The sequence below is a fragment of the Bradyrhizobium sp. USDA3010 genome (assembly GCF_056429065.1).
Genome location: NZ_JBWJZD010000007.1, coordinates 113,974 through 171,173, shown reverse-complemented (window position 1 = coordinate 171,173; position 57,200 = coordinate 113,974). Strand labels below are relative to the sequence as shown.

The window sequence follows — 57,200 nt, the reverse complement described above, 5'->3', positions numbered from 1 at the left end:
AGATCGCGCCTGGCGGAAAGCTGCGGGTTGGCATGATTGCCATTACGGTGCTCGGAGGCGTGGCTGAACCCGTCGCGAGGTTCGTCGGACAGAAGCTGGGGGCGGCTGTTGAACCGGTGATGTATCCGAACCCGGAAGCTTATCTGCAAAGTTTCGGCAAGGGTGAATGGGACATCGCCATCGGGCCGCGCGTCCTTGCCCCGGCTGACAAGGCGGATTCAACGGCGAACCTTTGGGCCATAAGTCTCGTCTACGTTGCCGCGCCGGGAATGGAATTTCCCGACATCGCCTCCGTGGACAAGGCAGGTGTGAAGATTGGCACCATCCTCGGTGCTCCCTCCGACCGTGTGCTGACGCGGGAGATCAAGGCCGCCGAGATCGTCCGCATCCCTTTGAGTCCGACCATTGCGGCCGACGTAGCCGACCTCCTGCGCTCCGGCAAAGCGAACGTCTTTGGCGCGGACTCCGGCGTCGGGTATCCTGCCGCCGAGGCGCTGACCGGTGCCAAGGTCGTGCCGGGCGCCTTTGGGACCGTTCTCGTGGCGGCTGCGCTGCCGAAAGGCCGCTCTCCCGCTGCGCAGGCTCTGCTCGCGACACTCGTCGACGAAGCAAAACAGACCGGCGTAGTGCAGAAAGCCATCGACGCGAAGAACCTCAAGGGCGTGAACGTCGTCACAAAATAGCAGGACACGAACGAAGGCCCGGTCGAGGCCGCCCGGTCACCAAGTCGCAGGTTGTGAAGGTAGTCTGCGTCGGCGCAAGTTCAACCGTTTTGGAGGTTTCCGTGCGAATGAATGCATTCTGCAAACTACTTGGTGCAGCGTCAGCGTGTCTGTTCGTCTCGTCAGCCGCCTTGGCCGAGGAACAAGAATTCGCTGGCAATTACCAACTAATCAGCGCCACGCGAAAAATTGTCGATACCGGACAGATCGAAGACACCTTTGGAAAGAAGCCAAAGGGGTTGGCCATGTATGGGAAGGATGGTCATTTCGTCATTCTTATCACCTATGACGGCCGGCCCAAGCCTGAATCGATTGATAAGATGACTGATCAGCAACGCGCCGATCTTCATCGAATGATGACGGCTTACGGCGGTACTTACACCTACGACGGTAGCAAGGTTGTGCACCATCTCGATCTCTCGTGGAACGAGGTTTGGGCCGGTACGACGAACATCCGAGACGTGCAACGCGATGGAGATCGGATTATCTACGTCGCCCGCCCGGCACCCTTTGCAAGCGACGGCAAGATGAGCGTGGTGACTTTGGTTTGGGAAAAAATGAAATAGCCGCACCGAGTGTTTGAATAGCCAAGCCAATTGCTGCGATGCATGAGTCTGCGTCTGGCCCTTTTCGGAAATGCCGCGCTGGCTATTGAAAGTCCAGTGTCGAGGGTGAAGCGGACGTCACGATTCGCGCGTTCCGACTTCCGCGTTTGACCCGGAACGGACATTCCAGCCGCTCAATTCCTGCGCTAATCTCAGCCCACCGAGTACCAAAAGGGCAGAGCATTGGAGGGAAACTTCTTATGTCCACGTTAAAATGCCTTGTTGCCATCGTTGGGTGGCTTATTGCGGCGTATCCGAGCTTTGCCGATGACCGTGAGAAGGTGATCGGCATCTGGAAACTGGTTTCTCAAGAAATTGAGATTCAAGCCACCGGGCAGAAAGAACCCGTCTTCGGACGCTCCCCTACGGGATACGCAATTTTCACGGCTGAGGGCCGTGTAATGTTTGTGCTGACTGGAGAGGGGCGCAGGCCACCACAAACGGTCGAAGATCGCGCCGATCTGCTCAACAGCATGGCCGCCTACACCGGCATGTACCGTCTCGAGGGGGACAAATGGATTACGAAGGTCGATGTTGCTTGGAACCCTGAATGGGTGGGCACCGAGCAAACACGCTTCTTCAAATTAGACGGGGATCGCCTTCAAGTCACTTCGACGTGGCGAATAATGCCAAACTGGGCAGATAAGGGGATGCAGAGGAGCCTCCTTGTATTCGAAAAAACGAAATAGAAGTTTGAACAACCTACCTTCGCGAGCCGGGCGGCGACTATGAGCGCATGCGCCGCGCGTGCATTTCCCCGAACGCCTTCCGTTACGTCGCATAAGTCTCTTGTTGGCCCATCGCGTCAGTTGGCGCAATGCAGCGACATGTCCGGAGTTGAGGGTAGACCAGAAATAGCTGGCCGACTGCAAAGACGACGCGACTGACCCATCGCGTCATCTGCAGCTGCCGACGGCGCACAGTGATATCGCTGCCGCCGAACGGCGGATACACCATAGCGTCCTGTAACCGTAGCGCGCGAACCCGCCATCTGAAGCGGATTTAACCGATGACCCTCTTCATCCGCGCTTCGACAGCATCTCTTGGAGCATTGCCTCGACCGAGTACGGCGAAATCCCAAGTTCGACAAAGCCGGGCATCTCCGGCGATGACACGGTGTCGATCTGCATGAGCTCCACCTGATTGCGCGTGAGAAGTGGCTCCGGGAGCATTTCGGACGCCCATGCCAGCACGTGCCAAACGGCGAACGGGATGGGGACCAGGATGGGCGCGAGGCCAGCCTGGCGCGCGACGATTCCGACCAATTCCTCGTAAGAGTGGACGCGAGGGCCGCCGCACTCGAAGATCGTCGGTCGCGTCTCGGCTCGCTGGATGATCCGAACGGTCGCTTCCGCCACATCTTCCACATAGGCAGGCTGCAGACTCATCAAGCCGCGGCCGAACATCGGGTAGATTGGGAGCCGGCGGAGAAGCTTGAGGATGGTCGTGACGAACGCATCGTCCGGTCCGAACATGACGGCCGGTCGGATGATATGTGCGTCGGCGAAGGCAGCCCCGACCACCAATTCGCCTTCGCCACGCGCTCGGATGTACCGCGATCGAGACGCGGCATCGGCGCCGATGCCTGAAATGTGAACGAGCCTTCTGACCCCGGTCCGGCGCGCTTGGGCTGCTACCCGTTCGGCGGCTTCGACATGAACGGAATGAAACGTCTCCCGACCGTGCTCGACGTAAAGGCTGACCGCGTTTACGGCGGCGTAAGCGCCGGCAAGTGCATCCGCGACAGACCGTGCGTCGTGAATATCGGCCTGGACCAATTGAAGTTGCGGATCATGAGGGCCAGACTGACTGCGCCCGCGATCTGGATGCCTTGACGCGATCCGGACGGGAAACTCGCGATCGCGCAGATGCTGAACGATGCGGCGGCCGAGAAAACCGGTTCCGCCGAATACGGTGACGGTGCGACCGTTCGTTGCCATCCTTTGATCTTTGCTCGAGAGACCGCGCCATAGCCCGAGCCGAAGCCGACGTCAGGGCGATGGCCGTCTGTCGGAACAATACCCTCTCGCAGCGACTATTGGAATGCAGGCTGCTTCGATCCGCTATTGGACGGAAGCCGGAAGCAAAGGTCGAGCGAAACTGAGTTCGTGGCCGTCGGGATCAACCAGGTGGAAGAAGCGCTCACCCCATTCGGCATCGCGGGGTACCGTCGCCGGCTTGTAACCTGCCGCGAGCGCGCGTTCGTAAAGCGCGTCAACATCGGTGACGTAGAAGATGACCCGACCCCACCAGGACCAGCGTCGTTCGGCAGGTTGGTCGATGAGGTTGAGGTAGCTCGTACCTGCTCGGAAGCTAGTGAACGACGACCATTCGCCGCCATGCAGTACCTCAAACCCCAGCGCACGGTAGAATTGGACAGCCCGTGGCATTTCATGCGTGCCGAGTGTGACCGCGCTGACTCCCTCGATCATGGCCAAACTCCCCTGTTCGATTTCGCTGCGCCTTTTGTTGCCGCGGCAGCGGGATTAACCTCCACCTCATGTGTGACGAACGGCGAGCAAGTCAACGCCGAGAGGCCCTTTCCATGCGTCGCCGCCTCACGGCGAACGGTAGACGTCCCAAACAGTTCGAACCGAACATGGAGAGGCTCTAAACTTTAGCCAGTCGATCCGAACAGCACACGCGAAAAGGAGCAGAGCATGAGGGGCGATAAAAATGTTATCGAATACCTGAACAAAGCGCTTCGCCACGAGCTCACCGCGGTGAACCAATACTGGCTGCACTACCGCCTGCTCGACAATTGGGGCTACAAGGTGCTGGCCAAGATGTGGCGCAAGGAATCGATTGAAGAGATGCAACATGCAGACAAGCTCATCGAACGCATTATCTTCCTCGATGGATCTCCCAATATGCAGACGCTGGAATCCCTTCATATCGGGAAGACCGTGAAGGCCGTGCTCGATAGCGACTTGCAAGCCGAATTGTCGGCGCGCTCCCTCTACGCTGAAGCCGCGACCCATTGCCATCAGGTCGAAGACTACGTGGCACGGGATCTGTTTGAGCAACTCATGCACGATGAGGAAGAGCATATCGATTTTTTGGAAACCCAGATCGAACTCGTCGCGAGGATCGGTCTTGAGCTATATGCCCAGCGTCATATCGGAGAGCTCGACAAGGACTAAAGTGCCAACAACTGCTCATCCAATTCCGAATTGTGAGTACATGGCCTAGCTAATCGGTCAGCGGCCACCATCGAGGCAAAGCAACGGGCAAAAGAATGCTGCCAAGCGGTGTTCGCCTAGAGGCGATTCCGTTTTTTCTGGATCCGGCACGCCTCACGCTCGATGCTGGCCGCCACCAGCGGCGCCTGGTCGGCGGTGACGGGCGGGGAAAACACGAAACCTTGCACCAGGTCGCAATCGAGGCCGCCGAGCACATCCACTTCGGCCGGCAATTCGGCTCCCTCCGCCACGACAGTCATGCCCAGGCCGTGCGACAGGGCGATGATGCCGCCGAGCAGCTTGCGCTTCTCCGGCGCGGTGGAAATGCCGTCCACGAAGGCGCGATCCACCTTCAGCCAGTGGAACGGCAGGCGCGTCAGATAACCGAGCGAGGAATAGCCCGAGCCGAAATCGTCCAGCGCCAGCCGGACGCCGAGACCGGAGAGCGCCGTCAGCGTGCGGCTGATCCGCTGCTCGGTATGATCCACGAACAGGCTTTCGGTCAGCTCCAGGCAGAGCAGCTTCGCCGGAAAGCCGGTCTCCGCCAGCACCGCCGCGACGGCCGCATCGAAATCCACGTTCCAGATCTGCGCCGGCGAGACGTTGACCGAGACGGAGCGCGGCGGCAACCCGGCATCGAGCCAGGCGCGGCCCTGCCGGCAGGCCTCGCGCAGCACCCAAAGGCCGAGATCGACGATGAGCCCGGAGCTTTCGGCGATCGGGATGAACTCCGCCGGCGAGATTGGTCCGCGCTCGGGATGGGTCCAGCGCAGCAGCGCCTCGAAGCTGGTGACGCGGCCGGTCCTCAGGTCCACCTGCGGCTGGTAACGCGCCTGAAGGGTGCCGGCCTCAACCGCGTGGCGCAGATGCCGGCCGAGATCGAGCCTTTGATCGACTGCCTGGGCATAGACCGGCTCGAACAGTTGCGCCCGGCCACGCCCGGCCTCCTTGGCCATATAGAGCGCCAGGTCCGCATTGCGCACGGCGGTCTCCGCCGTCGCCCCATGCTCCGGCAGGCGGGCGATGCCGATGGTGGCGCCGACGAAGGCCTCGCCCTCGGCGAGATCGACCGGGACGGACAGCTTGCCGATGAGCCGATCGGCAAGCCCGGTCAGCGCGGCGTCGGACATGCCGCGTCCCTCCGCCAGCACGGCGAATTCGTCGCCGCCGAGCCGGGCGATGAAGGCGCGCGGCCCCAGCTCCTGCCGCAGTGCCGCCGCCACCTGGATCAGCAATTTGTCGCCGGCGGCATGGCCGAGGGAATCATTGACCTCCTTGAAGCGATCGAGATCGATGAGCAGCAGCGCGGCGCGTCGGTCTTGCCGGGTGCAGCCCTCGATCAGGGTAGCGAGCTGGCGCGTGAACAGCGCGCGATTGGCGAGCCCGGTCAAAGGGTCGGTATAGGCGAGCTGCTCGAGTTGTCGCTCAGCCTCCTTGCGCTCGGTGACGTCCTGCACCGTGCCAATGATGCCGATGACCTTGTCGTGGGCGACCTCCGCCTTGCAGATGACAGCCAGATCGCGGGCCGTGCCGTCCGCGTGCAGGATGCGCAGGTCGGTGGCCTCGGTCCTTCGGGTGCGGACGACCCTCCTCTGCAGGTCCTTGAAGCGGTCGGCGTCGCCGTCCAGGAAATAGGGTCTCATGCTCTCATCGGTCGGCTCGAACGTGTCGGGGCCGAAGCCGAGAAGCTGGTAGAGCTCGGGCGCCCAGGTCGTACGGCCGGTGTCCAGACGGTAGCTCCAGGTGCCGATCTTGCCGAGCCGTTGGGCTTCCTCCAGCGCCCGCGTGCGCTGGTCGAGCAAGGCCTTGGCCGCCCTGAGCTGGGTGATGTCGCTGGACGTGCCGCGATAGCCGAGAAAGCTGCCATCATCGGCGTAGATGGGCTTGCCGCTGGTGCAGATACTGACGCGCGACCCGTCCTGGCCGATCAGCGTATAGGTGAAGTCGCGAAAAGGGCGATGGGCCTCCATGTCGGCCCGGTGCCGCGCCATGGCCTCCCCGTCCTCGGGCGCATAGGCCAGTTCCCAGCGCGCCTTGCCGCCGGACGCCACGGTCTGGAAGGCCGCATTGCCGGCCAGCGATTTGGGATAGGGCAGCAGCCGGTGGGCAGCGTCGGTCTCCCAGCACCAGTCCGAAGCGGTAGAGACAAAATCGGCCAGCCGTTGCTCGCTCTCCGTCAGGCGCCGCAGCGCGGAGGTCTCCTCGGTGACGTCGCGGACAATGCCTGACACGCGCCGGACCTGACCGCGCGCGTCGAATTCCGGCTCGCCATGCACCACACAGTCGAGCAGGCTGCCGTCGGAACTGCGGAGCCGCGTCCGCACCGCATAGGGCCGCCCCTCCGCCCAACAAGCTGCGTAATGCGCCTCCAGAACCTTCCGGCTTTCAGGCAGATAGCGCGCGCGCACCGTGGCGATGGGGATGTAGCCGTCGACCGTCTCGAATTCGTAGAAGGCAGCAAGCTCGGGCGATATCCAGAGATCGGTCGCGGCGGCGCTCTCCGACTCCCAGTAGCCCATGCGGGCCAATCTGATGGCGCACCGCAGCGATCGCTCCTCATGCCAGCGGCGGCCCGCTTCCCGGGTCGGGGCCTGCCCTTGCGACAATTTGCGAGCGGCCATCGGTCCCCAACTACAAGGCGAGCGTACGCAACCAATACGCTAGCATGGAGCGCCACAACCTTGGAGCGACGGCGGCGACAAACCGGGGTTGTTCCGCATCTTTGGTGTAGTTTCGGTGAATTCTGCAACCGGCAGCAAGTGTCCGGACGCGACTTGATCTGAACCGTTCTTCGCCACGCTCAAACACTGGTTGGTTAAAGCCGCGCAGCGAGCCATCGCGGCAGCCTGCGATGCGACCGCTTCGATCACGCGAAGCCGTCGCACCACGCTTCTGTTCAGCGGATCCGCACCAGCTCCATATCGAGATCGCCGGCGACGGCGGGCTCGATCTGGCAGCGCGAGATTCCGATATCGCGCAGCGTCCGGTCATCGAGCTGGCGCAGCGTCTTGATCGCCTCCCGGCGCACCCAATAGGTCGCGAGTGCATCGCCCCACACTCGGAGCAATCGGAGCAATCCGCCCATCATGCTGGACCGCACGGGCGATGCCGCAGCTGAGTCTATCGTCGTCATTGTCATCTCCTTCGAGGCCCAAACGACAAAGCTATGCCGTTGACGCAAATGCCGTTTCGACACCTGCGCCGTCCTAACCTCGGATCGCTTGCGCGCTCCTCGGTGCAATCATGGGCTTGTTCGCTCTTAAATGATCCGGTACATTGCTCGGAGCAAGTAAAACATTGCTCTCGGTGCAATAATGTCGAGGTTCGAATATCTGAAGCTGGCGGATGCGGTTGCCGCCGAGATCGCCAGCGGCGCGCTGAAGGCGGGCGACCGCCTGCCGCCGCAACGCCATTTCGCCTATGACCGCAACATCGCGGTCTCGACTGCGAGCCGGGTCTACACCGAGCTGTTGCGGCGCGGGCTGGTGGTCGGTGAAGTCGGCCGCGGCACCTTCGTGTCCGGCGAGGCGCGACGCGGCATCGCCGCTCCGACCGAGCCGCGCGGCGCGCGCATCGATCTCGAATTCAACTATCCGCTGCTGCCGCATCAGGCGACGATGATCGCCAAGAGCCTCGAAGGGCTGGAGCGGCCCGAGGTGCTCGAGGGCGCGCTGCGGCCGGCGACCAGTTTCGGCACGCGGGCAGCGCGCACGATCTCCGCGGAATTCCTGGCGCGCAAGAGCTGGGCGCCGAATCCCGACCAGATCGTGTTCACCGCCAATGGCCGGCAATGCATCGCCTCCGCGCTCGCCGCCGTCGTACCGCCCGGCGGACGCTGCGGCGTCGAGGCGCTGACCTATCCGTTCGTGAAGGGCATTGCCGCACGGCTCGGCATCGCGCTGGTGCCGCTTGCGATGGACGAGCATGGCGTGCGCCCGGACGCAGTGCAGAAGGCGCACCGCGAAGCGCATCTGTCCGCGCTCTACATCCAGCCCACGATCCAGAACCCGCTCAGCATCACGATGCCGGCCGAGCGCCGCGCCGAGCTGCTGCGCGTGGTGGAGAAGCTCGGCCTCGTCGTCATCGAGGATGGCGTCTACGGATTCCTCGACGACGAGGTGCCGCTGGCCGCGCTCGCGCCGGACAGCTGCATCGTGCTCGACAGCCTGTCGAAGAAGGTCGCGCCCGGCCTCGCGCTCGGCTTCATCGTCCCGCCGCCGCGGCTGCGCGAAAGCATCATGGCCGCGGTGCGCTCGGGCGGCTGGACCGCCTCGGGCTACGCCTTCGCCGCCGGACAGCGGCTGATGGCCGACGGCACCGCCGCCGAACTGTCACGGCTGAAGCGGATCGACGCCGGCCGCCGCCAGCAGATCGCGGCCAAGCATCTGACCGATTTCGAGATCCAGACCAACCCGAAATCCTATCATCTGTGGCTGACCTTGCCGCCGCACTGGCGCTCGCAGACCCTGGTCGCGGCCGCGGCGCGACGCGACATCGCGCTGACGCCGTCGACCACCTTCGCCGCCACGCCCGGACACGCGCCCAATGCCGTGCGGCTCGCGCTCGCCGCGCCGCCGATGGAGCAACTCGACCTCGGCCTGCGGACATTGGCGGGAATGCTGAGCGCGACCGAGGAGGATTTTGATTCGACGGAATGACATCGCACGCTCACTCCGAAGCGGTGCAGCGGCCCAGAATCGAATACAGGCGGCACTCGCGATCGCTGCACTCGCAGCGGCCTATTCTCGTTGATCCGAGCGCCAGAGCATCAAAAGCCACAGGCCGCATACGTCTTTCTCACGAGACGAAAATGCGCGCCTTCGGCTACGAAATCCACGTCCAGGCACTGGTTGCCTCTGCGATATTCCCCGATCACGCCGCACTGCAGATATTCGAGGTTGATCCGCCAGCGTTTCTCTTGCGGTGAGTAGGTCGCAAAGTCGTGCTGCGCGACCGGCGTTCCCTTGCAAATTCCGGCAACATATTGCCGCACGTCGGGCGGCAGATTGTCGACGTGATTGTGATCAAGCGGATCATGCTTGTTGCCGACGCTGCCCTTGGAAAGAGCCGGGGAGATGCTCAAGAGCGCAAGGCATAGAGCCAGAAGGGGGGTCCGGACTGTCATCTGACACTCCAGCTTGAAGCAAATCGGTTGCCGAGTTTACAGCGTGTTGCTTACAGCCCGCTTACAGTCCGGTCGCGAGAGCGGCCGCCTCACCGATTGCGAACCGGCTTCGGCAACAGCCCATCAGGCAATTGATCGAAGCGGTAGCGCCGCGGGCGGTTGCGGGTGACGAAACCGCCGACCTGCCAGGTGAACAGCGCGGCAAAGCCGACCAGGAACAGCGCGCCCATCCAGTTCGCAGCCAGCAGCGCCATCACCAGCAATCCGGTCATTGCCACCGCAAGGCACGCCAGCAGCGCCAGCGCCGCGGTATATGTCTTCGGCCCGAGGCCTCCGACCAGCCTGGCCGTGCTGGCCGCCGCCTGCATCCGGCGATGCAGCTCGACGATGAAGTCGCGGTAGAGATGGCCTTGCGGCGCGACCAGCGTCGCGGTCTGCCAGGTGGTCGACAGGATCGCGATCCGCCCGCCTTTGGCATTGTCGATGTCGGCGCGAAACCGCTGCTGCTGCATCGAGACCGGGCGGTAGGACAGTTTGACGGCGGAGATGTCCTTGTAATCCCACACGCCCGACCTGCCGGCGATCCGCCACGACAACCCGTCGTCGGTCAGCTCGAACTGGTGCGCCGAGCCGATCAATGAGGCCTTGTAGGCATAGCGCACTGCTGTGCCCTCGTCTGCCTCCGGCCGGTCCTGCAACGTTGTTGGCAATCCGCCGTTCCACCCGTTCAGACACATCCGCGCGCTTGCATAGGATGTCACGCCTATCCTACAAGCGAGCCATGCCCGAGACGACCTATTTTCCGCGTTACCTCATTCTCGGCGGCGCGATGATATCCGGCGTGCTGCTGGCGCTTGCCGTGCACATGCTCGGCGCGCGGTACGGGCTCGATCTCGGCGGCCTGTGGCGCTCCGATACCCACGAGTTCATGCCGGCGGGTGCGGCGATCGCCTGGTGGCTGATCGCGAGCGTCGGATTTTCGGGCGGCTACTTCACCGCCAATCTGATGCACAGCGCGGTGGCCGGCCAGATCCCGCAGCGGATGCGGCAGTTCCTGATCGTCGTCGGCGTGCTGATGCTGGCCGGCGCCGGCCAGGCCGCGGCGGCGCCAAGCACGGTCTCGACCATTTCCGCCGTGCTCGCCGGTCTCGCCGCGCTGTGCCTCGGCGCCGTGATGGCGTTTTGCGGCGCCTATTTTGCCCAGCGCAAGAGCTAGGCCGTGAACCCATAAAACTCCCAGCTGGCTGGCTTGCCAGAGTCAGCTATTCCCCGATAGCGACTAAATTCCACAGTGCAGCGAAATGTCGCGAAGGGCCACACCGCACCACAAGCCGACATCAGCGTATTCTCCGATTTCGGACTGAACTGACAATTTCCTTCGCCGCGACCTGAAGCTCGCCGAGATGCCGGGCCGCAAAGGCCTCGATGGAAAAGGCGGTCTTTAGCCAGAGCATGTTGATCGCGCCGAGGACCCGTTGCCCATCGCGCAGGGGAACCGCGATCGAGAACAGACCATCCGCATGCAGGGGACCACCATAGTAACCTCCGGTATGCGTGGGGTCGCGGGTGCCATAGCCGCGCGCGCGAACCTCGGCGAGGATGCTGCTCAAGCGCGCCGGCTCTCGCGCCAACCGATCCTCAGGCTTGCTGGAACTGCGCAACAGATCGACAATGCGCTGTCGCTCCTTGACGGGACAATACGCGAGATAGGCGCGGCCGACTGCCGAATGCAGCCAGTTAACCGGCAACCCGATGCGCTCCTGCTGCAACAAGATCGGGCTTCGCGCCCGCGTTGTCTCCCGAATTTCCATGTGGTCACCCGCCGGCACCATCAGGTCGGAGGGCCAGGAAACCCGCTCGCACAGTCGCTCCAGGATCGGAGCCGCGGCTTCCGCGATGCGGTCGCGATGTTCTCGACGCGAAGGCGCATGCGAAAGCGTCGCGCCGATGCGATAGCGGCCGTCGGCAAGCCGTCGCGTGACCAAGCCGGACCGGGCCAGCGTGTGGAGGATACGGAGCAGGCTCGGCTTGGAGATGTTGGTGAAGACATGCAGTTCGTGCAGCGACGAGTCGGGCTGCATTTGCAGGGCCTGCAAAACGAGAAGGCCTCGCTCCAGGCTCTTGATGACTTTCGGACCCGCCATTGCCTGCTCGCCTCGTTCCACATTGTGGAATGTAGTGTTCCACAATGCGGAATGCAGGTCGATTCTTCTGGCGAAACGCCACCGTCACGTTCAAAGGTAGGGTGCCTGCAGGTTGCGACTTGGAATCGAGATTTTCATCGTTGATGGAGACTTCCATGAGATCCCACCTGTTTCACCGCACGACCTCATTGTCCCTCGCGACGCTGGCCCTGCTCACCTCGAGCCTCCAAGCATCCGCGCAGACATCCTTTCCGACCGGCACGGTACGCTTCGTGGCGCCGTTTTCGGCCAGCACGCCGCCCGACATCATCAGCCGCATCGTATCGAAGGAATTGACGGAATCGGAAGGCTGGCGGGTGATTGTCGAGAACCGGCCGGGCGGTGTCACCACCATCGCGGCGACCGACGTCCTCACCCAGCCGGCGGACGGCAACAACCTCTATGCGATGTCGGTGCCGTCGGCTGCGGCGCCGTCGCTGGTGCCGAACATCTCGTTCGATCTCGGCCGGGATTTCGACCCGGTCATCAAGGCGACGGTTTCCTACAACGTTCTGGTGGTGAATCCGTCGGTGCCAGCGAAGACAGTGGCGGAGTTGGTGACGCTGCTGAAAAGCCAGCCCGACAAGCTGACGTTCTCTTCGGGCGGGTTCGGCACGCCCGCGCATCTGATCGGCGAGCAATTCAAGCTGCAGACAGGCACGCGCGCCCAGCACGTTCCCTACGCGCAATTCCCGCAGGCGATCGGCGACCTGCTCAACGGCACCAACGCCTTCATGTTCATCACCATGTTGCCGGTGGTTGATCTGATCAAGACCGGAAAGCTGCGGGCGCTCGCGGTTACCGGTCCGAAGCGTGTGCCGATCCTGCCTGATGTGCCGACTATTGTCGAAGCCGGCTACCCTTCGCTGGTCGTCGAGGACTGGACCGGCTTCGCCGTCAGGCATGGCACTCCGAAGGAAACAGTTGCGCGGCTCAATGCTGCGATCAACAAGGCGCTGCAGAAACCCTCGGTGCGCGAGGCGCTGGCAAAGATCGGTGCTGAGCCGGCAGGCGGCACGCCTGAGCAATTCGGCCGGCTGGTTGGCGATCAGGTCGCGCACTGGCACGATGTCGTAGCCGGAATGAAGGTCCAGCAATAGTGCCATCGGTTTTTCGCGTGACGCTGCTCGGGACGGGGACGCCGATCCCCCGCCCCGATCGCTTTGGGCCGAGCACGCTAATCGAGGCGGGCGAGCATACGATCCTGATCGATGCCGGCCGCGGCGCCGCTATGCGCTTGTTTCAGCTCGGCGTTCCCATCGGTCGAGTCGATGCGCTGCTGCTCACGCATTTTCATTCCGATCACACGGTCGGCATTCCTGACCTCTGGCTGACGGGCTGGCTGAGCTCATATTTCGGCAACCGCCAGCGCCCATTCAACGTGATCGGCCCGGTTGGCACAGCCAAGCTGATGCACCACCTCGAAGCGGCCTACGCCCACGACATCGAGATCCGCGTCGAGGATGAGAAGCTGGCACGCGAGCATGTCGCGATCACGGTGAACGAGTTTGCGGAGGATGGCGTCGTCTATCAGACCGGCGATCTGCGCGTCATAGCCTTCGCGGTCGATCATGGCGACGCCATCAAGCCGGCATATGGCTATCGTATCGAATATCGCGGCCGCATGGCCGTCATCTCCGGCGATACTCGCTACAACGCAAACGTGCTCCGCAACGGCGAGGGCGCTGACTTGCTGGTACATGAGGTCGCAATGGCGCCGCCGAGGCTTCTGGGTCAAGCCGACATCCAGCGCATCGTCAATCATCATACCTCGCCACAGGAAGCCGGACGCGTGTTCGCGAAGACGCGGCCTAAACTCGCCGTGTTCACGCATCTGGTCATGCTCGCCAGTGACTCCGTGACGGCACCGAGCGTTGACGATCTGATCGCGGCGACCCGCGAGACTTATGCCGGACCGCTTGTTGTCGGCGAAGACCTGATGAGCTTCGAGATCGGCGAGACCGTTACGGTCAGAAATCCACCGCACTGGCGAGGGGGCAGATCACCCCGCCAAGGCGACCACCCGCCAATCATGCTCCAAGGTGGGACAGGTTAGAAACGCGATGCTTATAGGTCCCTGTTATGGACCTATAAGAACGGGCGCATTCGTAGGGAATGGTAACCGCACGGCAGCAAGGTTCCACCCATGGTGAAGAAGCCTTGAATGTGCGGCCGAAATCGCGCTGAGGGCCGCTATTTAAGTGACCTGCTCACGCAGGCGCCGGTCCAATGTCGCCGCTCGCTGGTTCTCACCGCTGCGTCTGTGATGATGCGCCGATCCAGATCAGCGCGGCGGCCACCAGCAACACGCCGGCAGAGATCACAAGCGCCGCATGCAGGCCGGCAATGAAGGCCGCGGACCGGCTGACCAGCGAGCCGAACAGCGCCACACCGAGCACGCTGCCGGTCTGCCGGGTCGCATTCAGCACCCCGGCCGCGATCCCGGCATGCTGCGGCTCGGCACTGCCGAGCAGCGCCGATGTCAGCGGCGGCACCAGCAGGCCGAGGCCGCCGCTGATTGCCAGCAGTTGCAGGCAGATCGCGAGATAGCCGGTACCGGCACCGATGAACAGCATCGCCAGGCATCCGGCGGCCGAGATCGCGGCGCCGAGCGCGATCGTCCGCGGCGCGCCGATCCGCTCCGCGACATGCGGCGCGATCAAATTGGCGGGCAGCACGGCGCCGAGCATCGGCACGAACGCGAGGCCGGTGGCGAACGCCGACAGCCTGTTGACTTGCTGGAAGTAGAGGCTGAACACGAAGATCAGCCCGTAGAACGCAACGTTCACCAGCAGGCCGACCAGCGAGGTCAGGGCAAACATCCTGTTGCTGAACAGCGAGAGCGGCAGCATCGGCTGCGCCGTGCGCGCCTCATGCCAGACGAACAGCACGGAGAAGACGGCCCCAAGAGCGAAGCCTGCGACGACGAACGGGCTATCCCAGCCGAGCGCGCCGCCCTCGATGAGCGCGCCGGCCAGCGTGCCGAGCGCGGCGATCGCGGCAATTTGTCCCGGCAGATCGAGCCGGTGCTGGTGATGGCGCTTGGTTTCGCCGGCAAAGCGCCAGGCGAGCCACAGCCCGGCCAGGCCGATCGGCAGATTGACCAGGAAGATCGCGCGCCAGCCGACCAGCGTGATCAGCCCGCCGCCGACGAGCGGGCCGGCGGTCAGCGCAAGGCTCGCGCCTGCGGCCCAGACGCCGACCGCCCGTCCGCGCGCCTTTTCGTCCGCATAGGCGTGGCGGAGCAGCGCGAGCGAGTTCGGCACCAGGATGGCCGCGGCCAGCCCCTGCACGCAGCGCGCGGCGATCAGCGTCACGGCGTCAGGCGCGACGGCACACCCAACCGACGCCGCGGTGAAGATGGCAAAGCCGGCCATGAAGACGCGCTTGGCGCCGATCCGGTCGCCGAGCGCGCCGGCGGTCAGGATGAAGGCGGCAAACGCGATGGTGTAGGCGCTGACCACCCATTGCAACTCGGCAACGCCGCCGCCGAGCGAGCCGCCGATGGCGTTGAGCGCCGTGTTGACGATGGTGACGTCCAGCTGCACGACGCCGTAACCAAGACTCATCGCGGCGAGCGTCAACGTCGCCGCAAGCCCGGTCGACTGCTGGTACGACCCCGCGCGCCGGTCCGGCACGCGAGGGAGGTTCGGGGATGTCTGTTGCATGGTCTTGACCTCGCTCTGGGCAACCAATGCGACAGATAGGTCTTCGTTTCTCAATGATACTTCGCCACGGATCGAAGTGTGGCATCGTCGTGCCGGCCGGGGCCGCGTGGCCGCGGCGATGTTGCGCGGCGTTTTGCCTCAATAGACCTACGGACCGCCCCCCGGGCGCCTCATTCCGGCCCGAACGGCGGTCCACAGCCGGATCACGCAGATGCGCACATCGACTTCACGCTTTGGTAAACGCCGCAGCCGGCCCGGACCTCCCCCACGCTGATGCATATCGTCCATTCGCTCCGCCCCGACGGCCCCGCAGTGGCGCTGCGACGACGGCAAAATCGGCAAAAATCCCGACGAAATCGCCAGGAACGGCTGAAGGACGGCGGAACATGCAGTGGCCCCGTCGCGGACGACGACATGGCTGCGACTCACATTCCGCAGAGCGAGAACATATGTAGCCAGTATGACAACAATGCTGGACGGGAGCCGAAGGTTGGCTTGTCAAGGGCTGCACAACGCATCGGTTTTGCCTTATGGGTCATCGCGTACGGTGCGTTTGCCCGTCACCCGTCGCCGTCCGTGACCGGGTCCCACTGAAATTGTCCCTGCCGGGAGGATGAATGCTTCGGCTGCTGACCACGCTTGGGCGTGGCTTCAAGGAAAAGATCGGCTGGAAACGGCTCGGGATCGCTGCGAGCGTGCTCATCATCGTGTTCGCGGTCACGACGCTTGTCCACACCCTGAAGGGCGTCGATACCGGCATCATCCTCACCGCGCTGACCGACATCGCGCCGCACCGGATCGCGCTCGCGGCGCTCTGCGTGGTCGGGGCGTTCTGCACGCTGACCTTCTATGACTTCTTCGCGCTGCGCACGATCGGCAAGACCCACGTCCCCTACCGCATCGCAGCGTTGTCGAGCTTCACCAGCTACACGATCGGCCACAATATCGGCGCCACGGTCTTTACCGGCGGCGCGATCCGCTTCCGGATCTATTCCGATTACGGCCTCTCCGCGATCGACGTCGCCAAGATCTGCTTTCTGTCGGGCCTGACCTTCTGGCTCGGCAATCTGTTCGTGCTCGGCTTCGGCATGGCCTGGCACCCCGCGGCGGCATCGGCGATGGACCTGCTGCCGCCGGCGATGAACCGGCTGATCGCGCTCGGCTGCCTTGCCGGCATCGGCGCTTATTTCGTCTGGCTCCTGACCGGCGAGAAGCGCCGCGAGCTCGGCCAGAACGGCTGGAAGGTGGTGCTGCCCTCGGCCAAGCTGACGCTGCTGCAGATCGTCATCGGCGTGGTCGATCTCGGCTTCTGCGCGCTTGCGATGTATCTCCTGATGCCGACCGAGCCGCATATCGACTTCGTCTCGCTGGCGGTGGTGTTCATCCTGGCGACGCTGCTCGGCTTTGCGAGCCACGCCCCCGGCTCGATCGGCGTGTTCGACGCTGCGATGCTGGTGGCGCTGCCGGAGTTCAGCAAGGAGCAATTGCTGGCGACGCTGGTCGTGTTCCGTATCCTCTATTTCCTGATCCCGTTCGGGATTTCGATCTCGATCATGGGCATGCGCGAGCTGTGGCTCAACGTGGTGCGGCCCTGGCAGGAACGAAAAAGACTCAGCCAAGCCTGCACGGCTTCGGCGACCGTGCGGCAACCGATCGAAAGCCGGCAGCAGCAGATCAGGCGGCTGAGGCGGTAACAGCGAACGTTATCGGCCTCAAGGTCCCTGCTTTCAGTTCCGGTTTCGATCCGGGATTTCGGTCTCTGCCGCCGCTTCTCTTATTTTCGCCGTACCACTCGCGTCAAACCGCGCCATGATTGGCTTTCTGGTTCGATTTTCGTTTCGTGTCACGGTCTGCAGCGTGCTGCTCGGCAGCGCGCTCGCGGCGGTATTGGCTTCAGCCGCCGACGCGCAGGATACCCAGCTCTCGATCTCCTGGGAGGTCCGCAACCGCTTCCGGCTGTTCCGAGAAGAACGCGACTTCCGCCTGCATGTCGAAAGCGGGCTCGGCCGCAGCGTGCTGGCCTCGGAACAGGCGCTGGAACTGCAAAGCGACGGCCGCGGCTGGGCGCGCAACACGGTCAACCGGCTCTGCATCGACCTGCAGGGCCGCGTCAGCGAGCCCTGCACCCGCGACAACGTCAAGGAAAGCTATCTGACGCCGATCGATCACCCGATCGTGGTGCGGCTCACGGGTCCGGTTCCGGTCGGCGCGACCTGCGCCTGGTCGTTCGACGATGGCGACGGGCCGCAATCCTCGACATTCGATTGCGCCGAGCCGGTCAATCTGCGCGTCCGCTACGGCCGCACCACGGTCGCGACCGTCGATGTCGCCAGCGGCTCGGATGCCAACCAGCGCGTGACGACCCAGATCGCGGTGCGCGATCTGCTGATCGCCGGCCTCGGCGACAGCATCGCATCCGGCGAGGGCAATCCCGATCGCGCGATCGCCCTCTCCGACGAAGGCTTCTGCTTCCGCTCCTATCTCGGCGGGGCGCAATACTACCGGCCGAGCCGCGCCGGCTTCAAGGGCGGCCGCGCCTGCGAAGCGCCCGACACCCTGACCAACTGGCAGCGCCAGAGCGCGCTGTGGCTCAACTCGGCCTGTCACCGTTCGCTGTACAGCTACCAGACCCGCACCGCGCTGGCGCTTGCCGTGCAATATCCGCACATCGCGGTGACCTATCTGCCGCTGGCCTGCACCGGCGCCACCATCGCCGACGGCCTGCTCGGCTCGCAGCAGGCGCGGGAGTGTCTGCCGACGAAAACCGCCAACACCTGCTCGGGCACCGTCAACGGCCAGATCGCGGAGCTGCGCACGGCGCTCGCAGCCGCCAAGCGCCGGCAGCCGGACCGCACGCTCGATCTCGTGCTGCTGTCGGTCGGCGCCAACGACATCTACTTCTCCGGCCTCGTCGCCAACGTGATCGTCGACACGCCGACCGAACGCGCGCTGTTCAGCCAGGGCGGCTCGATGGCCAGCGTCGACGATGCCCGCTCGGCATTGGCGCGCGACCTGCCGGCCGATTTCGCCAAGCTGCGCGATGCGCTGAAGCCGTTGGTCGGCGGCGACCTCTCGCACGTGGTCTACACGGCCTACGCCAATCCGGCGCTGGCCAATGGCGGCGCGCCCTGCCCAGGCGGCCGCGCCGGCTTCGAGATCCATCCCTCGTTCAACGCCGATCCGAAGCGGCTCGCGGCGGTCTCGGGGTTCGTGCAGAACGAGTTCCTGCCGCAGCTCAAGGCGATCACACAGTGCCAGTCCGGCATCATCTGCCGCAATCCGCAGGCCGACCGCATGACCTTCGTCGATGCGCATCAGGATGCGTTCGCAAGCCACGGCTTCTGCGCACGCACGTCGACCGATCCGGAGTTCGACCGCGACTGCTTCGCCGCCAACGGCGACAGCTTCGTCTCCGATATCGTCGCCGCGGCCAACCAGCCGCTCAAATGCGGCCGCAGCGCCGGCGAATACCGCGCCTATCTGCCGCGGGCGCGCTGGATCCGCGACGCCAATGACAGCTATTTCGCGGCGATGACCTACCCGCAGGGCCTGCCGTCCTCGATGCAGCCAACCGACATCCACGATGCGACATGGGGCATCCTGTCGGCAGTGTATGGCGGCGCGGTGCATCCGAGCGCCGAAGGGCATGCGGCGATGGCCGATGCCGCGGCGCCGGCAGCCGCCACCGTGCTCCAATTGAACACCACGGTGCCTGAGGTGATCTCCGAGCCGGTCGCGCCATTGCAGACCGCACCGGTGCAACGCTGAACGCTACACGCTCGCGACGCCGCACAGGTGCGCCGCGAGCAAACGTAATCCCAATCGGAGCGTGAGAGCCCTAGTGCCGCTTCGTCGCGGGCAGAGGCGCCGCCGGCGGCGGCGGCTTCACCGCAGCGGCTTGCGCCGGCAGATATTTGGCGACGATAGCGGGATCGAGCTGGGCCATCGCACTGTCCGGCAAGCGCGTCCAGACCTCATCCTTGCCGAACAGCGAGATGCCGAGATAGCCGCGCATGGTCAGCTTCTGTCCGTCGGCGCTCAGCGTCATCTTGGCCTTGTAGATCTTGCCGTCGCGCGGATCGAGCACGTTGCCGTTCTCGTACTTCAGGCCATCGCGCTTCATATCGCGGATGAACGACAGACCAAGCCACGGCGCATTCTTGCGATCATCGGTGCATTTCGAGCAGACCGGATTCGGCGGATCATCGGGATCGGAGAACATCTTGGCGATCACGCCTTCGAAGATGCCGTTATGATCGATCACCAGGAACCAGCCTTCCGGCTTGCCGTCCTCGATCTTCTGCCAGAGTCCGGCCGCCGATAGCTCGGCCGCGGAAGCTGCAAGCGGAGCAGCTAGCGCAAAGGCCGTAGCGATCGCCAGGATCAGCCGAAGTCTGGATAGCGTGTTCCGCATCATCATCACCTGATCAATCGACAAACTCGATTACGAGCAGACTACGGCCATTTCGCGGAGGGTTCCAGTACCCGCGCCGCACGGACAATGGCCCATGCCCCTGGCATTGGTCGCTGCTGAAGTGGGATCAGTTCACCCCAAGCTTCTTCTGCAAACTTGATGACGAGGTTGTGTACTGGAACACCAGCCGCTTGTCGGGATACACGTAGCGGTGCGCCTTCTGCGCCATCAACGCGCCCTCGTGGAAGCCGGAGAGAATGAGCTTCAGCTTGCCCGGATAGGTGTTGATGTCGCCGATCGCGAAGATGCCTGAAACGTTGGTCTCGAACGCTGCGGTGTCGACCGGCACCAGGTTGTTCTCCAGCGCCACGCCCCAGTTCGCGACCGGACCGAGCTTCATGGTGAGCCCGAAGAACGGCAGCATCGTATCGCAGGCGATCGTCGACATCGCATTGTCGTTGCCCTTCAGCGCGGCGCCCGAGAGTTGACCGTTGGCGCCCTCGAGCCCGGTGACCTGGCCGATCTTCAGATCCATCTTGCCGTCGGCAACCAGCGAGCGCATCTGCTCGACGCTGTGCGGCGCTGCGCGGAAATCGTCGCGCCGGTGCAGCAGCGTGATGCGCTTGGCGATCGGATGCAGATTGAGCGTCCAGTCGAGCGCGGAGTCGCCGCCGCCGACGATCAGGATGTTCTTGTCGCGGAACTGCTCCATCTTGCGCACGGCATAGAACACCGACGTGCCTTCATAGGCCTCGATGCCCGGCACCGGCGGACGCTTCGGCTGGAACGAACCGCCGCCCGCGGAGATCACGACGACCTTGACCTCGAACTCCTTGCCGGCATCGGTCTTCACGCGGAACAGGGGATCGCCGATCTTCTCGATGCTCTCCACCATCTCGTTGAGGTGGAAGGTCGCGCCGAACGGCTTGATCTGCTCCAGCAGCTGCTCGGTCAGGCCCTGGCCGGTGACAAAGGGAATCCCGGGAATGTCGTAGATCGGCTTCTCCGGATAGAGCTCGGCGCACTGCCCGCCGATCTTGTCGAGGATGTCGACCAGATGCACCTTCATGTCGAGCAGGCCCAGTTCGAACACGGCGAACAGTCCGCAGGGACCCGCGCCAATTATCAGCACATCGGTTTTGATCGCTTCGCTCATATCCGCTTCTTTTCAGTTGAAATCGACCGGGCGGCTTTCGCCTGCCCGGCCAAGTATGGCCGGATCGGGACATGCATAATAGGGACAGCGGCTGGCGCGGCAACCCCTTGCCGAGCCTGCGCAACTCGGCTGTATGGGCGGGAAACCGACGGAGATCCCCCTCGTGAATGCCCCTGTCCGCACCGACGATGCGCCGCGCCTGGAAGACTTTCCCTATCGCCTGTCCGACAATGTGCGGTTTGCCGATCTCGACCCGAACGGGCACGTCAACAACGCCGTCTATGCGAGCTATTTCGAGACCGGCCGCGTCACGCTGGTGAAGGACCTCAGCATGGGGCTGATGCCGGCCGGGCTTGGCTGGATCATGGTGCGGCTCGACATCCATTTCCGCGCCGAGCTGCACTGGCCGGGACAGATCGAGCTCGGGCTCGGTCTCGTCAAGTTCGGACGGACGTCGACCACTTTCGATCAGGTGGTATTTTCGGAAGGGAGATGCGTGGCGTCGGCGAAGGCGGTCACCGTGATGATCGATGAGGCCACGCGCAGACCGACGCCGCTGCCGGCGGAGGTCAAGCAGCACTTCCGCCGCTGGGTCCGTCGCGGTGTGAACCCGGACGGCGAATAAATCAGGTCAGGCCTGCCGCTCCGGCGTCGACACGACCAGTCCGTCGAGATCGTCGGTCACCTTGATCTGGCAGGAAAGCCGCGAATTCGGACGCACGTCGAAGCCGAAATCCAGCATGTCCTCTTCCATCGGCGACGGCGCGCCGACCTTCTCGCGCCACGCGTCATCGACATAGACATGGCAGGTCGCACAGGCGCAGGCGCCGCCGCATTCGGCTTCAATGCCGGGAATGGCGTTGCGGATCGCGCCTTCCATCACCGTCGCGCCGTTCTCGATATCAATGGAGCGTTTCTCTCCGGAATGGTCGATAAAGTGTATTTTGGCCATGATTGCTCGTGCTGCCGGAATGCGCCGGACGATGGTTGGAAAGGTCCCGGCAGTCGTATAACGGGTCGATCCGTACAGCGCTAGCGCGGAGACCGAAAACCTGCCGGCCGGCCAGGGACGGCGCCCTACCCGTTGCCGCAGGCCGTGGAGATGCCGGAAGCCTTAGGAGCGGCCCAGAATCAGCTCGATCGCCGTGCGCGCCTCGGCAATCGCGGCCCCGAGCGCAGCGAGCGGCTGGGCCGGATCGGAACCGGCGGTCAGCGCGGTTTCCAGGTTGGCTGCCGCCTCGGCGACGCCGAAGGCGCCAATCGCCCGCGCCGATCCTTTCAGGGTGTGGGCGTGGGTCGGAGCCTCGGGCGGCAGGGCAGCCAGCTCGCCAAGGATCCGGGCCGACTGGGTCGAGAACATCGCCAGCACTTCCCGCTCCAGCCCCGGGTCGCCCAGCGTCATCCGTCGAAGGTGATCGACGTCGATCGGCCCGTCGCCCGGCGCGAGCGGCGGCGATTGCGTCCATTCAACCCGTTCGAGATGAAGCGGCATGGCCTGTCCCTGTCGTCTCTGCCGGGCTTCACCGGCGGACCGTTCGCCCAGCCAATCACGAAACTGGTTAACGAATTGTTGTCGGGATGATCGGCAAAACCGCCCGATTCTGGACAATTTCCGGACACAATCGGCCCTCTACGGCAGGAATTTCGAGTACCCATAAGGCCTTATGGCGCAAAGCTGTTAACGATGATTAAGAAAGTATTAATCGCAAGCATTTCATTCGCATCGCTCTCCCAATAGGATGTTTGCGGATGTAGCGGACAAGCCGCCGAGGGGGCGCTTGCGCTCCGCTTGTGGGCACCGGCTTCGAGCTTGCGTGGGGACGATCGCAGGCTCGCCGACGCGTAAAATAGTGAGAGGGCTCAGACTGAACATGGCGAACACTCCCAAGAAGGTCAAAGATCCCACCGAAGTCGCGCTTTCTGCCATCCAGGAAGCCCTCAACATCAGCGAGCAAGGCGCGGAGAGCCGCAGCCCCCTCAACGAAGGCGCCGCGCCGTCGAGCGTGCCGCCGTCAGCTCCGGATTTTTCAGCCGCATCGTTCGAGTCCCGCTCGAATACCGATCGTTCGGTGTTCGAGCCGATCGAGGAGCCGCGCGCGCCGCGCCGCGCCGCCAATGATGATCGCGAGACCATCGGCCAGATGCTGCAGACGCTGCAGGGAGGCCGCGCCCGCAACGCCTTCACGCTGTTCTTTGTCTGCTCCGGCGCCTGGCTGCTCGGCGGCGTCATCCTCACCATCGCGTTCTGGCCGGCCCTGCAGGCTTCGATGGCCCAGGGCACCGGCGTCCTGGTGCTCGCCGGCCTCGCCGCGCTGTTCGCCGTTCCGGTGTTGCTGTTCTATTATCTCGCCAGCCTCGCCTCGCACGGTCAGCGCATGCAGATGATCGCGCAATCGATGGCGCAGGTCGCAATGCGATTCTCCGAGCCGGAAAACGCCGCCGCCGATTCCATGGTGACGGTCGGCCAGGCGATCCGCCGCGAGGTCGCGGCGATGGGCGACGGCGTCGAACGCGCGATCGCGCGCGCCGGCGAACTCGAGACCCTGGTTGCCAACGAGGTGGCGGCGCTGGAGCGCGCCTATTCCGACAATGAAGTGCGCATCCGCGCGCTGCTGCAGGACATCGCCCACCAGCGCGACAATCTGGTCGGCCAGGCCGAGCAGGTGCGCAGCGCGATCTCCGGCGTGCAGATCGACCTGCGCCACGACATCGCGCTGATCTCGGACGCGATTGCCTCGCGCGTCGACGAGGTCGCCAAGAGCATCACCGGCGCGCTGGAAGAGCGCGGCCAGCACATTACGACCGCACTGAGCCATGCCGGCGACAACATGATCCTCGCGCTCGGCGAGCGCGGCGGCGACCTGCTCGATCGCCTCGAGGAAGCCAGCGCCGAGACCACGCGCGCGGTGATGGACGCCTCCGAGCGGCTCACGACCAGCCTCAACTTCAAGACCGGTCACGTCCATGACGAGTTCGTCGATCTGGCCGACCGCGTCCACGAGATGCTGAACGAGCGCATCGACCGCATCACCGGCGAGTTCGAGCAGCGTTCGTCTGCGATCGTCGACGGCATCTCCGACCGCACCGAAGAGGTCCACGACTCCCTGAAGAACTCCGCGGACTCGCTGCTGCTCGAGCTCGAGCTGCGCAGCAACGACCTGGTCAGCAAGATCGACGACGCCGGCAACCGCCTCGCCGGCCAGATCATGACGTCCGGCGACCGGGCGAGCGAGGCGCTCGACGTCACCGTCAATTCGCTGGTCGCCAAGGTGGTGGGCCAGACCGAGACCGCGCACGACTCGCTGTCGCTGCAGATGAGCGCGTTCGACGACCTGGTGAAGAACCACGGCAGCGAGCTCGCCGAGAAATTCGCCCGCGACTCCGGCACGCTCGGCGCGCTGATCACCCGCCACATCTCGGAATTCGACCGCACCGTGAAGACGTTCGGCGGCGACATCGTCGAGCGCATGGGCCAGCGGACCCAGGACATCGCCGACAGCCTGAAGACCTATGTCGACACCTTCGACCATCGCGTCACCTCGAATAGTGGTGAGATCACTGCTTCGCTCGACCAGCGCCTGCTGCAGTTCGAGACCACGCTCGGCAGCCGCGTCACCAACCTCGACGCCTCGCTGACCGACAAGCTGTCGTCGTTCGACTCATCGCTCGCCACCAAGATCGGCTCGTTCGACGGCCGCCTGCAGTCGCTGGATGACGCGATCGACGGCCGCATGCGGACGCTCGAAGTCACCTTCGAGAGCCGCGCCAAGTCGGTCACCGACACTATCGACAGCCATCTCGGCACGCTCGCAACCCAGCTGACCGAAGGCGCCACCCAGGCGATCCACTCGATCGACTCGCGCCTCGGCCTGCTCACCACGACCCTGACCGAGGGCACCGTGCAGGCGATCGCCGCGGTCGACCATCGCATCAACGGCGTCACCGAGACCATCGACGGCCACAGCAACCGTCTGGTCGACACCATCAACGGCCACAGCACCCGCCTCGCCGATACCATCAACGGTCACAACACCCGCCTCGTCGAGACCATCAGCGGCCATAGCTCGAACCTGACCGACACCATCTCGGCGCGCTTCGCCGACATCCAGCAGGGCATCGAGAGCCGCGTCGGCGTCATCGCCGGTGACATCGACACCCGGGTCGCGCAGTTTGAGGACCTCTTGGGCTCGCGCGTCGAGGCCGTCGCCGGCCGCATCGAGAGCAGCGGCCGCCAGGCGAGCGAGGACCTGATGTCCCGCGCCGAAATGTTGTCGTCGAGCATCAAGTCCCATGTCGAGGACGCCGAGCGCTCGCTGACCAACCTCGTGGTCAACACCAGCGAAACCATCCAGACCGGCGCGCGCACCGCGCAGCAGGCGCTGCTCACGGTGTCCGCGGATGTCGGCAACCAGCTCAAGCAGAGCTCCGCCGAGGTCGAGAGCGTGCTGACCGCGGTCGGCACCAGCGCCGCGAACTCGATCCTCACCAGTGCCCGCGACGCCCAGGTCTCGCTGGTCTCCGCATCCGGCGACGTCGCCTCGCAGATCAAGGCGTTGTCGGAGGACGTCGAGCGCACGCTGCAGGCGGCCGGCAGCGCCACCGCAGCCTCGGTGCTGTCGGGCGCCCGCGACGCGCAGACCACGCTGGTCTCGGCCTCGATCGAAGCCGCAAGCCAGGTCAAGTCGCTCGCCGCCGACGTCGAGCAATCGCTGTCGATGTCCGGCTCAGCCGCCGCCGAAGCGATCATGACCGGCGCCCGCGAGGCCCAGACCACGCTGATCGCGACGTCGGCCGACGTCACGGGTCAGGTGAAGTCGCTCGCCAGCGACGTCGAGCGCTCGCTCTCGATGGCCGGTTCCGCCACCGCGGAAGCCGTCGTCGCCTCGGCCCGCGAGGCCCAGAGCACGCTGGCCGGCGCGTCGACCGAAGCCACCAACCTGGTCCGCACGCTCGCGGCCGACATCCAGCACTCGCTCTCGACCGCCGGCACCGCGACCGCGGAAGCCGTCGTCGCCTCCGCCCGCGAGGCGCAGAACACGCTGGCCGGCGCGTCGACCGACGCCACCAATCTGGTCCGCACCCTGTCGGCCGACATCGAGCGCTCGCTGTCGATGGCAGGCTCCGCCACCGCGGAAGCCGTCGTCGCCGCCGCGCGCGAGGCGCAGAGCACGCTGGCCGGCGCCTCCACCGAGGCCACCGATCTGGTCCGCACGCTGGCGGCCGACATGGAGCGCTCGCTCTCGATGGCCGGCTCCGCCACCGCGGAATCGATCACATCAGGTGCGCGTGAAGCCCAGAGCATGCTGGTCAATGCATCGACCGAGTCTGCGACAAAGGTGACGGCGCTTGCTGCCGATATCCAGCGCGCGCTGTCGATGGCTGGTTCCGGAACCGTCGAGGTGCTGACGGCCGGCGCTCGCGAGGCGCAGAATACCCTCGTCACCGCGTCGACCGAAGCAGCCAACCACGTCAAGTCGCTGGCAGCCGATGTCGAACGCACCCTGACGTCGGTCGGCACCAACACCGCCCAGACGATCCTCGGCAGTGCCCGCGATGCCCAGAACTCGTTCGTGGCAACGTCCAACGAGGCCGCAACCCAGATCCGCGCGATCTCGGTCGAGATCGAGCGCTCGCTGACCACGACCAGCGCGGAAACTGCACAGACCATCCTGGGCAGCGCCCGCGAGGCCCAGAGCTCGTTTGCGGCGACTTCCGCCGACGCGGCCGCCCAGATCCGCACCCTCTCGACCGATATCGAGCGCGCGCTGGGGTCGGTCACGGCCAAGACCACCGACAACATCCAGACCTCTGCGCAGAACGCACAGGCCGCGCTGATCAACATGTCCAACGAGGTCACAACCAAGGTCAAGACGACCTCCGCCGACATCGAACGTTCGGTGCTGTCTGCGTCCAGCGCATTCGGCTCGGCGATGACCGGCAAGACCGACGAGATCGTCACCTATGTGCAGCAGCAGACCGAGCGGCTGTCGCAGATGGTCGACGGCCGCCGCGGCTCGCTGGTCGAGGCGCTGACCGCCAAGACCACACAGCTGTCGAACGACATGGATCGCGCCACCGCGGACGCGCTGAAGGCGATCGAAACCCGCGGCCTCGCCTTCTCGCAGTCGATGGCGGCACATGGCGGCGATGTCGCGCGCAACATCACCTCGGCCGGCGATCAGGCGACCGGTGCGGTGGCGAAGTCGCTCAAGGAGCTCGAGCAGGCCTCGCGCGCGGCGATCGACCAGTCGCGCCAGGTCTCGATCTCGGCCGTCACGGAGATGCAGGAGACCAGCAAGATCCTGCGCACCGATACGGTGGCGCTGTTCGAGCGGCTGCGCGAGGGCAACATCCTGCTGCAGGAAGTGCTGACCGGCGCCCACGACAACCTCAACTCGCTGGAGCGCGCGCTGGTCACCCGCGTGGCCGACTTCGTGTCCGCCATGAACGACGTCACCTCGCGCAACGGCGTGGCGACCCAGACGCTGGAAGACCAGCTCACGGTGTTCAACAGCAAGACCAGCAAGGCGCTGGAAGATCTCGGCGCGCTGTCGAGCCAGTTCGAGACCCATGGCAAGGCGCTGATCGAGGCGGCTGCCGTGGTCGAGCAGGCCAACCGCTCGACGACGGCCTCCGTCAGCGAGCGCAAGGAGGCGCTGGAATCGCTGGTCACGACCATCGACCTGCGCACCACCGATCTCGACCAGCGGCTGTCGCGCTTCACCGGCCTGCTCGATGAATCGCTCGGCGCGGCCGAGGAGCGCGCCCGCGACATCGCGCGCGTGGTAGCGGAGACCGCCGGCGCTGGTTCGGCTGCGATCAGCAGGCAGTTCGAGGCGGTGCGCCAAGCGGCCGAGAACGAGCGCCAGCAGACCGTCGACGCGATGAACGAGCTCTACCAGCAGAGCAACGCCGAGACCGATGCGATGTTCAAGGAATCGACGGAGAAGTTCTCCGCGATGGTCACGGCGATGAAGCAGATGGCGAGCGAGATGCACAGCGAGCTCGAGGCCACCCGCAACGAGCTGCGCCGCGGCGTGCTCGAGATGCCGCAGGAGGCCGCGGAGAACACGGCGCAGATGCGCAAGGTGATCGTCGACCAGATCGAGGCACTGGCCGAGTTGAACCGCATCGTCGCCCATCACGGCCGCGGGCTCGACGTGGTCTCGACCAACCGCGCCAGCGTCCGCTACGAGGAGCCGGTGATGGCTGCCGCCGGCGGCCGCGCCGACGTGCGGATGCGGGACGACGCACGGATGCGGGACAACGGCAACAGCGCTTCGACGCTGCCGCCGCCCGATCTCGGCATGGCGACCTCGCGTCGCACCGAGGCTCCGTCGGTCAGCCCGGCAGGCCCCAACAACGGCGATGGCTGGCTGTCCGACCTGCTCAACCGCAGTGATACGCCGTCGCCTGCCCCGCAGAACCGCGACGCCCAGCAGCGCCCGCGTCCGCAGCAGCAGCCGGCCGCCAATCCGCTGGAATCGCTGTCGCTCGACATCGGCCGGCTGATGGACCGCACGCTTGCCGCCGAGATGTGGGATCGCTACCAGCGCGGCGAGAACAAGGCGTTCTCCAAGCGCCTCTACACGCCGGCCGGCCAGAAGGCCTTCGACGAGGTGGCCCGCAAGTACCGCGCCGACCGCGGCTTCAAGCAGACGGTCGACCGCTACATCGCGGAGTTCGAGCGCCTGCTCGACGAAGTCGCCCGCGAAGGCCGCGGCCAGCAGGAGCTGAGCAGCCACCTGACCTCGGAAACCGGGCTGGTCTACACCCTGCTCGCCCACGCCGCGGGACGGCTGGGGTAAGGTTGCCGAACAGCGAGTTGCGAATGGAAGAACGGAGGCCGAAAGGTCTCCGTTTTTTGTTTGGGCTGGCGTGAATGGATTCGCGAACACCGTATCGAGTACAGCGTGACCGCGTCAGCCGCCGTCTGCGAGCGGAGCGAAGCAATCCATTTCGCCGCTTGCAGGAGAATGGATTGCTTCGTCGCTACGCTCCTCGCAATGACGGTCGTCCATAGCGGCGAACCCTACTCGCCACTCGCCATTCGCCCACTACGTCACTGCTGCCGGCGCCGCGGCCCGGCCGGTGCTGCGGCCGGAGCCGGCGCGGGCTCGGGTGCGGCGTTGTTGCTGCCGCCGAAGATCACCCGGCTCGGGTTACGGTCGAAATTGTTCACGGCGCGGCTGATGTCGGACAGCGTGCGGCGGCCATCGTTGATCAGGAGATTGGAGCGCTTATCGAGATCGTCGGCGAGCTCGCGGATCGACTTCACCATCAGGTTCAGCTCGCTGCCATTGTTGCCGCCCGCGATCGCATTGAGGCCCAGCATCAGATTGTCGGCCTTGCCCATCACGCCGTCGACCTTGAGCATGACGTTGTCGATCTTCTCGGAATTGCGCGCCAGCGCCTGGGTGAAGACCTCGAGATTCTTCAGCGAATTCTTCACCGACTGCTGATTGTCGGCGACGATGCGATTGACGTTTTGCAGCGTGGCGCGGATCGCCTCGGTGACGTCCTGCAGCGCATTCGGGTCGGCGGTCAGAACCGGGATGCCGTCCTCATCCAGCGGCACCGGCGGGGCGGCCTCCTCGCCGCCCTTCAGCGAGATCGCGGCGACGCCGGTCAGGCCCTGGAATTCGAGGCCGACCAGGGTGTCCTTGCGCAGCGGTGCGTTGTTCTCGATCATCGCCAGCGCGACCACGCGTCGCGGGTTGTCGAGCTTGACCGAGACCACTTCCCCTATCCGGATACCGTTAAAATTGACGTTGCCGCCATTGCGCAGGCCCGACGCCGGCCCCTCGAAGATCACCCGCAGGGGGCTGCGCTGCTTGGTGGTGTGCAGGCTCTGGAACCACAGCACGAAGCCGAACGCCGCGGCGATTACCGCCAGCGTGAAAGCCCCGATCAAGACGTAGTTCGCCCGCGTTTCCATCAATTGCTCGCGTTCATCACTCTTGGGCGCTCGCGCAGTCGGCCTGCGTTCGAGCCCGTCGAATTCCCTGTTGGCGCATGATCTCGTCCGAAAATCGGTCTTTTCGTTTCGGGATCATGGGCTAGGCCACAACGGCGCGGGCGCGCTTGCCGTTGAAATATTGCTGCAGCCACGGATGCTGCGATGCCTTCATGTCGGCGATCGATCCTGCAGCAATGATCTTACCGTTCCCTAAAACGGCGATACGGTCGCACGCGGTGTATAGACTGTCGAGATCGTGGGTTACCATGAAAACGGTCAGCCCCAAAGTGCGCTGCAGGGTGCGCACCAGCTCGTCGAAATCGCCGGCGCCGATCGGATCGAGGCCCGACGTCGGCTCGTCGAGAAACACGAGCTCCGGATCGAGCGCGAGTGCGCGCGCCAGCGCGACGCGCTTGATCATGCCGCCGGACAGTTCCGACGGATAGCGATCGGCGACCTCGGGCTTCAGGCCGACCATCACCAGCTTCGCCACCATGATCTCGTCGAGCAGCCGCTGCGAGACCCGCAGATATTCGCGCGCCGGAAACTGGATGTTCTGGCGCACCGTGAGCGAGGAGAACAGCGCGCCCTGCTGGAACAGGATGCCCCAGCGCCGCTCGACGGCACGGCGCTGCGCCGAGCTCGCGGCATCGAGATCGACGCCGAACACTTCGATGCGGCCGGAGACCTTCGGCACCAGGCCTATGATCGTGCGCGTCAGCACCGATTTGCCGGCGCCCGAAGGGCCGACGAAGCCGAGGATCTCGCCGCGCTTGACGTCGAGGTCGAGGCCGTCGAGCACGCGCGTGTTGCCGAATTGGACCGTAATGTCGCGGACCCGGATGATGGCGTCGATGTCCTGCTCCGCCATGATCACATCCCGATCGAGGCGAAGAAGATCGCGAACACGCCGTCCATCACGATCACGAAGAAGATCCCTTTCACCACCGACGCGGTGGTGTGCTGTCCGAGCGACTCCGCCGAACCCTGCACCGCCAGCCCCTCGACGCAGGCGACGATGCCGATCACCGCCGCCATCACAGGCGCCTTGACCATGCCGACGATGAAATGGTCGATCGATATGGCATCACGAAGGCGGAGCAGGAAGGCCTCCGGATCGACGCCGCCATAAAGCCAGGCCACCAGGCCGCCGCCATAGAGCGCGGCCATCGCGCCGAGAAAGGCCAGGATCGGCAGCGCCAGCACCAGCGCCAGCATGCGCGGCAGTATCAAGACCTCGATCGGATCGAAGCCCATGGTGCGCAGCGCGTCGATCTCCTCGCGCATCTTCATCGAGCCGAGCTCGGCGGTATAGGCCGAGCCGGAACGGCCTGCGACCATGATGGCGACCAGCAGCACGCCGATCTCGCGCAGCACCAGCACGCCCAGCATGTCGACGACGAAGATGTCGGCACCGAACCTGCGGAAATGGAAGATGCCCTGCTGCGAGATGATGCAGCCGATCAGGAAGGTGATCAGCACCACGATCGGCACCGCACGCCAGCACACCTGCTCGAGGTGATGCACCGTCGAGGTCAGGCGGAAGCTGCGCGGATGGATCAGTACCTTGCCGGCGGCGGCCAGCACCGCGCCGAGCATGTCGACGAGGCCGATGATCGTGCCGCCGACCCCGGCCACGGTGCGGCCGATCTGCTCGAGCATGCCCGTGATCGACAGCCGGTCGCTGACGACCCTCGGCGCAGGACCCACGCGGCGGACCTCGTCGACCAGGCTGGAATAATTGGCAGAGAGGCCCGCGATCTCCGCTTCGGCGCTGGCATCGCTGAGGCTGCGGCGCAGCCGCTCGATCAGCCACGCGCCGAACGTGTCGAGGCTCGCGACCTGCGACACGTCGATGAAGATGTGGGGACGGCTGCCGCGCAGTTTCTCGGCGTCGGAGACGATCCGCTCGAGCGCAGGAGCAAAGCGGGCTGTCCAATTGCCCGCCGCGCACAACGCCAGTCCTTCGCCTTGGGCTATCCGCTGCAGTGTCGGGTCGCCGCTCACCTTTTGCCTACCCCTCAAGCCGGCTGGCCGTTGATCTCCGGCGGCTTGCCGGATCGGCTTGTCGAATCTGCCGCTAACCAGCCATAGTTGGTTGTGCGTCGCAAGCTACGGTTCAGGAAATAGTAGACTTTAAAATGACTTCCACCCCTCCCGGAGCCGTTTCCCTGACAGGGCGGATCGAGCGCTGGCCGATCGCCGGAACCTTCACGATCAGCCGTGGCGCCAAGACCGAGGCCGTCGTCGTGGTGGCCGAGGTGAGTCAGGGCGGCCTCACCGGCCGCGGCGAATGCGTGCCCTACCCGCGCTATGGCGAAACGCCCGAGGCGACGCTGCAGGCGATCCAGGCGATGCAGGGGCCGCTCGCCAACGGCATGGACCGCATCGCCTTGCAGGCCAGCATGCCCGCCGGCGCCGCCCGCAATGCGCTGGATTGCGCGCTGGCGGACCTCGAGGCCAAACGCGCCGGCAGGCGTATCTGGAACCTGCTCGGCCGCCCCGCGCCCGAACCGCGCACCACCGCCTATACGATCTCGCTCGGGACGCCCGAGGCGATGGCGGAGGCCACCGCGAAGGCCGCGCACCGCGCGCTGCTCAAGATCAAACTCGGCGGCGATGGCGACGCCGCGCGGATCGCCGCCGTGCGCAAGGCGGCACCGGCATCCGAACTCATCGTCGATGCCAATGAAGCCTGGACCGAGGACAACCTCGCCGCCAACCTTGCGGCCTGCGCCGATGCCGGCGTCACGCTGATCGAGCAGCCGCTGCCGGCGGGCAAGGACGAGGCGCTGCTGCGGATCAAGCGCCCGGTTGCGGTCTGCGCCGACGAAAGCGTGCATGACCGCGTCTCGCTCGAAGGCCTGCGCGGCCGCTATGACGCCGTCAACATCAAGCTCGACAAGACCGGCGGGCTGACCGAAGCGCTCGCGATGGCGGACGCCGCCCGCGCGCTCGGCTTCGAGATCATGATCGGCTGCATGGTCGCGACCTCGCTTGCGATGGCGCCGGCGATGCTGATCGCGCAAGCCGCGCGCTTCGTCGATCTCGACGGCCCGCTGCTGCTGGCCAAGGACCGCGACAACTGCCTGCGCTACGAGGGCAGCCTGGTCTATCCGCCCGATGCCGCACTCTGGGGCTAGTGGGTTAGTCGCTTGCGTGCCAGCCACATCACAAGCCCGCCCGTCGCTGCCATCGCCGCCATCATGTCGTAGACGCCGAGGCCGAAGCGCGCATAGACCATGCCGCTGACGATTGCCGTGGTGCTCGCGACAATGCCGCCGCAGGCGGTGAGATAGCCCTGCGCGCGCGCCATCACATGAGCCGGCACGTGATGCACCATCAGCCCCATGATGCCGACCTGGGTCAGACCGAAGCTCAGCCCGTGTCCGAGCTGGACCACGGCCAGCACGGCAAGCGGCGGATCCTGCGCGGTGATCGCCCAGCGCGCCACGGCGCTGGCGGCCGCGATCATCACCAGGACGGCCGATGGCAGCGTGAAGCGCGGCGAGGCCGCAAACAACACGATCTCGGCGATCACGCCGAGCACCCAGAGGGCCGCGATCGTCAGGCCGCTGAAGCCGGCCTGCTGCCAGGCAATCGATGCGAAGATGTAATAGGCGCCGTGGCTGCCCTGGATCAGCGCCGAGGACACGATGATGGCGAGGAACGTCGGATTGCGCAGCAGTTTTGGCGCGCCGGCCGCCGGCGTAGCTGCGACCGCTGGACGGCCGAGCGGCCGCAGCGTCAGCCCGACCAGCGCGCCGAGCACGGTCACCGCCGTGATGATCCAGATCAGATCGACCTCGGCGACATAGCGGAGCAAGAACCCGCTGATCAGCGCGCAGACCGCGAAGGCGGCCGAGCCCCAGAGCCGCAACGGTCCATAGCTCAGGCCAAATTGCCTGACGCCGCGCAGCGCGTAGGCGTCAGTGAGCGGCACCATCGGTGTCCAGACGCAGCAGGTCAGCGCATAGATCGCGAGCAACACCAACGGCTGGTGCTGGGTGCCGATCACGGCAAAGCCCACCGCGGTGGCGAATCCCGTGGCGATCATCGCGCCGCGCAGCATCTGGCGCCGCTCCGCAGCCGCGGTGACCAGCGGCAGGACGGTGAAGCGCGTCACCGGCGGCACCGCCGTGATGAGGCCGATCCAGGTGGCATCGATCCCGATCGCCTTCAGCCACACCGTGAAAAACGGCAGGTGGACCCCGGTCATCCCGAACGTCGTGGCATAGAATGCCGCGAGGCTGCGCGCGAATCGCCGCGGCGCAACCTTGGCTGCGATGGGGATTTGTGATTCGGAAGACATCAATTCAATTGCGATTCGCGCGATATCGTGGTGATCGTTAGCGTAACGCGCAGTGATTTGCGCGGAGAGATTGTGATGGCCGAAGAAGCATTCGCCCTGTCGCCGATATCCGCCCGCGCGGCCCTGCCGAGCGAGGAGGACTATGCCGCGATCAGCGCGGCCTTCATGGAGACCTCGCGGGGCCGCTGGTTCCTCGGCGAATATGCCAAGCGCAACCGCAATGCCGATACCCGCATGGTGCTCGATGCCGTGGCGCGGATCGAGGACAGCCTCAGCGCGCAGCGGCAAGCCGCCGCAGCGGCCATCAGGGACGAGCAGCTGGCGCAGGCGCTGGCCGCCCTGCGCGGCGCGATCGAGGCCGCCCAGGCCTCCGCCATTGCGGCGCTCGACGGCATCAGCTTCGAACAGAACCTCGCGCCGGTGCGCAAGGGAGTGCGGGTGATCAGGGAGATCTCCTGGCGGCTGCGCGAGATCGGCAATGACGGCCGGATCTGTGACATCATCGATTCGCAGGCCAGCGCGATCGAGGCCGGTGCGACCCAGGTTTCGATGGACGACGCCAAGGCGGTGCTGGATGCGGCCTTCGCGGCGCTGGCCCGCCGGCTCAGCGAATTCGATCCGGATAAGGCGGAGGCACCTGCGGCCGAACCCGATGTGGCCGAAGCGCCGGTTGCGGAACCGCCCGCTGCTGCCCCCTCGCCGCCACCGGTGGCCGAAAGCGCTGCCGCCGAGAGTGCTGCCCCCGATGCTACACTGGCCGCCACCCCTCCGGCGCCGCCTCAGGAGGCCGTTGCAACGCCGATCACTGGGACTACCACGGCCGCGGTGCCGGAGCCGAACGAAGCATGGCTCAAGGCGGGGGCCGCGCTGGCCGAAGCCGAGGCCGCAGAGCTCGCCCGCGTCACCGAGGCCGCCGCTGACGCCCAGGACGAAGCGGTGCTCGACCTGATCGCGATGGAGATGGGCGCTCCCGATCCGATCGACGAAGACGCGATCGCCGAAGAGATGCACCTTGCCGAGGAGATGCGCATCGCCGAGGCGATGGCTGACGAGCCCGAGATGGTCGCACCGGCCATTCAGCCCGAGCCCGCACCGGCGCCCGAGCCGAAGGTCGAGGTCAAGGTCGAGCCGCCACCGATGGCCGCAGCACCGATTGCCACAGCACCGATTGCCACAGCGCCGATTGCTGCAGCACCGGTTGCCGCGGCTCGAGCCGCCGTGCCGCCGCCCCTCCCGCCCGCCGTTGAGGCTGCCGCTGCTCCCGCAGCAGAAGTCTCACTCGGCTCGACCATCATCGCGAGCGGCCTCCTGAAAAAGCCGAGCGTCGCGGCCAACGATCCGCTCGCGCCGATCCGGCGCATGAGCCAGGTCGAGAGAATCGCGTTTTTCTCGTAGGCGCTGGACATTCGCTTTTCGTCATTGCCGGGCCTAGCCGTCCGAAGGACGTGTCGCTTCTGCTCGCCTATGACCAGGCAATCCATCGACAAAGAAGGCTTTTGTTGTGATGGATGCGCGGGTCAAGCCCGCGCATGACGAGTGGGTATGCGACAAACGTTGTCTCGCATTGACCGCCGACGCAATGTGACTCAACTCACGTACCGCGCCCCCCATCAGCGCCTAGCCTCCGCGCGACCGGTCCTGCACCGGGACCAGATTTTGGAGCGCGCGATGGTCAGCCTGAAGTCCACGATGATATCGGCCGCATTGCTCGGCCTATTGAGCCTCGGTGTATCGGGCACAGCATCTGCCGAGACCAGCGGCGCCGCCGTCGGCAATGCCACGCAGGCGCCGGCGCAACCGATCGATCAAGTCGCTTCGCCGACGACGCCTGCCACAGCGGCGCCGGCTGCACCACGCGGCCCCGAGCAGCGCGTCGCGCTCGTGATCGGCAATGCGAACTATGAGAATGCGCCAAAGCTCGCCAATCCCGGCAACGACGCGCAGTCGATGACCGAGCTGTTGAACGCTGCCGGCTTCGAGGTGATCGCCGCGACCGACCTCAGGCAGGGCGACATGGTGAAGATGTTGCAGGATTTCTCCGACAAGGTCTCAGCGCGCGGCCCCGGCACGGTCGCGATGATCTACTACGCCTGCCACGGCGTGCAGCTCGCCGGCGAGAACTATCTGATTCCGGTCGATGCCAGGATCGCAACGCCGTCCGACCTCGACGGCAATTCGGTGCGCCTGGTTGACGTGATGGGCACGCTCGAGAACATCCCGAGCCGGATGCGCATCGTGGTGCTCGACGCCTGCCGCAACAACCCGTTTCCCAACGTCAACGACGCCGGCCGCGGCCTTGCCGTCGTCGATGCCCCGAGCGGCTCGATCGTCGGCTATTCGACCGCACCCGGCATGGAAGCGCAGGACGGCAGCAACGGCCACAGCCCCTACACCAACGCCTTCCTGCGTCTGGCGCGCGAGCCCAATCTGCCGATCGAGCAGCTGTTCAAGCGCTTCGCCTCGACGTCAACTCTACGACCGACGGCCGGCAGACGCCGTGGGAAAGCTCGTCGCTGACCTCCGACTTCTATTTCTTCGACACCGCGCTCGCATCGGCGCGTGCGCCGGCGAATGGCCCGGTCGTGCAGATGGCATCGAACCTGCCGAACCGCTCGGTGCGCCAAGCCTATGACTTCGTGCTGTCGGAGGGGCGGCCGGACTATTATGAGGAATTCATCCGGCTTTATCCGCGCGATCCGCTCTGCGACCGCATTCGCTTCCTGCTGACGAACTGGTTGCAGGTCGCGGCATGGCACAAGGCGGTGCTTGCCAACACGCCGTTCGCCTACAAGACCTTCCACGACAATTTCGGCAACAGCCCCTATGCGCAGTCGGCGTTGAAGCTGCAGATGCAGCCGAAGGCAATTCCGCTGATGCAGCTCACGCGGCTTTCCAGTCGTCCAGCCTTCCGGCCGATCAATGCCGGCGTGCAGGGCACCGTCGGCAAAATCGTGACCATCCCCGCCCCCGGAGCGAAGCCGGTCGGCATGCCAAGCTCAATCGGCAAGGGCAAGGTCGCAAGCCTTCCCGGAGCCAATGCCGGCAACACCACATCGAACCGGATCATGAAAGACAACAGCGGGCCGCACTTCCGCGCCGAGCGGCAGAGCATGCGAGTCAACCGGACGGGATCGGGTGGTAGCCATACGGCGCTCCACCCAAGTCCGTCCAGCTCACATCTCGGCGGAATGGGCGGCGGCCACCGTGGCGGCTTCAGGCACTGATCAGCCGCGCCGCACAACGAAACGGGGCAGAGCGCGTACCGCCCTGCCCCGGTTTCGTTCCAGGATGTTGGCCTCAGGCGACGAGCTTTGCGAACAAATCGGCATCGACATTGCCGCCCGAGAGCACGATGACGACGTTCTTGCCCTTGGCGTCGATCCGTCCCGCCAGCAGCGCCGCGAGCCCGACCGCGCCGCCGGGCTCGACCACGAGCTTCAGCTCGCGATAGGCGAAGGCGACGGCGGCACCGACCTCATCGTCGGAGACGCTGACGCCGTTTGCCAGCAGTTTGCTGTTGATGGCGAAGGTGAGCTCGCCCGGCATCATCGCCATCAGCGCATCACAGATGGTGCGCGCCGCGACCGGATGCGCCTCGCGATGGCCGACCTTGAGCGACAGAGCGTGATCGTCATAGCCCGCGGGCTCGGCGACGATCACCTGGGCCTGCGGGAATTTCGCCTTCACCGCGGTAGCAACACCGGCGATCAACCCGCCGCCCGAGGCCGGCGCCACCACGATATCGGGCACGAGGCCAAGCGCGGCCATGTCCTCGGCGATCTCGCGGCCGGCGGTACCCTGGCCCGCGATCACGAAGGGATCGTCATAGGGACGCACCAACGTCGCGCCACGCTTGCTGGCGATGCCATTGGCGATCGCCTCGCGGTCGTCGCGATCGCGGTCGTACAGCACGACCTCGGCGCCATAGGACTTGGTCCGCTCACGCTTGGTGATCGGCGAGTCCGCGGGCATCACGATGGTCGCCTGCATGTTGAGGATCTTTGCCGCCGCGGCAACGCCCTGGGCGTGGTTGCCCGAGGAGAACGCGACCACGCCCCCGCTCCGCTTGTCCTGCGGTATAGAGGCGAGCTTGTTGAAGGCGCCGCGGAACTTGAACGATCCGGTCCGTTGCAGCATCTCGGGCTTGAGGAAGACCTGGGTGCCGACGCGTTCGTTGAGAACGGGGAAAGTCAGGAGCGGCGTGCGCACCGCGAACGGCGCGACCACCCTTGCGGCGGCATCGATGTCCGCAGCGGCGACGGGTGGATTGAGAGTGATGTCCGTCATCCGCGATTTGTATCGCGTCGGGACGGAGCACGGCAAGACGCTTTAGCGTGAGTTTGGCTGAGGCGCCGGCAACGCCGCGAAATGATGCTCTTCGGCGCCGAATTCGAGCGCCTGGCCCTCGCCGTCGGGCGCCGCGGGGCGGACGTTCATGCAGCGGTCGATGAACACCCGGGCCGAAGCCTGCCAGGTGTGGAGCGCGGCGAAATCGACGCAGGCCCGCCGCGGGATGCTGAGCGCCTCCAGGCAGGCGTGGCGCAGATCCTCGTCGAGCACGCCGACCGGCGCCGCGCCGATCACGTCGCGGGGACCGGTGACCGGAAAAGCGGCAACCGGCAGGCCGCTGGCCAACGCCTCGAGCAGCACCAAACCGAACGTATCGGTGCGGCTGGGGAAAACGAACACATCGGCCGCGGCATAGATTTCGGCCAATTCTTCCCCATGGCGGGCGCCGAGGAAGAGGGCTTCCGGATATTTCCGCTCCAGCGCCGCCCGCGCCGGGCCGTCGCCGACCACCACCTTGGTGCCGGGCAGATCGAGATCGAGGAATGCTTCGAGGTTCTTCTCCACCGCCACCCGGCCGACGCTGAGATAGACTGGCTGCGGCAGGCAAAGATCGACATCGCGCGGATGGAACAGCGCGGTATCGACGCCGCGCGACCACAGCACCACGTTGCGGAAGCCGCGCTGGCGCAGTTCGGCGGCCAGCGCCGGGGTCGCGGCCATCACCGCCCGGCTCGGCCTGTGGAACCAGCGCAGCGCACGCCACACCCACGCTTCCGGAACAGGCGTGCGTGCCGAGACGTATTCGGGGAACCGGGTGTGGAAGCTCGTCGTGAACGGCACGCCGCGCTTGCGGCAATAGCGGCGGACCGACAGCCCGATCGGGCCTTCGGTCGCGATATGGATGCTGTCGGGCCTGGCCGCCTCGATCAGGCTGGCGACCTTGGCCTGGTACGGCAGCGCCAGCCGGAGATCGCGATAGCTCGGCATCGCGAAGGTACGAAACTCGTCCGGGGTCAGGAAGCTCACCTCGACGCCGAGCGATTTCGCCGCCTGTGCCATCATGGTCAGCGTGCGGACAACCCCGTTGACCTGGGGATGCCACGCATCGGTCGCGACCAGGATATGCGTCATGCAGCGCGTGCCGTCACTCGCGGAACTGGCGCGATCCGGCGCACCGGGTCGGTCCAGGTGATGATCTCGAAATGGCCGTCCTCGTGCTCGGCGAGCGCGGTGCAGCTCTCCACCCAGTCGCCGCAATTCATGTAGCGGATGCCGTGCTCGTCATGAATCGTCGCGTAATGGATGTGGCCGCAGATCACGCCGTCGCAGCCGTGACGCCGCGCTTCGCCGGCCAGCGTCGCCTCGAACGCGCCGATATAGTTCACCGCCTTCTTGACCTTCAGCTTGGCCCATTGCGACAGCGACCAGTACGGCACGCCGAACATCTTGCGGAAGAAGTTGACGAAGCGATTCATCTGGATCGCGAAGTCGTAGGCCTTGTCGCCGAGATGGGCGAGCCAGCGCGCGTTCTGCACTACGAGATCGAAGATGTCGCCGTGAATCACGAGGTAGCGCTTGCCGTCGGCGCCGGTGTGAACGGTGTTCTCCACCACGTCGATGCCGCCGAAATGCGTGCCGTAATATTTGCGCAGGAACTCGTCGTGGTTGCCCGGGACGTAGATCACCTTGGCGCCCTTGCGCGCCTTGCGCAGCATCTTCTGCACGAAATCGTTGTGGGTCTGCGGCCAGTACCAGTTCGACTTCAGCGCCCAGCCGTCGACGATATCACCAACGAGGTAGATCGTGTCGGCATCGTGGGAGCGGAGGAAGTCCAGCAGGCGGTCGGCTTGCGAACCGCGGGCTCCGAGATGAACATCGGAGATAAACAAAGTGCGAAAGCGCCGCTCGGGACTTTCTTCACTCAAGGAGTCACTTCCCATGCCTGTGCACCTAACAGATTCCTGTGACAAGGCGATGACGATCCCCGCGACCCAAGGCCTCACTAACAGTTAACGAGAATCAGCAGCACGCCCCTCCAGTGCGGATAACAGCGGCGTGCGACAATCTGGCGACATGGGTGAACGCGGCTGTGCGGAACAGGCGTTGTGTTGCATGCATATCGCAGAGGAACAGCGAAGCGATTGAATGCGTGGCCCATTGAATACGTAGCCCGGATGAAGCGAAGCGCAATCCGGGGTCTTGCGTCCGCGGATGGCCTGTTCCCGGATTTCGCTTCGCTTCATCCGGGCTACAAACTTCATCCGGGCTACAAGAGCGTCAGTAATATTTGTGGAAGTGGTGCACCGGCCCGTGGCCGCGTCCGACGGCGAAGCGATCGGCGGCGGCGATTGCATCCGTGATCCAGGCCTTGGCGTTGCGCACGGCGGTCTCCATGCCTTCGCCCTTCGCGAGTCCTGCCGCGATCGCCGATGACAGCGAGCAGCCGGTGCCGTGCGTGTTCGATGTCGCAATGCGCGGCGCCGCGAGCGCGATGCTGCGCGCGCCGTCGATCAGATAGTCGATGCTCTCCGCGCCGTGCCCATGGCCGCCCTTGACCAGCACCGCGCGACATCCCATCGCCAGCAATTGCCGGCCCTGTCGTTCGACGTCGGCCTCGCTCGCAGCAACCGGCTCGTTCAGCAGCGCCGCCGCTTCCGGCAGGTTCGGCGTGATCAGCGAGGCCAGTGGAAACAGCATGGTCTTCAGCGCATCGACCGCCTCGGCTGCCAGCAGCCGATCGCCCGAGGTTGCGACCATCACCGGATCGAGCACGACATGGCGCGGCGCCCAGCGCTTCAGCGCGCCCGCGATCGCCACGATCGTCTCGGCCTGCGCCACCATGCCGATCTTGACCGCGCCGATTTCGAGGTCGGAGAACACCGCATCGATCTGGGCCGTGACGAACGAAGCGGGCACGGGGTGGATGCCGCTGACCCCCGTGGTGTTCTGCGCGGTCAGCGCCGTGATAGCCGAGGCGCCATAGACCCCGAGCGCGGCGAAGCTCTTGAGGTCGGCCTGGATGCCCGCCCCGCCCGAGGAATCCGAGCCGGCAATGGTGAGCGCGACCGGCGTCATGTTGCGGGACCGGCGGTTGCGACGAATGAGACCATGACGAACGAGATCATGGCCTGTCCTAGCCCGGCCGCCCATCGGCAGCAAGTTCGCCTGACTTGCCCGCGAGTTGGCCTTGTTGCCCCCTTGCCTTGACCCCTTGCCTTGGCCGCCCGTTTTTGGCCTATAGTCGCGGAAATCCCCGGAGACGACTTTGATGGTTCCTTTCTTCGTCCAGATCAAATGCAAGCTCGGCCAGTCCTACACCGTCGCCAACGCGCTGGCGGAAGCCGAGATTGCGTCCGAGATCTATTCCACCGCGGGCAATTACGATCTGCTGGTCAAGTTCTACGTCGACCACGACACCGACATCGGCCATTTCATCAACGAGAAGGTTCAGGTGATCCCGGGCATCCAGGACACCCTCACCATCATCACCTTCAAGGCGTTCGGCGCGAAGTAGCGCATAGACCTCCATGCGTGCCCGATAGGCGAGGCGCACGCCGCTAGGCGGCCGGCGCCGAGTCGATCAGCGCCTTCAGGAACGTGACAACGATACGGCCGCTGCGATTCACTTCGCCGGCCCTCGACAAGAGCGCCATGCCGCGCCCCAATGCGATGAAGCCGGTAGCGATCTCCACGGGATCAGCGGGCGCCTGCTTGCCAAGCAACTCGAACAGGCGCGCCACCAGCACGCCCAGCGCACGGCGGTGCTTGCGGTTGAGTTCGTTATAGCCTTGCGCGAAAGTCGGGCTGCGCAGCGCCTGCAATTGCAGCTCGATCGCCAGCACGGCAAACCCCGGATCCGAATTGGCGGTGGCGGCCCATTTTTCGAGGCCCGCCATGACCTTCGCAGGCTCGCCCGGCGTCTGCCCCAATACGCCTTCGATTTTCGCACGCTCCTCGGATTGGTGCCGTTGCACCAGTTCCAGGAGGATCGCCTCCTTGTCGGGAAAATTCGAATAGAACGCGCCCTGCGAGAATCCGGCTGCGTCGGCGATGTCGCGCACGGAGGCCTGCGCAAACCCCTTCTTGACGATCTCCTCGCGCGCCGCCTCGATCAAGAGACTCTTCGTACGGGCCTGACTTTCCTCGCGATTTAGCCTGGGCAACGGATAGGACTCCCGAACTTGCAAATACCAATTGATTTTCAGATATCATCTGATATCTATCTCAGATAGCAGTTGATATTTGTAACTCGACGGGTCGGCTGGACGCGCACGGAGTAGCTATATCATGCAGATCAGACGATTGGACCGTACGCTCGCGATTCTGGCGACGCTCGCGGCGTCGACCGTCGCCGCCATGGTGATCGGTATCCTCACCACCAAGGGTTCGCAGGACTTCTTCCAGACCGCCCGCTCCGTCGAAGCCTATGGCGGGTATCTGGGGACATCCCTCGTGCCGTTCGGCCTGCGGCTCAATCTCGGGCTCGATAATCTCTTCATGATCTTCTACGGCGCATTTTTCACTGTGCTAGCCGCCCGGCTGCGCACCATCATGGACCCCTATCTGCTGGGCGTCGCGCTCGCCTCCATGATGCTCACGGTTATCCTCGATTGCGTCGAGAACCACCACATCATGACCATGGTGCATGCGATCCAGAACGGATTGCCGCTGTCGCCGGCCGATGGGGAGCTGCAGATGATCGCCTCCCAGGTCAAGTTTCACGCCAGCTATCTCGCAGTCTTGCTGTTCTCGTTCGGCTTCCTGCAGTTCGGCAGGCTCGGCAGGACCATCGCGGCGGTGCTGTGGTGCTACATCCCGTTCGGGGTCCTGATTTCGGTCACGCCGGTGGAGCAGGCGAAGGCACTGGTCCTGGGACGGACAATCTTCTTCGTCTTTGCCTTCATCCTGTCCGCCGTCCTGTTCGCTTCACAGGCCAAAAGCCACGGTCGGAACAGCCAATAACAAGCCCGGAGGATCCCCTGATGCCGATCACGATGGTCACGATTGCCGGACGAAGCCTGCTCGCATTGCTGTTCATCCTTGCCGGCGCAGCCAAGATCGCTGGCCCGAAGCCGTTCCTCGACCACATGGCGGCACACCATATTCCCGGCATGCTGCTGCCGCTGGTCATCGCGCTCGAGCTTGGTGCGGGCCTGGCGTTGCTGATCGGCTGGCAGCCGTCATTTACCGCCGGCGCGCTTGCGCTGTTTTGCCTCGCAACCGCGTTCGGGTTTCATCTCGACCTCGCCGATAAGGCGGAACGAACGCTCTTCTTCAAGGACCTCGCGATTGCCGGTGGCTTGATGGTCATTGCGGCCGGTACGTGGCGCGGATAGCAGGCCAACTATCACCCGGCGCAATCAGGAAGGATCCGTCTTGTCCGCCTTGCGCGTCGGCTTCGGCGGCCCCTCGACCGGCGGCAGCGACTTGATGTATTCGGCGATCGCGTCGCGATCGGTCGGCGAGAGTTGCGAGGTGTTGCGGATCACGCGCACCATCGATCCGCCGGCGCTGTCGCCGTCCGGCGTCTGGCCGCTCTCGAGGAAATAGGCGATGTCCTTCGCGCTCCAGTCGGCGATCCCCCGCGGCGTGATGTTGGGCACCCAGCCTTCGCCTTCGGGATTCGGGCCGCCGGCGAAGCGCTGCGAGGTGATAATGCCGCCGAGGAAATTGCGCGGGCTGTGACACTCGGCGCAATGGCCGAAGCTGTTGACGAGATAGGCGCCGCGATACCAATGCGCCGAGCGGCTCGCATCCGCGACGAACGGCTTGCCGTCCATGAACAGGAATTTCCAGACACCGACATTGCGCCTGATGTTGAAGGGAAACGGCACATCGTGGTCGCGCACCTTGCCGGCGACCGGCGGCAAGGTCTTCAGATAAGCGAACAGGTCGCGCACGTCATTGAGCCTGGCGTGCTGATAGGATGTGTAGGGAAACGCCGGAAAATAGTGCGTCCCCGACGGCGAGGTGCCCTTCATGACCGCGGTGACGAAATCAGCCTCGCTCCAGCGGCCGATGCCGTCGTTCGGATCGGGCGAGATGTTCGGCGCATAGAAGGTACCGAACGGCGACGGTATCGCGAGGCCGCCGCCGAGCCTGGTGCGGTCGTCCTGCTTCGGCACCGCATGGCAGGAGGAACATCCTCCCGCATTGAACGTTGTGAGCCCGTTGGCCAGATTGGGCTGGTAGGCGGGCAGCGCGCTCGCGGCAACGGTCGCGGGGATCGTCAGCCACCAGAACACACCGAAGCCGATCAAGCCGGCCAAGACGGCCAGGAGGAGAATTCGTCGCAACATTCACCGATCCGTCATTGGTCGCGTCAGTTCATCAACCAGTATGATGGCAACCGGTCGCACAAGCTCGCATCAAATTTGCCGCACTCACGATCATTCTGGGAATAAATCCGGAGAGCCGCGGTTTGAAGATTTGCAACCATCGTGTGACGTCAAAGGGGAGAGAACCATGCCAAACAAGACCTTGCTCGCTACGCTGACACTCGGCGCCGCCATCGCGCTCGCCGGCCCGGCCTTTGCCGAAAAGCTGCACGCCAAGCTGGACGGCAAGTCCGAGGTGCCTGCGACCACCAGCGCCGGCACCGGTACTGCCGACATCGACTACGACGCGGCCACCAAGAAGCTCAGCTGGAAGCTGACCTATTCCGGCCTGTCGGGCCCCGCGACCGCTGCGCATTTTCACGGCCCCGCCGAAGCCGGCAAGAATTCCGGTGTCGCGGTCGCCATCCCGAACGCGACGTCGAGCCCGGTCGAGGGAAGCGCGACGTTGACTGACGCGCAGGCCGCCGATCTCCTCGCCGGCAAGTACTATGTCAACGTCCACACCGCGGCCAACCCGGGCGGCGAGATCCGCGGCCAGGTCACGAAGTAAACTTCAACAAGAAACGGCCGGCACAACAAAGGGCGGATGCTTCACAGCATCCGCCCTTTGATCGACCGAATGGCGATCAGCCCTTCTTGAGGCGATAGGTCTCGTGGCAGCCGCCGCACTGCTTGCCGATCACGGTCAGCTCGGCCTTCAGCGTGTCGACATCCTTGATCTTGCCCTTGGCGTCAGCGACGGACTTGGCAAAGCTCGCGATGTGCTGCTCGAAGCCGGCCTTGTCTTCCCAGATCTTCGGCCCGGCGGAGTAATCGCCTTCCGTCTTGAGGCCCTTGCTGCTTTCAGGGAACAGCGTCGGCAGCTTCTTGGCGGTGTCCTCGAACTTCGCCAGCGCGGCGTCGACCGTTGCCTGGTCGTAGGGCTTCTCGCCCTTGATGATGGCGCCGAGCGCACCGGCGTTCTTGCCGGTTTCCTTCATCTGGGCCTGGGTCTGCTTGACCTGATTCTGGTCGGCCACCACCGCACCCGCACTCAACGCGAGCATCGCTGCAACGACGACAATCCGCTTCATCGACAAACCCCTCAATCCTGCTCTGTCCCGGTCCGCAGGTACGCGGCCGGCCTGGTTTGCAAACACCGCCGGCGGAGTCTTCATTCCGCCTGCGACAATTTATCAGAGATTATGGCGGCGCTGCGCCTCGCGGATCGCGATCCAGACCCGCTCCGGCGTGGCCGGCATGTCGATGTGGTCGATCCCGAACTCGCGATGCAGCCCCTCGACGATCGCGTTGACGACCGCCGGACACGAGCCGATCGCGCCGGCCTCGCCCGCGCCCTTGACGCCAAGCGGGTTGGTCGTGCACGGCACGTTGTGGGTCTCGAACACGAAGGACGGCCCGTCGGCGGCGCGCGGCATCGCATAGTCCATGAAGGTGCCGGTGACGAGCTGACCGTCGGTCGGGCTATAGACCGCCTGCTCCATCAGCGCCTGCCCGATGCCCTGCATCGCGCCGCCATGAACCTGGCCTGCGAGCATCAACGGATTGAGCGTGACGCCGAAATCGTCGACGATGACGTAGCTGACGATCTTGATGATGCCGGTGGCGGGATCGATCTCGACCTCGGCGAGATGCGTGCCGTTCGGATAAGTGCCGTCGGCGCTGGCGAAGGTCGCGCTCGAGTTCATCTTCGAGCTATCGCCGCCGGGACGCTTGGCGAGATCGGCAAAGCTGATCGAACGGTCGGTGCCGGCGATGCGGACGCGGCCGTCGGCGATTTCGAGGTCGCCGGCGCCGGCTTCCAGCGCCTGAGCCGCCAGCTCCTTCAGCTTTTTGCCGAGCTCGTGCGTCGCCCGCTGCACGCTGACGCCGCCGGACGGTATCGATGCCGAACCGCCGGTGCCGAGGCCAGTCGCGATCTTGTCGGTGTCGCCCTGCAGCACGTGGACGCGCTCCGGCGGTACGCCGAACTGCTCGGCGACGATCTGCGCATAGGCGGTCTGGTGGCCCTGCCCGCTCGACTGCGTGCCGATCAGGATCGAGATGTCGCCGTTGGGATCGAGCGCCACATTGGCGGTCTCCTCGCCCATGGTGCCGCAGACCTCGACATAGCTCGCCATGCCGATGCCCCGCACCAGCCCGTCCTTCTTGGCGGCCTTGGCGCGCTTCGGAAACTCCTTCCAGTTGGCGATCTCCATCGCGCGCTTCATATGCGCGGCGAAGTCGCCGGAGTCGTAGACCTTGCCGGTCGCGGTCGTGTAGGGCAGCGACTTCGGCGGAATGAAATTCTTGCGCCTGATGGCATCCGGCGTCATGCCGAGCTTTCGCGCGGCAGCATCGACCAGCCGCTCGATCACGTAAGCGGCCTCCGGCCGGCCGGCGCCGCGATAGGCATCGACCGGCACCGTGTTGGTGAACACGGTGCGGACGCGGCAGTGGAAGGCCTTGATGTCATAAAGACCCGGCAGCATGCCGGCGCCGCCATGCGGGATGTAGGGCGCGAACGTCGAGAGATAGGCACCCATGTCGCCCATCAGATCGACATCCATGCCGAGGAATTTGCCGTCCTCGGCGAGCGCCATCTTCGCGGTGGTGAGGTTGTCGCGGCCCTGCGCGTCGCCCATGAAATGGTCGGAGCGCTCGGCGGTCCATTTGACGGACTTCTTGAGCTTGCGCGCCGCGACCGAGATCAGCGCATACTCGCGATAGGGAAACAGCTTGGTGCCGAAGCCGCCGCCGACATCCGGGCAGATCACCCGCATGTTCTCCTTCGGCATCTTCAGGATCATGTCGCAGAGGATCTCGCGCAGGCGGTGGCTGCCCTGGCTGCCGATCGTCAGCGTCAGATGATCCTTCCTCGCGTCGTATTCGGCGACCGCGGCGCGCGTCTCCATGAAATTGGTAATGACGCGCGGGTTGACGATGGTGATCTCGGCCACCGCATGCGCCTTGGCGAAGGCGGCCTCGGCGGCGCCCTTGTCGCCGATCGAGACGTCGAACAGCAGATTGCCGGGCTTGTCCGGCCACACCTGCGGCGCGCCCTTCTTCACCGCATTGATCAGGCCGGCCACTGCCGGCAACGGCGTCCACTTGACATCGATGGCCTCGATCGCGTCACGGGCATGATCGACGGTATCGGCGACCACGAAGGCGATGGCGTCGCCGACATGGCGCACCTCATCCTTGGCGAGGATCGGATAAGGCGGTGCGGTAAACGGGTCGGTTTCGAGATTGAACAGGCACGGCAGGCCGCCGAGCTCGGCGACATCGGCCGCGGTCAGGATCAGCGCCACGCCGGGCATGCCGCGGGCCTTGCCGGCATCGATCGTGTAGGTCGCGTGCGCATGCGGCGAGCGCAGCATCAGCGCGTGCAATGCGGGAGACGGTGCAACGTCGTCGGTATAGCGGCCCTTGCCGCGAATCAGAGCGTCATCCTCCTTGCGCCGCACACTTTGTCCGACGCCGAACTTGATGGGAGCTGCCATCGTCTCTCCAATTGCCTTGGTTGTTTGTATGCATATTGGCGTGGTTGTCAGCGAAGCGCAAACCGCTTTCCGCCGCACGCGGCGCTATCCCACGCTCGGCTCCTATGCATTTGATTTGATAGGCAAAACTATACACGCCGCAGCGCGAACAGCCAGCCGCGGCCGAACAGTGTGAGGATCAGCAAGGCGTAGACGAAGGCACCGACCGTGATCAGCAGCAGCAGGATCATCTCATCGCGAAAGATCTGCATCGGCGCGAACCACACATAGGCGAAATGCGAGGTCAGCCACAGCGCGAGCGCGAGCAGCAGGCCGCAAATCGCGAACGTGCCGAACGAGCGGATCAGCGCGCGATCGAACGCGAGATAGCCGCGGCGCACCGCGAACAGCAGCACCAGCAGCAGATTGACCCAGGCCCCGACCGCGGTCGCGAGCGCGAGCCCGACCTGCGCCAGGGTGCCGACCAGCGCGATCTTCAGCGCGACATTGACCGCGACCCCGGTCAGCGCCGCCTTCACCGGGGTTGCGGTATCCTTGCGGGCATAGAAGGTCGCGACCGCGCTGCGGATCATCACGAAGGGAATCAACCCGACCGCATAGGCCGCCAGCGTGGCGCCCGCGCTTGCGGCATCGGCCTTCGAGAAGGCGCCGCGGGCGAACATCGCGCGCATGATCGGATCGGCGACGGTCAGGAACGCGGCCACGAACGGCACCGAGAACAGCAGCGTGAAATCGAAGGCGCGGCGCTGCGCGGCCATGGCGCCGGCGTGATCGACGGCGGTCAGGCGCCGCGACATCTCCGGCAGCAGCACGGTACCGATCGCGATCCCGATCACGCCGATCGGCAATTGATTGAGGCGGTCGGCATAATACAGCGCCGACAGCGCGCCTGCGGGCAGGAAGGTCGCGATGATGGTGTCGGCGAACAGCGCCACCTGCGTTCCCATCGAGCCCAGGGTTGCCGGCCCCAGCGCGCGGAAGAAGGCGCGGACGTCCTCGTCGAGCTTCAAGGGCGCGAATCGCGGCAGGCCGCCGTGGCGCCCGAGGTCGCCGGCGAGCAGGAAGAACTGCAGGAAGCCCGAGATCAGAACGCCCCAGGCCGCGGCGTGGCCGGCGCTGGGAAAGAACGCCGCGAGCGCCAGCGTCATCATCATGGCGAGGTTGAGGAAGATCGGCGCCGCGGCGGCGCTGGCGAAGCGATGCATCACGTTGAGCATGCCGCCATAGAGCGTCACCAGCGTGATCAGCAGCAGATAGGGAAAGGTGATCCGCGTCAGCTCGATCGCGAGCTGGCGCTGGGATGCGTCCTCGGTGAAGCCCGGCGCGAGAATGCTCATCGCCTGCGGCATGAACGCCATCGCCACCACCAGCAGGAGCACCTGGGAGGCGAACAGCAGCGTGAAGATGCGGTCGGCGAACAGCCGCGCCGACGCCTCGCCGCGCTCGCCATGGACATGGGCATAGGCCGGCACGAAGGCGGCGTTGAAGGCGCCTTCGGCAAAGATCGCGCGGAAATGATTGGGCAGCCGCAGCGCCACGAAGAAGGCGTCGGCCACCGGCCCGGCACCGAGGATCGCCGCGAGCATGATGTCGCGCGCGAATCCGGTGACCCGCGATAGCAAGGTATAGCCGCCGACGGTGAAGATGCGCCCAAGCATGCGCTGCTTCTAGCGCATCATCACCCTACGTCAAAATGACCTATTCAGGACGCTAACGATCCAGGCATGGTCCAGCCTGACAACCGGGAGCCAGTTTTCGGGATCATGCCTGTAGCGCGTTGCGCACAGCCGCGATGACGCGGTCCTGCGCCGCCTCGTCGAGATAGGGGTGCATCGGCAAGGCGATGACGTCCTTCGACAGGCGCTCGCTGACCGGCAGGCCGCCATCGGCAACCGGATAGTGGCTGTAGGCCGTCTGCTGGTGGACCGACTTCGGATAGTAGATCATGGTCGGCACGCCCTGCGCCTTCAAGGCGGCCGCGAAGGCGTCACGATCGATGCCGTGGGTCAGACGGATGGTGTATTGCGCCCACACCGAGGTGCAGCCGGGAGCAACGCGCGGCACCGCGACCAGGTTGCCGAGCGCCCGCGAATAGCGTTCCGCCACCTTGTTGCGCGCCGCGATCTCGTCGTCGAAGATCTTCAGCTTCTCGAGCAGGATCGCCGCCTGCATGGTGTCGAGCCGCGCAGTGAGGCCGAGCCGCACGTTGTCGTACTTGTCCGAGCCCTGGCCGTGGACGCGGATGCTGCGCAGCGTGCGCGCGAGCTCCTCGTCGTCGGTGAAGATCGCGCCGCCATCGCCGAAACAGCCGAGCGGCTTGGCCGGGAAGAAGCTGGTTCCGGTCGCGAGCCCGAAGGTGCCGAGCTTGCGGTTCTTGTAGGTTGCGCCAAAGCCCTGTGCGGCATCGTCGAGCACGAACAGGCCCTCGGCCTCGGCGACCGCGCCGATCGCGTCATGATCGGCGCTCTGGCCGAACAGATCGACCGGGATCACGGCAACCGGCTTCAGCCCGCGCGCCCGCGCCGTCGCAATCCCGCGCTTCAGCGAGTTGACGTCGATGTTGAAGGTCTCCTCATCGACATCGACGAAAACCGGCGTCGCACCGGTCAGCGTCACGACTTCGCCGGTCGCGCAGAAGGTGAAGGTCGGGCACAGCACCGCATCGCCCGGCCCGACATTCTTCGCCATCAGGACCATCAGCAGCGCGTCGGTGCCGCTGGCGCAGCTCACCACGTGCTTAGCGCCGCTATAGTCGGCCAGCGCCTTCTCCAGCGCGGTGACTTCCGGACCGTTGATGAACTGGCAATGGTCGAGCACGCGCGCGACCGCGTCATCGATCGACTTGCCGAGCCGCCGGCGCTGCGCGGCGATATCGATGAAGGGAATGGGCTCAAGCTGCATATGCTGGTTCATGGAAGCTCTTTGCACGTGTTGAATGAATGACAATCAGCCGGCGATGCGGCGCGGTCCCTTGCGCATCGTCGAGGCGGCGGGCCGCGCGGGCGATTCCAGACAGCGGATCGCGATCTCGAGGCTCGCCACGCCTTCGTCGCCGGACACCGCCGGCAGCTTGCCGCTGCGCACGGCATCGAGGAACGCGATCAGCTCGGCGCGCAACGGCTCGTCGTGCCCGACCGGCAGATGACGCATCGAATAGCTGCCGTCCGGCTTGAAGCCGAAGCATTCGGTGACCTGGCGCGTGAGCAGGTCGCCCATCACGTACTTGCCGCGGGTCGCAACCGTCACGTTGCGCGCCTTGAACGGCGTCAGCCAGTTGGTGTTGATGTGGGCGAGCACGCCGGACGCCGTGCGGAACTGCAGCAGCGCGATGTCCTCGCGCTCGGCGACCGCGCTCGAGAGCTGCGGCTGCACCTCGACGATGTCGGACTCGGTGAACCAGCGGATCAGGTCGATGTCGTGCACGGCGAGGTCGATCACGACGCCGACATTGGACATCCGCGGTGGGAACGGGCCGACCCGGGTGATGCCGATCGACAGGATATCCTCGCCCGAGATCGCCTGCTTGATCGCGGCGACCGCCGGATTGAACCGCTCGACATGGCCGACCATCAGCGTGACGCCGGCTCGCTCGGCGGCTGCGACGATCTCGCGGCCCTCCTCGACCGTGGATGCGACCGGCTTCTCGACCAGGATGTGGATGTTGCGCGCGATGCAGGCGAGCGCGATCTCGTGATGCAGGTGGGTGGGTGCGGCGATCGTCACCGCATCGACGCCCTCGGCAAGCAGCTGATCGAGGTTTTCGAAGGCGCGGCAACCGACCAGGTCGATGGCGCGCGCGCGGTGCTCCGGCAGCGGATCGACGATGCCGATCAGCACGACGCCGGGCAGTCCGGCCAGTACGCGGGCATGGTTGCTGCCCATCACGCCGGCACCGATCACGCCGACGCGCAATGCGCGGCCGATATCGGCCCTCGCGCCGGCTGCGGACACTTTTGCGTTCATATCGTAGACCCCAAGTAGCGTTCTGGCGGTTGTCCCGGCTCCTCGGGGAGCCGTCCCGGCTCCGAGGGAATCAGACCAAGGCCCCTCGTCCCGATCTGCGCCTCCGGCGCAAATCACCCCGCTTCGTTGGCAGCCGCTATAGCACGGCGTCACAAATGTGGCGAATGCCAACGGCGAAATCCGGACACGTTTTGATTCAAAGAGTTACATCGTCCCGCGCCCGGCGATTGGCGCGGGAACCGGCTCGCCTCAGCTGCGCCGGTAATCGTCCTCGATGCGGATGATGTCGTCCTCGCCGAGATAGCTGCCGGTCTGCACCTCGATCAGCTCGAGCTGGATCTTGCCGGGATTCTCCAGCCGGTGCACCGCGCCGATCGGGATGTAGATCGACTCGTTCTCGTGCACCGTCTTGATCAGCTCGTTGACGGTGACCTGCGCGGTGCCGCGCACCACGATCCAGTGCTCGGAGCGGTGATGGTGCTTCTGCAGCGACAGCCGCCCGCCGGGCTTGACGATGATGCGCTTGACCTGGTGGCGGTCGCCATTGTCGACCGACTGATAAGAGCCCCAGGGGCGATGCACCTTGATGTGGTTCTCGGTCACCTCGGGCGCCGCCACTTTCAATTTCGCGACCAGCCGCTTCAGCCCGTTGGCGTCCTTCTGGCGTGACACGAGCACGGCGTCCTGGGTCGCGACCACGACGAGGTCGTCGACGCCTTCGAGCGCGACCAGCGCCCGGTCGGTCGAGACGTTGCAATTGCGGGAGTCCTCGAACACCGCCGCGCCGCGCGCCGCGTTGCCCAGGCTGTCCTTGTCGGAGAGCTCCCAGACCTGGCGCCACGAGCCGATGTCGGACCAGCCGCACGCCACCGGCACCACCGCGGCATGAGCGGTCTTTTCCATCACGGCGTAATCGATCGAGATCGCCTTTGCGGCGCCGAACGCCGCTGCATCGAGCTTGACGAAGCCAAGATCGCGCGTCGCTGACGCAACCGACCGCTCCACCGACGCAATGCTGTCGGCATCGACGTTGCGATACTCGTCGAGCAGCACGCCGGCGCGGAACATGAAGTTGCCGCTGTTCCAGAGATAGCCCGCATCGATATAGCCTGCCGCCGTCGCGGCATCCGGCTTCTCGACGAATTTTGCCACCGCGCGCACTTCGCCGGCGACCACCTCACCCGGGCTGATGTAGCCGTATTCAGTCGCGGGCCGCTCCGGCTTGACGCCGAAGGTCACGATGCGGCCGGCTTCGGCAGCCACCAATCCGCCGCGGCATGCGGCGACGAAGGCCGGCGTATCCCGCACCAGATGGTCGGCGGCGAGCGCCAGCACGATCGCTTCGCTGTCACGGCTCTGCGCGAATGCCGCACCGGCCGCGATCGCGGGCCCGGAGTCGCGGCGCATCGGCTCCAGCAGCACGTCTGCCTCGCGGCCGATTTCGGCCAGCTGCTCCAGCACCATGAAGCGATAGGCCTCGTTGGTGATCACGATCGGCCGCTCGAACAGGCCGGCGTCGGAGACCCGCAGCAGCGTCTCCTGGAAGGTCGAGCGCGCCCCGAACAGGGACAGGAACTGCTTCGGATGCACCTCGCGTGACGCCGGCCAGAGCCGCGTGCCTGCGCCGCCGCACATGATCAGGGGAATAATTCGTCGATCCATCGATGCCTCAAGTCCTGTCGTGTCCGCGGACGACACACTAAGATTTTTCCCGGGCAGCCGCAGCGGGCGGCCGGGTTACCTCCAAAGCACGATCCGAGCAGTATCACGCGTGCCCCCGCACGTCTGGTCGGATTTTACCCGTATCGTAAACCCCGGCTGGGTGCTGTCCCTCCCAGTCCGGCCTCTTTAGCCGCCCCGTCGAGCGGGTCGCAATAGGGTCGGTACGGGGTATTGCCAGATCGGTGCGGAAACCATACCAAGGCGGCGAATTTGGGCGCGCGAGAGCGTTTTGCGCTGTTTTGACACATTCTGAAAACCTGGCAGCGCGAACGGAAATGCGCCGAATCCTGCTTTCGACCGTCAAGATCCTGATCTCGGCTGCGCTGCTCTATTTCTCGCTGCGCAAGGTCAACCTGTATGACCTGGCCTCCCGCATCCAGGTCGAGAGCCTGGGCTGGCTCGGCCTCGCGATCGCGGTCACCTTCCTGCAGATCTTTCTCGGGGTGCTGCGCTGGCGCGAGATCAGCGTGGAGTGCGGCGCGCCGCTGGAAACCGCGCAGGCGATGCGCTTCAACGTGATCGGCACCTTCTTCAACCAGACCCTGCCGTCCTCGATCGGCGGCGACGCCGTGCGCCTATGGCTCGTCGCGCGCGCCGGCGCGGGCTGGCGCGCAGCCACTTATTCGATCTTCGTCGATCGCGCGGTCGGACTGATCGCGCTTGCCGTCGTCATCGCGGCCACCCTGCCCTGGAGCTATCGGCTGATCTCCGATACAAACGGCTGGATGGCGTTGCTGCTGCTCGACGTCGCCGCGCTTGCGGCCGGATTTGGTTTCCTCGTGATCGGCCTGTTGCCGTGGCCCTGGCTGAAGCAGTGGTGGGCAACGCACCACGTCCACGCCTGCGCGGTCATCGCGAACAGGGTGTTGTTCAGCCGCAAGCACGGATTGCGGGTCGCGACCCTTTCGATCGCCATTCACGTGGTGACCGTCGTGATCGGCTGGTGCGTGGTGAAGTCGATCACGGCTCCCGTCACCTTCGGCCAGATCTTCCAATTGTTGCCCCCAGTGATGCTGATCACGATGATGCCGATCTCGATCGCGGGCTGGGGGGTGCGCGAGGCCACGATGGCGCTCGCCTTCGGCTATGCCGGCCTGATTGCGAATGAAGGCGTCAACATCTCGCTGCTGTTCGGCGCGGTGTCATTCGTGGTCGGCGTGTTCGGCGGCCTGGTGTGGATTCTGAGCCCGGAAAAGGCCGCCAAGGGCGCCGAGCCGATCGAAGTCCCCGGATCGCAATCGTGAGCAGTTTCGAGACCCTCCTGTCATTGATCGCAGCGGTGCTGGCCGCATCGATTTCGGCCGTCCTGATCCGGGCAACGCGGCCTCTGCTGCTGCGCGTGGCACTGGCGAAGCCGAATGCGCGCTCGTCGCACCGCATTCCAACGCCGCAGGGCGCCGGCATCGCGGTCGTCGCAGCCACGCTGCTGGCGGGCGGGATCGTCATCGTGCTGGCCGGATCTGCGGACCTGACGATACCATTTGCGGTGTTCGCGGCCTGCCTGTTCATCGCGGTGGTGGGCTTTGCCGACGACATCCGCTCGCTACCTGTCGTCCCGCGGCTGCTGCTGCAGGCGGCTGCCGTTGCGGCCGTGGTGTTTTCGGCGCCGGCCGATCTCAGGCTCGTTCCGGCCTGCCCGGTCTGGCTCGAACGCGGCCTGCTGCTGTTCGCCGGCCTCTGGTTCGTGAACCTCGTCAACTTCATGGACGGGCTCGACCTGATGACGGCGGCCGAGGCCGTGCCGATCACGGTGGCTGTCGCCCTGCTCGGCAGCTTCGGCCATGTTCCCGCGGCTTGCGCGCTGGTCGCGGCAGCGCTGTGCGGCGCATTGCTCGGCTTCGCGCCGTTCAACCGGCCGGTGGCAAAGATATTCCTTGGCGATGTCGGCAGCCTGCCGATCGGCTTGCTGCTGGGCTGGTGCCTGCTCGAGCTTGCCCTGCATCAGCAGTTCGCCGCCGCGCTGCTGCTGCCGCTGTACTATCTGACGGATGCGACGGTCACGCTGTTCCGCCGCATGGCGCGGCGCGAGCCGTTCTGGGCCGCGCATCGCTCGCACTTCTATCAGCGCGCGACCGACAACGGATTTGTGGCGTGGCGCGTCGTCGGCGAGGTCTTTGCACTCAACGTGGCGTTGGCGCTGCTCGCTTTCGCCTCGGTCGCCCTCAATTCCCTAGTCGCAGACATCGTCCTGCTGCTGGCCGGCGCGCTCGCCGTCGCCTGGCAACTGCGCCGGTTCTCGCGACCGTTCTGATCGGGCCAGAGCGCTTTCCAGCGAAGTGGATGCCGGTTCGCGTGAAGAAGACGCGTCAAAATAAAATCTAGATATCCGTTCGACGCAGCGCGCGTCTCAGCCCCTCGTCGAGGCTGATCGGCTGCTGCCATCCGGTGCTCGCGACCTTGGACAGATCGAGTTCAAGCGAGGCGAACAGGCTGTCATAGGCTTCCTTGCGGCCGCCCACCGTGAGCGACACTTTCAGGAGCGGCGACGGCAGCCAGAACAGACGCGGCGAGGTTTCTGCCGCGCGGGCAAGGCGCTCGACAAACTCCCGCGTCGAGACCTGCTCGCGGTCGGCCACCAGAAACACGTCGAAATCATTCCCCGGTCGCGACAACCGATACAGAATGAACGACGCCAGGTTTTCCGCCGACAGGAACGCGCGGCGATTCTTCACAAAGGCGAGCGGAAGCGGCATGCGATTGATCACCGCGCGCTTGAGCAGGGCGAAATTTCCTTTCGCGCCGGCGCCGTAGATCAGCGGCGGCCTGATCACGGTCACCCTCATGCCGCTGCCCGGCACAATCCCCTTCAGACCAACCTCGGCGGCCGCCTTCGAGTTTCCGTAGAGGCCGCGAGGCGTCAGGACATCGTCCTCGCGAAACGGCGGGCGTCCATAGTTGCTGCGCCCATGCACCAGGATCGTGCTGACAAAAATGAAATCCCGAACGCCCGCCGCAACCGCCGAACGCGCCAGGTGCAGCGTGCCTTCGATATTGACGTTGCGGTAGAGCTCGATCGCCTGTTCATCGGACTGCTGGTGAACGCGAGCCGCAAGATGAACAACGGCGTCCACGCCAT

The 57,200-nt window shown here is 65.1% G+C and carries 49 protein-coding genes and 1 pseudogene (2 of these 50 only partly in view); 21 read left to right on the top strand and 29 right to left on the bottom strand.

Going from position 1 to position 57,200, the window contains the following annotated elements; genetic code table 11:
• From AC066Y_RS13900 to AC066Y_RS13890, 3 genes are all read left to right on the top strand, one after another.
• Positions 1–683, top strand: the 3' portion of a protein-coding gene (locus AC066Y_RS13900) for a type 2 periplasmic-binding domain-containing protein (RefSeq protein WP_478274361.1). 76 nt of this gene lie to the left of the window's left edge; 683 of the gene's 759 nt are visible here — the last part of the coding sequence; its start codon lies off the left edge, out of view; its stop codon occupies positions 681–683.
• Between the two features lie 107 nt (positions 684–790).
• The gene (locus AC066Y_RS13895; protein ID WP_478274360.1) at positions 791–1,288 is read left to right on the top strand and encodes a lipocalin-like domain-containing protein; all 498 of its coding nucleotides are present in this window, start codon (positions 791–793) and stop codon (positions 1,286–1,288) included.
• Between the two features lie 239 nt (positions 1,289–1,527).
• Entirely contained in the window at positions 1,528–2,016 is a 489-nt protein-coding gene (locus AC066Y_RS13890) for a lipocalin-like domain-containing protein (RefSeq protein ID WP_478274359.1), read from the top strand.
• A 330-nt stretch (positions 2,017–2,346) separates the two neighbouring features.
• Here AC066Y_RS13890 and AC066Y_RS13885 read toward each other — a convergent pair whose 3' ends face one another.
• Both AC066Y_RS13885 and AC066Y_RS13880 read right to left on the bottom strand, forming a co-directional pair.
• Positions 2,347–3,267: a complex I NDUFA9 subunit family protein gene (locus tag AC066Y_RS13885; protein WP_478274358.1), complete on the bottom strand. Its 921-nt coding sequence runs from the start codon at positions 3,265–3,267 to the stop codon at positions 2,347–2,349.
• Between the two features lie 123 nt (positions 3,268–3,390).
• On the bottom strand, positions 3,391–3,759 hold the full coding sequence (locus AC066Y_RS13880; protein ID WP_478274357.1) for a VOC family protein: 369 nt from the start codon (positions 3,757–3,759) through the stop codon (positions 3,391–3,393).
• Positions 3,760–3,987: 228 nt separating this feature from the next.
• On the opposite strand from AC066Y_RS13880, the gene bfr reads away from it, so the two are divergent.
• Positions 3,988–4,470: a bacterioferritin gene (bfr, locus tag AC066Y_RS13875; RefSeq protein WP_478274356.1), complete on the top strand. Its 483-nt coding sequence runs from the start codon at positions 3,988–3,990 to the stop codon at positions 4,468–4,470.
• A gap of 116 nt (positions 4,471–4,586) precedes the next feature.
• On the opposite strand, the gene AC066Y_RS13870 is transcribed toward bfr, so the two are convergent.
• Positions 4,587–7,130: an EAL domain-containing protein gene (locus tag AC066Y_RS13870; RefSeq protein WP_478274355.1), complete on the bottom strand. Its 2,544-nt coding sequence runs from the start codon at positions 7,128–7,130 to the stop codon at positions 4,587–4,589.
• Between the two features lie 275 nt (positions 7,131–7,405).
• Positions 7,406–7,642: a DUF1127 domain-containing protein gene (locus tag AC066Y_RS13865; protein ID WP_478274354.1), complete on the bottom strand. Its 237-nt coding sequence runs from the start codon at positions 7,640–7,642 to the stop codon at positions 7,406–7,408.
• 181 nt (positions 7,643–7,823) lie between these two features.
• Between AC066Y_RS13865 and AC066Y_RS13860 the strand changes: the two genes are divergently transcribed.
• Positions 7,824–9,167: an aminotransferase-like domain-containing protein gene (locus tag AC066Y_RS13860; RefSeq protein ID WP_478274353.1), complete on the top strand. Its 1,344-nt coding sequence runs from the start codon at positions 7,824–7,826 to the stop codon at positions 9,165–9,167.
• A 110-nt stretch (positions 9,168–9,277) separates the two neighbouring features.
• Here AC066Y_RS13860 and AC066Y_RS13855 read toward each other — a convergent pair whose 3' ends face one another.
• Both AC066Y_RS13855 and AC066Y_RS13850 read right to left on the bottom strand, forming a co-directional pair.
• Positions 9,278–9,634: a hypothetical protein gene (locus AC066Y_RS13855; protein ID WP_478274352.1), complete on the bottom strand. Its 357-nt coding sequence runs from the start codon at positions 9,632–9,634 to the stop codon at positions 9,278–9,280.
• Positions 9,635–9,723: 89 nt separating this feature from the next.
• The gene (locus tag AC066Y_RS13850; protein ID WP_478274467.1) at positions 9,724–10,332 is read right to left on the bottom strand and encodes a hypothetical protein; all 609 of its coding nucleotides are present in this window, start codon (positions 10,330–10,332) and stop codon (positions 9,724–9,726) included.
• A gap of 83 nt (positions 10,333–10,415) precedes the next feature.
• On the opposite strand from AC066Y_RS13850, the gene AC066Y_RS13845 reads away from it, so the two are divergent.
• Complete coding sequence (locus AC066Y_RS13845) at positions 10,416–10,850, top strand: hypothetical protein (protein WP_478274351.1); 435 nt, start codon at positions 10,416–10,418, stop codon at positions 10,848–10,850.
• Between the two features lie 121 nt (positions 10,851–10,971).
• Here AC066Y_RS13845 and AC066Y_RS13840 read toward each other — a convergent pair whose 3' ends face one another.
• A complete protein-coding gene (locus AC066Y_RS13840; protein ID WP_478274350.1) occupies positions 10,972–11,778 on the bottom strand; it encodes an IclR family transcriptional regulator domain-containing protein in 807 nt (268 codons plus the stop codon).
• Positions 11,779–11,933: 155 nt separating this feature from the next.
• Here AC066Y_RS13840 and AC066Y_RS13835 point away from each other — a divergent pair, with 155 nt between their 5' ends.
• Both AC066Y_RS13835 and AC066Y_RS13830 read left to right on the top strand, forming a co-directional pair.
• Positions 11,934–12,917: a Bug family tripartite tricarboxylate transporter substrate binding protein gene (locus tag AC066Y_RS13835; RefSeq protein ID WP_478274349.1), complete on the top strand. Its 984-nt coding sequence runs from the start codon at positions 11,934–11,936 to the stop codon at positions 12,915–12,917.
• A 17-nt stretch (positions 12,918–12,934) separates the two neighbouring features.
• On the top strand, positions 12,935–13,873 hold the full coding sequence (locus AC066Y_RS13830) for an MBL fold metallo-hydrolase (protein WP_478274348.1): 939 nt from the start codon (positions 12,935–12,937) through the stop codon (positions 13,871–13,873).
• A 193-nt stretch (positions 13,874–14,066) separates the two neighbouring features.
• Here AC066Y_RS13830 and AC066Y_RS13825 read toward each other — a convergent pair whose 3' ends face one another.
• Positions 14,067–15,485 carry an MFS transporter gene (locus tag AC066Y_RS13825; RefSeq protein ID WP_478274347.1) on the bottom strand — a complete coding sequence of 473 codons (1,419 nt, stop codon included), beginning with the start codon at positions 15,483–15,485 and terminating at the stop codon, positions 14,067–14,069.
• A 617-nt stretch (positions 15,486–16,102) separates the two neighbouring features.
• Here AC066Y_RS13825 and AC066Y_RS13820 point away from each other — a divergent pair.
• Together AC066Y_RS13820 and AC066Y_RS13815 are read left to right on the top strand one after the other, a co-directional pair.
• Positions 16,103–17,179 (top strand): lysylphosphatidylglycerol synthase transmembrane domain-containing protein, encoded by a 1,077-nt coding sequence (locus tag AC066Y_RS13820; protein WP_478274346.1) that lies wholly within the window; start codon positions 16,103–16,105, stop codon positions 17,177–17,179.
• Positions 17,180–17,294: 115 nt separating this feature from the next.
• A complete protein-coding gene (locus AC066Y_RS13815; protein ID WP_478274345.1) occupies positions 17,295–19,253 on the top strand; it encodes an SGNH/GDSL hydrolase family protein in 1,959 nt (652 codons plus the stop codon).
• A 70-nt stretch (positions 19,254–19,323) separates the two neighbouring features.
• On the opposite strand, the gene AC066Y_RS13810 is transcribed toward AC066Y_RS13815, so the two are convergent.
• Together AC066Y_RS13810 and AC066Y_RS13805 are read right to left on the bottom strand one after the other, a co-directional pair.
• Positions 19,324–19,899, bottom strand: coding sequence for a DUF2147 domain-containing protein (locus AC066Y_RS13810; protein WP_478274344.1), 576 nt, complete (start codon positions 19,897–19,899; stop codon positions 19,324–19,326).
• A 127-nt stretch (positions 19,900–20,026) separates the two neighbouring features.
• Complete coding sequence (locus AC066Y_RS13805; RefSeq protein WP_478274343.1) at positions 20,027–21,055, bottom strand: NAD(P)/FAD-dependent oxidoreductase; 1,029 nt, start codon at positions 21,053–21,055, stop codon at positions 20,027–20,029.
• A 163-nt stretch (positions 21,056–21,218) separates the two neighbouring features.
• Here AC066Y_RS13805 and AC066Y_RS13800 point away from each other — a divergent pair, with 163 nt between their 5' ends.
• A complete protein-coding gene (locus AC066Y_RS13800) occupies positions 21,219–21,680 on the top strand; it encodes an acyl-CoA thioesterase (RefSeq protein WP_478274342.1) in 462 nt (153 codons plus the stop codon).
• Between the two features lie 6 nt (positions 21,681–21,686).
• On the opposite strand, the gene AC066Y_RS13795 is transcribed toward AC066Y_RS13800, so the two are convergent.
• The gene (locus AC066Y_RS13795) at positions 21,687–22,007 is read right to left on the bottom strand and encodes a 2Fe-2S iron-sulfur cluster-binding protein (protein WP_092115454.1); all 321 of its coding nucleotides are present in this window, start codon (positions 22,005–22,007) and stop codon (positions 21,687–21,689) included.
• A gap of 162 nt (positions 22,008–22,169) precedes the next feature.
• Entirely contained in the window at positions 22,170–22,547 is a 378-nt protein-coding gene (locus AC066Y_RS13790) for an Hpt domain-containing protein (RefSeq protein WP_092115455.1), read from the bottom strand.
• A gap of 379 nt (positions 22,548–22,926) precedes the next feature.
• Here AC066Y_RS13790 and AC066Y_RS13785 point away from each other — a divergent pair, with 379 nt between their 5' ends.
• Positions 22,927–28,863 (top strand): apolipoprotein A-IV repeat region-like domain-containing protein, encoded by a 5,937-nt coding sequence (locus AC066Y_RS13785; RefSeq protein WP_478274341.1) that lies wholly within the window; start codon positions 22,927–22,929, stop codon positions 28,861–28,863.
• A gap of 254 nt (positions 28,864–29,117) precedes the next feature.
• Here AC066Y_RS13785 and AC066Y_RS13780 read toward each other — a convergent pair whose 3' ends face one another.
• The 3 genes from AC066Y_RS13780 to AC066Y_RS13770 form a co-directional block, all read right to left on the bottom strand.
• Positions 29,118–29,993 carry an MlaD family protein gene (locus tag AC066Y_RS13780; RefSeq protein WP_106328293.1) on the bottom strand — a complete coding sequence of 292 codons (876 nt, stop codon included), beginning with the start codon at positions 29,991–29,993 and terminating at the stop codon, positions 29,118–29,120.
• Positions 29,994–30,114: 121 nt separating this feature from the next.
• Positions 30,115–30,885, bottom strand: a complete 771-nt coding sequence (locus AC066Y_RS13775; RefSeq protein ID WP_173637607.1) for an ABC transporter ATP-binding protein — start codon at positions 30,883–30,885, stop codon at positions 30,115–30,117.
• 2 nt (positions 30,886–30,887) lie between these two features.
• Complete coding sequence (locus AC066Y_RS13770) at positions 30,888–32,021, bottom strand: MlaE family ABC transporter permease (RefSeq protein WP_478274340.1); 1,134 nt, start codon at positions 32,019–32,021, stop codon at positions 30,888–30,890.
• Positions 32,022–32,155: 134 nt separating this feature from the next.
• Between AC066Y_RS13770 and dgcA the strand changes: the two genes are divergently transcribed.
• The gene (gene dgcA / locus AC066Y_RS13765) at positions 32,156–33,157 is read left to right on the top strand and encodes an N-acetyl-D-Glu racemase DgcA (RefSeq protein WP_478274339.1); all 1,002 of its coding nucleotides are present in this window, start codon (positions 32,156–32,158) and stop codon (positions 33,155–33,157) included.
• Here dgcA and AC066Y_RS13760 read toward each other — a convergent pair.
• A complete protein-coding gene (locus tag AC066Y_RS13760) occupies positions 33,154–34,326 on the bottom strand; it encodes an MFS transporter (protein ID WP_478274338.1) in 1,173 nt (390 codons plus the stop codon). The two genes, dgcA and AC066Y_RS13760, sit on opposite strands and share 4 nt — an antisense overlap.
• Before the next feature lie 75 nt (positions 34,327–34,401).
• On the opposite strand from AC066Y_RS13760, the gene AC066Y_RS13755 reads away from it, so the two are divergent.
• Both AC066Y_RS13755 and AC066Y_RS13750 read left to right on the top strand, forming a co-directional pair.
• Complete coding sequence (locus AC066Y_RS13755; RefSeq protein ID WP_478274337.1) at positions 34,402–35,721, top strand: hypothetical protein; 1,320 nt, start codon at positions 34,402–34,404, stop codon at positions 35,719–35,721.
• A gap of 273 nt (positions 35,722–35,994) precedes the next feature.
• A pseudogene (locus AC066Y_RS13750) lies at positions 35,995–37,550 on the top strand (caspase family protein).
• Between the two features lie 73 nt (positions 37,551–37,623).
• Here AC066Y_RS13750 and AC066Y_RS13745 read toward each other — a convergent pair.
• From AC066Y_RS13745 to thiD, 4 genes are all read right to left on the bottom strand, one after another.
• The gene (locus tag AC066Y_RS13745) at positions 37,624–38,613 is read right to left on the bottom strand and encodes a threonine/serine dehydratase (RefSeq protein ID WP_478274336.1); all 990 of its coding nucleotides are present in this window, start codon (positions 38,611–38,613) and stop codon (positions 37,624–37,626) included.
• Positions 38,614–38,655: 42 nt separating this feature from the next.
• Entirely contained in the window at positions 38,656–39,747 is a 1,092-nt protein-coding gene (locus AC066Y_RS13740; RefSeq protein WP_478274335.1) for a glycosyltransferase family 4 protein, read from the bottom strand.
• Positions 39,744–40,556, bottom strand: coding sequence for a UDP-2,3-diacylglucosamine diphosphatase (locus AC066Y_RS13735; RefSeq protein ID WP_050403538.1), 813 nt, complete (start codon positions 40,554–40,556; stop codon positions 39,744–39,746). Before AC066Y_RS13735 ends, AC066Y_RS13740 begins: the two co-directional genes overlap by 4 nt.
• Positions 40,557–40,893: 337 nt before the next feature.
• Complete coding sequence (thiD, locus tag AC066Y_RS13730; protein ID WP_478274334.1) at positions 40,894–41,691, bottom strand: bifunctional hydroxymethylpyrimidine kinase/phosphomethylpyrimidine kinase; 798 nt, start codon at positions 41,689–41,691, stop codon at positions 40,894–40,896.
• A 193-nt stretch (positions 41,692–41,884) separates the two neighbouring features.
• Here thiD and AC066Y_RS13725 point away from each other — a divergent pair, with 193 nt between their 5' ends.
• On the top strand, positions 41,885–42,130 hold the full coding sequence (locus AC066Y_RS13725) for an Lrp/AsnC ligand binding domain-containing protein (protein ID WP_016845986.1): 246 nt from the start codon (positions 41,885–41,887) through the stop codon (positions 42,128–42,130).
• A gap of 43 nt (positions 42,131–42,173) precedes the next feature.
• Here the strand turns inward: AC066Y_RS13725 and AC066Y_RS13720 are convergent, their stop codons facing one another.
• Positions 42,174–42,731: a TetR/AcrR family transcriptional regulator gene (locus AC066Y_RS13720; protein WP_478274333.1), complete on the bottom strand. Its 558-nt coding sequence runs from the start codon at positions 42,729–42,731 to the stop codon at positions 42,174–42,176.
• 172 nt (positions 42,732–42,903) lie between these two features.
• Here AC066Y_RS13720 and AC066Y_RS13715 point away from each other — a divergent pair, with 172 nt between their 5' ends.
• The gene (locus tag AC066Y_RS13715; RefSeq protein WP_478274332.1) at positions 42,904–43,578 is read left to right on the top strand and encodes a hypothetical protein; all 675 of its coding nucleotides are present in this window, start codon (positions 42,904–42,906) and stop codon (positions 43,576–43,578) included.
• Positions 43,579–43,598: 20 nt separating this feature from the next.
• Positions 43,599–43,952 (top strand): DoxX family membrane protein, encoded by a 354-nt coding sequence (locus AC066Y_RS13710; RefSeq protein WP_478274331.1) that lies wholly within the window; start codon positions 43,599–43,601, stop codon positions 43,950–43,952.
• 24 nt (positions 43,953–43,976) lie between these two features.
• Here AC066Y_RS13710 and AC066Y_RS13705 read toward each other — a convergent pair whose 3' ends face one another.
• On the bottom strand, positions 43,977–44,915 hold the full coding sequence (locus AC066Y_RS13705) for a c-type cytochrome (protein WP_478274330.1): 939 nt from the start codon (positions 44,913–44,915) through the stop codon (positions 43,977–43,979).
• 166 nt (positions 44,916–45,081) lie between these two features.
• On the opposite strand from AC066Y_RS13705, the gene AC066Y_RS13700 reads away from it, so the two are divergent.
• Complete coding sequence (locus tag AC066Y_RS13700) at positions 45,082–45,504, top strand: CHRD domain-containing protein (RefSeq protein ID WP_478274329.1); 423 nt, start codon at positions 45,082–45,084, stop codon at positions 45,502–45,504.
• A gap of 76 nt (positions 45,505–45,580) precedes the next feature.
• Here AC066Y_RS13700 and AC066Y_RS13695 read toward each other — a convergent pair whose 3' ends face one another.
• From AC066Y_RS13695 to AC066Y_RS13670, 6 genes are all read right to left on the bottom strand, one after another.
• The gene (locus tag AC066Y_RS13695) at positions 45,581–46,027 is read right to left on the bottom strand and encodes a c-type cytochrome (RefSeq protein WP_478274328.1); all 447 of its coding nucleotides are present in this window, start codon (positions 46,025–46,027) and stop codon (positions 45,581–45,583) included.
• A gap of 102 nt (positions 46,028–46,129) precedes the next feature.
• Positions 46,130–48,439, bottom strand: coding sequence for a xanthine dehydrogenase family protein molybdopterin-binding subunit (locus tag AC066Y_RS13690; protein ID WP_478274327.1), 2,310 nt, complete (start codon positions 48,437–48,439; stop codon positions 46,130–46,132).
• A 128-nt stretch (positions 48,440–48,567) separates the two neighbouring features.
• A complete protein-coding gene (murJ, locus tag AC066Y_RS13685; protein ID WP_478274326.1) occupies positions 48,568–50,097 on the bottom strand; it encodes a murein biosynthesis integral membrane protein MurJ in 1,530 nt (509 codons plus the stop codon).
• A 103-nt stretch (positions 50,098–50,200) separates the two neighbouring features.
• Entirely contained in the window at positions 50,201–51,352 is a 1,152-nt protein-coding gene (locus AC066Y_RS13680; RefSeq protein WP_478274325.1) for a DegT/DnrJ/EryC1/StrS family aminotransferase, read from the bottom strand.
• Between the two features lie 33 nt (positions 51,353–51,385).
• A complete protein-coding gene (locus tag AC066Y_RS13675; protein ID WP_478274324.1) occupies positions 51,386–52,402 on the bottom strand; it encodes a Gfo/Idh/MocA family oxidoreductase in 1,017 nt (338 codons plus the stop codon).
• Positions 52,403–52,651: 249 nt separating this feature from the next.
• The gene (locus AC066Y_RS13670) at positions 52,652–54,064 is read right to left on the bottom strand and encodes a mannose-1-phosphate guanylyltransferase/mannose-6-phosphate isomerase (RefSeq protein WP_092115474.1); all 1,413 of its coding nucleotides are present in this window, start codon (positions 54,062–54,064) and stop codon (positions 52,652–52,654) included.
• A gap of 335 nt (positions 54,065–54,399) precedes the next feature.
• Between AC066Y_RS13670 and AC066Y_RS13665 the strand changes: the two genes are divergently transcribed.
• On the top strand, positions 54,400–55,368 hold the full coding sequence (locus tag AC066Y_RS13665) for a lysylphosphatidylglycerol synthase transmembrane domain-containing protein (RefSeq protein ID WP_478274323.1): 969 nt from the start codon (positions 54,400–54,402) through the stop codon (positions 55,366–55,368).
• The gene (locus AC066Y_RS13660) at positions 55,365–56,375 is read left to right on the top strand and encodes an MraY family glycosyltransferase (RefSeq protein WP_478274322.1); all 1,011 of its coding nucleotides are present in this window, start codon (positions 55,365–55,367) and stop codon (positions 56,373–56,375) included. Before AC066Y_RS13665 ends, AC066Y_RS13660 begins: the two co-directional genes overlap by 4 nt.
• Positions 56,376–56,442: 67 nt before the next feature.
• Here the strand turns inward: AC066Y_RS13660 and AC066Y_RS13655 are convergent, their stop codons facing one another.
• Positions 56,443–57,200: the 3' portion of an NAD-dependent epimerase/dehydratase family protein gene (locus AC066Y_RS13655; RefSeq protein WP_478274321.1), read on the bottom strand. It continues 184 nt past the right edge of the window; the window shows 758 of its 942 coding nt (coding positions 185–942); its start codon lies beyond the right edge, outside the window — the gene reads right to left on this strand; it ends in the stop codon at positions 56,443–56,445.

Bases quoted from the DNA above. Each gene is read 5' to 3' on its own strand.
- AC066Y_RS13895 (WP_478274360.1), top strand. From the start codon at position 791: ATGAATGCATTCTGCAAACTACTTGGTGCAGCGTCAGCGTGTCTGTTC.
- AC066Y_RS13890 (WP_478274359.1), top strand. From the start codon at position 1,528: ATGTCCACGTTAAAATGCCTTGTTGCCATCGTTGGGTGGCTTATTGCG.
- AC066Y_RS13885 (WP_478274358.1), bottom strand. From the start codon at position 3,267: ATGGCAACGAACGGTCGCACCGTCACCGTATTCGGCGGAACCGGTTTT.
- AC066Y_RS13880 (WP_478274357.1), bottom strand. From the start codon at position 3,759: ATGATCGAGGGAGTCAGCGCGGTCACACTCGGCACGCATGAAATGCCA.
- bfr (WP_478274356.1), top strand. From the start codon at position 3,988: ATGAGGGGCGATAAAAATGTTATCGAATACCTGAACAAAGCGCTTCGC.
- AC066Y_RS13870 (WP_478274355.1), bottom strand. From the start codon at position 7,130: ATGGCCGCTCGCAAATTGTCGCAAGGGCAGGCCCCGACCCGGGAAGCG.
- AC066Y_RS13865 (WP_478274354.1), bottom strand. From the start codon at position 7,642: ATGACGACGATAGACTCAGCTGCGGCATCGCCCGTGCGGTCCAGCATG.
- AC066Y_RS13860 (WP_478274353.1), top strand. From the start codon at position 7,824: ATGTCGAGGTTCGAATATCTGAAGCTGGCGGATGCGGTTGCCGCCGAG.
- AC066Y_RS13855 (WP_478274352.1), bottom strand. From the start codon at position 9,634: ATGACAGTCCGGACCCCCCTTCTGGCTCTATGCCTTGCGCTCTTGAGC.
- AC066Y_RS13845 (WP_478274351.1), top strand. From the start codon at position 10,416: ATGCCCGAGACGACCTATTTTCCGCGTTACCTCATTCTCGGCGGCGCG.
- AC066Y_RS13840 (WP_478274350.1), bottom strand. From the start codon at position 11,778: ATGGCGGGTCCGAAAGTCATCAAGAGCCTGGAGCGAGGCCTTCTCGTT.
- AC066Y_RS13835 (WP_478274349.1), top strand. From the start codon at position 11,934: ATGAGATCCCACCTGTTTCACCGCACGACCTCATTGTCCCTCGCGACG.
- AC066Y_RS13825 (WP_478274347.1), bottom strand. From the start codon at position 15,485: ATGCAACAGACATCCCCGAACCTCCCTCGCGTGCCGGACCGGCGCGCG.
- AC066Y_RS13820 (WP_478274346.1), top strand. From the start codon at position 16,103: ATGCTTCGGCTGCTGACCACGCTTGGGCGTGGCTTCAAGGAAAAGATC.
- AC066Y_RS13815 (WP_478274345.1), top strand. From the start codon at position 17,295: ATGATTGGCTTTCTGGTTCGATTTTCGTTTCGTGTCACGGTCTGCAGC.
- AC066Y_RS13810 (WP_478274344.1), bottom strand. From the start codon at position 19,899: ATGCGGAACACGCTATCCAGACTTCGGCTGATCCTGGCGATCGCTACG.
- AC066Y_RS13805 (WP_478274343.1), bottom strand. From the start codon at position 21,055: ATGAGCGAAGCGATCAAAACCGATGTGCTGATAATTGGCGCGGGTCCC.
- AC066Y_RS13795 (WP_092115454.1), bottom strand. From the start codon at position 22,007: ATGGCCAAAATACACTTTATCGACCATTCCGGAGAGAAACGCTCCATT.
- AC066Y_RS13790 (WP_092115455.1), bottom strand. From the start codon at position 22,547: ATGCCGCTTCATCTCGAACGGGTTGAATGGACGCAATCGCCGCCGCTC.
- AC066Y_RS13785 (WP_478274341.1), top strand. From the start codon at position 22,927: ATGGCGAACACTCCCAAGAAGGTCAAAGATCCCACCGAAGTCGCGCTT.
- AC066Y_RS13780 (WP_106328293.1), bottom strand. From the start codon at position 29,993: ATGGAAACGCGGGCGAACTACGTCTTGATCGGGGCTTTCACGCTGGCG.
- AC066Y_RS13775 (WP_173637607.1), bottom strand. From the start codon at position 30,885: ATGGCGGAGCAGGACATCGACGCCATCATCCGGGTCCGCGACATTACG.
- dgcA (WP_478274339.1), top strand. From the start codon at position 32,156: ATGACTTCCACCCCTCCCGGAGCCGTTTCCCTGACAGGGCGGATCGAG.
- AC066Y_RS13760 (WP_478274338.1), bottom strand. From the start codon at position 34,326: ATGTCTTCCGAATCACAAATCCCCATCGCAGCCAAGGTTGCGCCGCGG.
- AC066Y_RS13755 (WP_478274337.1), top strand. From the start codon at position 34,402: ATGGCCGAAGAAGCATTCGCCCTGTCGCCGATATCCGCCCGCGCGGCC.
- AC066Y_RS13745 (WP_478274336.1), bottom strand. From the start codon at position 38,613: ATGACGGACATCACTCTCAATCCACCCGTCGCCGCTGCGGACATCGAT.
- AC066Y_RS13740 (WP_478274335.1), bottom strand. From the start codon at position 39,747: ATGACGCATATCCTGGTCGCGACCGATGCGTGGCATCCCCAGGTCAAC.
- AC066Y_RS13735 (WP_050403538.1), bottom strand. From the start codon at position 40,556: ATGGGAAGTGACTCCTTGAGTGAAGAAAGTCCCGAGCGGCGCTTTCGC.
- thiD (WP_478274334.1), bottom strand. From the start codon at position 41,691: ATGACGCCGGTCGCGCTCACCATTGCCGGCTCGGATTCCTCGGGCGGG.
- AC066Y_RS13725 (WP_016845986.1), top strand. From the start codon at position 41,885: ATGGTTCCTTTCTTCGTCCAGATCAAATGCAAGCTCGGCCAGTCCTAC.
- AC066Y_RS13715 (WP_478274332.1), top strand. From the start codon at position 42,904: ATGCAGATCAGACGATTGGACCGTACGCTCGCGATTCTGGCGACGCTC.
- AC066Y_RS13710 (WP_478274331.1), top strand. From the start codon at position 43,599: ATGCCGATCACGATGGTCACGATTGCCGGACGAAGCCTGCTCGCATTG.
- AC066Y_RS13705 (WP_478274330.1), bottom strand. From the start codon at position 44,915: ATGTTGCGACGAATTCTCCTCCTGGCCGTCTTGGCCGGCTTGATCGGC.
- AC066Y_RS13700 (WP_478274329.1), top strand. From the start codon at position 45,082: ATGCCAAACAAGACCTTGCTCGCTACGCTGACACTCGGCGCCGCCATC.
- AC066Y_RS13695 (WP_478274328.1), bottom strand. From the start codon at position 46,027: ATGAAGCGGATTGTCGTCGTTGCAGCGATGCTCGCGTTGAGTGCGGGT.
- AC066Y_RS13690 (WP_478274327.1), bottom strand. From the start codon at position 48,439: ATGGCAGCTCCCATCAAGTTCGGCGTCGGACAAAGTGTGCGGCGCAAG.
- murJ (WP_478274326.1), bottom strand. From the start codon at position 50,097: ATGCTTGGGCGCATCTTCACCGTCGGCGGCTATACCTTGCTATCGCGG.
- AC066Y_RS13680 (WP_478274325.1), bottom strand. From the start codon at position 51,352: ATGAACCAGCATATGCAGCTTGAGCCCATTCCCTTCATCGATATCGCC.
- AC066Y_RS13675 (WP_478274324.1), bottom strand. From the start codon at position 52,402: ATGAACGCAAAAGTGTCCGCAGCCGGCGCGAGGGCCGATATCGGCCGC.
- AC066Y_RS13670 (WP_092115474.1), bottom strand. From the start codon at position 54,064: ATGGATCGACGAATTATTCCCCTGATCATGTGCGGCGGCGCAGGCACG.
- AC066Y_RS13665 (WP_478274323.1), top strand. From the start codon at position 54,400: ATGCGCCGAATCCTGCTTTCGACCGTCAAGATCCTGATCTCGGCTGCG.